This window comes from Rhizobium atlanticum (assembly GCF_030182485.1).
GTDB lineage: Bacteria > Pseudomonadota > Alphaproteobacteria > Rhizobiales > Rhizobiaceae > Rhizobium.
On record NZ_JAQJCJ010000029.1, the window covers coordinates 1 to 46,618 of the forward strand.

The 46,618-nt window shown below is 59.3% G+C and carries 51 protein-coding genes and 6 pseudogenes; 34 read left to right on the forward strand and 23 right to left on the reverse strand.

Annotation, left to right across the window (positions count from 1 at the left end):
• Positions 1-273 (forward strand): transposase domain-containing protein (locus PH551_RS29205; protein ID WP_285196078.1); only part of this gene is annotated, 273 nt, incomplete at its 5' end.
• Between the two features lie 73 nt (positions 274-346).
• Here the strand turns inward: PH551_RS29205 and groEL are convergent.
• A pseudogene (gene groEL, locus PH551_RS29210) lies at positions 347-569 on the reverse strand (chaperonin GroEL); the annotation flags it as partial.
• 294 nt (positions 570-863) lie between these two features.
• Here groEL and PH551_RS29215 point away from each other — a divergent pair.
• Positions 864-1,784: an ArdC family protein gene (locus tag PH551_RS29215; RefSeq protein WP_004673402.1), complete on the forward strand. Its 921-nt coding sequence runs from the start codon at positions 864-866 to the stop codon at positions 1,782-1,784.
• Between the two features lie 110 nt (positions 1,785-1,894).
• On the opposite strand, the gene PH551_RS29220 is transcribed toward PH551_RS29215, so the two are convergent.
• Together PH551_RS29220 and PH551_RS29225 are read right to left on the reverse strand one after the other, a co-directional pair.
• Positions 1,895-2,077 carry a hypothetical protein gene (locus tag PH551_RS29220; protein WP_016737443.1) on the reverse strand — a complete coding sequence of 61 codons (183 nt, stop codon included), beginning with the start codon at positions 2,075-2,077 and terminating at the stop codon, positions 1,895-1,897.
• A 768-nt stretch (positions 2,078-2,845) separates the two neighbouring features.
• Positions 2,846-3,217: a hypothetical protein gene (locus tag PH551_RS29225; RefSeq protein WP_004673403.1), complete on the reverse strand. Its 372-nt coding sequence runs from the start codon at positions 3,215-3,217 to the stop codon at positions 2,846-2,848.
• Positions 3,218-3,315: 98 nt separating this feature from the next.
• Here PH551_RS29225 and PH551_RS29230 point away from each other — a divergent pair, with 98 nt between their 5' ends.
• Genes PH551_RS29230 through virB11 form a run of 13 tightly spaced genes read left to right on the forward strand, consistent with a single transcriptional unit; the run spans position 3,316 to position 13,443 of the window.
• Positions 3,316-3,852, forward strand: a complete 537-nt coding sequence (locus PH551_RS29230) for a hypothetical protein (protein WP_018446357.1) — start codon at positions 3,316-3,318, stop codon at positions 3,850-3,852.
• Between the two features lie 3 nt (positions 3,853-3,855).
• Positions 3,856-4,497, forward strand: coding sequence for a lysozyme family protein (locus PH551_RS29235; protein WP_004673406.1), 642 nt, complete (start codon positions 3,856-3,858; stop codon positions 4,495-4,497).
• Positions 4,498-4,511: 14 nt separating this feature from the next.
• A complete protein-coding gene (locus tag PH551_RS29240; protein WP_004673407.1) occupies positions 4,512-4,811 on the forward strand; it encodes a TrbC/VirB2 family protein in 300 nt (99 codons plus the stop codon).
• Between the two features lie 5 nt (positions 4,812-4,816).
• Complete coding sequence (locus tag PH551_RS29245; protein ID WP_018247156.1) at positions 4,817-5,155, forward strand: VirB3 family type IV secretion system protein; 339 nt, start codon at positions 4,817-4,819, stop codon at positions 5,153-5,155.
• A complete protein-coding gene (locus PH551_RS29250) occupies positions 5,148-7,514 on the forward strand; it encodes a VirB4 family type IV secretion/conjugal transfer ATPase (RefSeq protein ID WP_004673411.1) in 2,367 nt (788 codons plus the stop codon). The genes PH551_RS29245 and PH551_RS29250 overlap by 8 nt, the downstream gene beginning before the upstream one ends.
• Entirely contained in the window at positions 7,511-8,212 is a 702-nt protein-coding gene (gene virB5 / locus PH551_RS29255) for a P-type DNA transfer protein VirB5 (protein WP_004673414.1), read from the forward strand. Before PH551_RS29250 ends, virB5 begins: the two co-directional genes overlap by 4 nt.
• Positions 8,209-8,442 carry an EexN family lipoprotein gene (locus PH551_RS29260; RefSeq protein ID WP_004673415.1) on the forward strand — a complete coding sequence of 78 codons (234 nt, stop codon included), beginning with the start codon at positions 8,209-8,211 and terminating at the stop codon, positions 8,440-8,442. The genes virB5 and PH551_RS29260 overlap by 4 nt, the downstream gene beginning before the upstream one ends.
• 2 nt (positions 8,443-8,444) lie before the next feature.
• Positions 8,445-9,377, forward strand: coding sequence for a TrbL/VirB6 family protein (locus tag PH551_RS29265; RefSeq protein WP_004673418.1), 933 nt, complete (start codon positions 8,445-8,447; stop codon positions 9,375-9,377).
• Positions 9,378-9,416: 39 nt separating this feature from the next.
• Positions 9,417-9,698 carry a hypothetical protein gene (locus tag PH551_RS29270; RefSeq protein WP_004673420.1) on the forward strand — a complete coding sequence of 94 codons (282 nt, stop codon included), beginning with the start codon at positions 9,417-9,419 and terminating at the stop codon, positions 9,696-9,698.
• Between the two features lies 1 nt (position 9,699).
• The gene (locus PH551_RS29275) at positions 9,700-10,371 is read left to right on the forward strand and encodes a VirB8 family type IV secretion system protein (RefSeq protein ID WP_004673422.1); all 672 of its coding nucleotides are present in this window, start codon (positions 9,700-9,702) and stop codon (positions 10,369-10,371) included.
• Positions 10,368-11,225 carry a P-type conjugative transfer protein VirB9 gene (gene virB9, locus PH551_RS29280; RefSeq protein ID WP_004673424.1) on the forward strand — a complete coding sequence of 286 codons (858 nt, stop codon included), beginning with the start codon at positions 10,368-10,370 and terminating at the stop codon, positions 11,223-11,225. The genes PH551_RS29275 and virB9 overlap by 4 nt, the downstream gene beginning before the upstream one ends.
• An 8-nt stretch (positions 11,226-11,233) precedes the next feature.
• Entirely contained in the window at positions 11,234-12,406 is a 1,173-nt protein-coding gene (virB10, locus tag PH551_RS29285; RefSeq protein WP_004673426.1) for a type IV secretion system protein VirB10, read from the forward strand.
• Between the two features lie 8 nt (positions 12,407-12,414).
• Positions 12,415-13,443: a P-type DNA transfer ATPase VirB11 gene (gene virB11, locus PH551_RS29290; protein WP_004673428.1), complete on the forward strand. Its 1,029-nt coding sequence runs from the start codon at positions 12,415-12,417 to the stop codon at positions 13,441-13,443.
• A gap of 326 nt (positions 13,444-13,769) precedes the next feature.
• Here the strand turns inward: virB11 and PH551_RS29295 are convergent, their stop codons facing one another.
• From PH551_RS29295 to PH551_RS29310, 4 genes are all read right to left on the reverse strand, one after another.
• Positions 13,770-14,063, reverse strand: a complete 294-nt coding sequence (locus PH551_RS29295; protein WP_004673430.1) for a hypothetical protein — start codon at positions 14,061-14,063, stop codon at positions 13,770-13,772.
• Positions 14,053-14,574: a MerR family transcriptional regulator gene (locus PH551_RS29300; RefSeq protein WP_018247157.1), complete on the reverse strand. Its 522-nt coding sequence runs from the start codon at positions 14,572-14,574 to the stop codon at positions 14,053-14,055. Before PH551_RS29300 ends, PH551_RS29295 begins: the two co-directional genes overlap by 11 nt.
• A 437-nt stretch (positions 14,575-15,011) precedes the next feature.
• A complete protein-coding gene (locus PH551_RS29305; RefSeq protein ID WP_026188839.1) occupies positions 15,012-16,202 on the reverse strand; it encodes a DUF1173 domain-containing protein in 1,191 nt (396 codons plus the stop codon).
• Between the two features lie 269 nt (positions 16,203-16,471).
• Positions 16,472-16,609 carry a hypothetical protein gene (locus PH551_RS29310; protein WP_018247159.1) on the reverse strand — a complete coding sequence of 46 codons (138 nt, stop codon included), beginning with the start codon at positions 16,607-16,609 and terminating at the stop codon, positions 16,472-16,474.
• A 488-nt stretch (positions 16,610-17,097) separates the two neighbouring features.
• On the opposite strand from PH551_RS29310, the pseudogene PH551_RS29315 reads away from it, so the two are divergent.
• The 3 genes and pseudogenes from PH551_RS29315 (at position 17,098) to PH551_RS29325 (ending at position 18,784) form a co-directional block, all read left to right on the forward strand.
• A pseudogene (locus tag PH551_RS29315) lies at positions 17,098-18,038 on the forward strand (DUF2493 domain-containing protein).
• A gap of 84 nt (positions 18,039-18,122) precedes the next feature.
• Entirely contained in the window at positions 18,123-18,389 is a 267-nt protein-coding gene (locus PH551_RS29320) for a type II toxin-antitoxin system Phd/YefM family antitoxin (RefSeq protein WP_004676093.1), read from the forward strand.
• A complete protein-coding gene (locus tag PH551_RS29325) occupies positions 18,386-18,784 on the forward strand; it encodes a type II toxin-antitoxin system VapC family toxin (protein WP_008536014.1) in 399 nt (132 codons plus the stop codon). The genes PH551_RS29320 and PH551_RS29325 overlap by 4 nt, the downstream gene beginning before the upstream one ends.
• A 127-nt stretch (positions 18,785-18,911) precedes the next feature.
• Here the strand turns inward: PH551_RS29325 and PH551_RS29330 are convergent, their stop codons facing one another.
• On the reverse strand, positions 18,912-19,352 hold the full coding sequence (locus PH551_RS29330) for a hypothetical protein (RefSeq protein ID WP_004676094.1): 441 nt from the start codon (positions 19,350-19,352) through the stop codon (positions 18,912-18,914).
• Between the two features lie 37 nt (positions 19,353-19,389).
• Between PH551_RS29330 and PH551_RS29335 the strand changes: the two genes are divergently transcribed.
• Both PH551_RS29335 and PH551_RS29340 read left to right on the forward strand, forming a co-directional pair.
• Positions 19,390-19,713, forward strand: coding sequence for a DUF736 domain-containing protein (locus PH551_RS29335; protein ID WP_004676095.1), 324 nt, complete (start codon positions 19,390-19,392; stop codon positions 19,711-19,713).
• Positions 19,714-20,058: 345 nt separating this feature from the next.
• Complete coding sequence (locus PH551_RS29340; RefSeq protein ID WP_004676096.1) at positions 20,059-20,226, forward strand: hypothetical protein; 168 nt, start codon at positions 20,059-20,061, stop codon at positions 20,224-20,226.
• A gap of 80 nt (positions 20,227-20,306) precedes the next feature.
• Here PH551_RS29340 and PH551_RS29345 read toward each other — a convergent pair whose 3' ends face one another.
• The gene (locus tag PH551_RS29345) at positions 20,307-20,612 is read right to left on the reverse strand and encodes a WGR domain-containing protein (RefSeq protein WP_004676097.1); all 306 of its coding nucleotides are present in this window, start codon (positions 20,610-20,612) and stop codon (positions 20,307-20,309) included.
• Positions 20,613-21,114: 502 nt separating this feature from the next.
• Here PH551_RS29345 and PH551_RS29350 point away from each other — a divergent pair.
• Together PH551_RS29350 and PH551_RS29355 are read left to right on the forward strand one after the other, a co-directional pair.
• On the forward strand, positions 21,115-21,597 hold the full coding sequence (locus PH551_RS29350; protein ID WP_004676098.1) for a hypothetical protein: 483 nt from the start codon (positions 21,115-21,117) through the stop codon (positions 21,595-21,597).
• Positions 21,598-21,751: 154 nt separating this feature from the next.
• Positions 21,752-22,018: a type II toxin-antitoxin system prevent-host-death family antitoxin gene (locus tag PH551_RS29355; RefSeq protein ID WP_004676099.1), complete on the forward strand. Its 267-nt coding sequence runs from the start codon at positions 21,752-21,754 to the stop codon at positions 22,016-22,018.
• A gap of 11 nt (positions 22,019-22,029) precedes the next feature.
• On the opposite strand, the gene traG is transcribed toward PH551_RS29355, so the two are convergent.
• The 3 genes from traG to PH551_RS29370 are packed head-to-tail and all read right to left on the reverse strand — an operon-like array spanning position 22,030 to position 24,456.
• Positions 22,030-23,949: a Ti-type conjugative transfer system protein TraG gene (traG, locus tag PH551_RS29360; protein ID WP_004676100.1), complete on the reverse strand. Its 1,920-nt coding sequence runs from the start codon at positions 23,947-23,949 to the stop codon at positions 22,030-22,032.
• A complete protein-coding gene (locus PH551_RS29365) occupies positions 23,940-24,179 on the reverse strand; it encodes a conjugal transfer protein TraD (protein ID WP_004676101.1) in 240 nt (79 codons plus the stop codon). The genes traG and PH551_RS29365 overlap by 10 nt, the downstream gene beginning before the upstream one ends.
• Positions 24,169-24,456, reverse strand: a complete 288-nt coding sequence (locus PH551_RS29370) for a TraC family protein (protein WP_004676102.1) — start codon at positions 24,454-24,456, stop codon at positions 24,169-24,171. The genes PH551_RS29365 and PH551_RS29370 overlap by 11 nt, the downstream gene beginning before the upstream one ends.
• Positions 24,457-24,629: 173 nt before the next feature.
• Between PH551_RS29370 and traA the strand changes: the two genes are divergently transcribed.
• The gene (gene traA / locus PH551_RS29375) at positions 24,630-29,288 is read left to right on the forward strand and encodes a Ti-type conjugative transfer relaxase TraA (protein ID WP_018247162.1); all 4,659 of its coding nucleotides are present in this window, start codon (positions 24,630-24,632) and stop codon (positions 29,286-29,288) included.
• Positions 29,289-29,392: 104 nt separating this feature from the next.
• Here the strand turns inward: traA and rctB are convergent, their stop codons facing one another.
• The gene (gene rctB, locus PH551_RS29380; protein ID WP_004676103.1) at positions 29,393-29,863 is read right to left on the reverse strand and encodes an SMa0974 family conjugal transfer regulator; all 471 of its coding nucleotides are present in this window, start codon (positions 29,861-29,863) and stop codon (positions 29,393-29,395) included.
• 163 nt (positions 29,864-30,026) lie between these two features.
• Positions 30,027-31,040, reverse strand: a complete 1,014-nt coding sequence (locus PH551_RS29385) for a class I SAM-dependent methyltransferase (protein ID WP_004676105.1) — start codon at positions 31,038-31,040, stop codon at positions 30,027-30,029.
• 288 nt (positions 31,041-31,328) lie between these two features.
• On the opposite strand from PH551_RS29385, the gene PH551_RS29390 reads away from it, so the two are divergent.
• From PH551_RS29390 to PH551_RS29405, 4 genes are all read left to right on the forward strand, one after another.
• Complete coding sequence (locus PH551_RS29390; RefSeq protein WP_157214064.1) at positions 31,329-32,180, forward strand: helix-turn-helix domain-containing protein; 852 nt, start codon at positions 31,329-31,331, stop codon at positions 32,178-32,180.
• 70 nt (positions 32,181-32,250) lie between these two features.
• Positions 32,251-33,507, forward strand: a complete 1,257-nt coding sequence (locus tag PH551_RS29395; RefSeq protein ID WP_004676106.1) for an MFS transporter — start codon at positions 32,251-32,253, stop codon at positions 33,505-33,507.
• Positions 33,508-33,509: 2 nt separating this feature from the next.
• The gene (locus tag PH551_RS29400; RefSeq protein ID WP_018247164.1) at positions 33,510-34,916 is read left to right on the forward strand and encodes a hypothetical protein; all 1,407 of its coding nucleotides are present in this window, start codon (positions 33,510-33,512) and stop codon (positions 34,914-34,916) included.
• 376 nt (positions 34,917-35,292) lie between these two features.
• On the forward strand, positions 35,293-35,778 hold the full coding sequence (locus PH551_RS29405; protein WP_018247165.1) for a helix-turn-helix domain-containing protein: 486 nt from the start codon (positions 35,293-35,295) through the stop codon (positions 35,776-35,778).
• Between the two features lie 71 nt (positions 35,779-35,849).
• On the opposite strand, the gene PH551_RS29410 is transcribed toward PH551_RS29405, so the two are convergent.
• From PH551_RS29410 to PH551_RS29425, 4 genes are all read right to left on the reverse strand, one after another.
• Positions 35,850-37,085, reverse strand: a complete 1,236-nt coding sequence (locus PH551_RS29410) for a CapA family protein (protein ID WP_004668595.1) — start codon at positions 37,083-37,085, stop codon at positions 35,850-35,852.
• Positions 37,086-37,166: 81 nt separating this feature from the next.
• On the reverse strand, positions 37,167-38,009 hold the full coding sequence (locus tag PH551_RS29415; RefSeq protein ID WP_011053397.1) for a transporter substrate-binding domain-containing protein: 843 nt from the start codon (positions 38,007-38,009) through the stop codon (positions 37,167-37,169).
• 57 nt (positions 38,010-38,066) lie between these two features.
• The gene (locus PH551_RS29420; protein WP_016737468.1) at positions 38,067-38,816 is read right to left on the reverse strand and encodes an ABC transporter permease; all 750 of its coding nucleotides are present in this window, start codon (positions 38,814-38,816) and stop codon (positions 38,067-38,069) included.
• Between the two features lie 4 nt (positions 38,817-38,820).
• On the reverse strand, positions 38,821-39,486 hold the full coding sequence (locus PH551_RS29425) for an ABC transporter permease subunit (RefSeq protein WP_018247166.1): 666 nt from the start codon (positions 39,484-39,486) through the stop codon (positions 38,821-38,823).
• A 241-nt stretch (positions 39,487-39,727) separates the two neighbouring features.
• On the opposite strand from PH551_RS29425, the gene PH551_RS29430 reads away from it, so the two are divergent.
• Both PH551_RS29430 and PH551_RS29435 read left to right on the forward strand, forming a co-directional pair.
• The gene (locus tag PH551_RS29430) at positions 39,728-40,639 is read left to right on the forward strand and encodes a LysR family transcriptional regulator (RefSeq protein ID WP_004668587.1); all 912 of its coding nucleotides are present in this window, start codon (positions 39,728-39,730) and stop codon (positions 40,637-40,639) included.
• Positions 40,640-40,812: 173 nt separating this feature from the next.
• Positions 40,813-40,990 (forward strand): annotated as a pseudogene (locus PH551_RS29435) (IS630 family transposase); the annotation flags it as partial.
• 209 nt (positions 40,991-41,199) lie between these two features.
• On the opposite strand, the pseudogene PH551_RS29440 reads toward PH551_RS29435, so the two are convergent.
• Positions 41,200-41,310, reverse strand: a pseudogene (locus tag PH551_RS29440) (IS630 family transposase); the annotation flags it as partial.
• Between the two features lie 58 nt (positions 41,311-41,368).
• The gene (locus PH551_RS29445) at positions 41,369-41,563 is read right to left on the reverse strand and encodes a hypothetical protein (RefSeq protein ID WP_004668585.1); all 195 of its coding nucleotides are present in this window, start codon (positions 41,561-41,563) and stop codon (positions 41,369-41,371) included.
• 474 nt (positions 41,564-42,037) lie between these two features.
• On the opposite strand from PH551_RS29445, the gene PH551_RS29450 reads away from it, so the two are divergent.
• Positions 42,038-42,214 (forward strand): DUF3606 domain-containing protein, encoded by a 177-nt coding sequence (locus PH551_RS29450; protein ID WP_004668584.1) that lies wholly within the window; start codon positions 42,038-42,040, stop codon positions 42,212-42,214.
• Between the two features lie 411 nt (positions 42,215-42,625).
• On the opposite strand, the gene PH551_RS29455 is transcribed toward PH551_RS29450, so the two are convergent.
• Together PH551_RS29455 and PH551_RS29460 are read right to left on the reverse strand one after the other, a co-directional pair.
• Positions 42,626-43,574 (reverse strand): IS630 family transposase gene (locus PH551_RS29455; RefSeq protein WP_085994805.1). Its coding sequence is split into 2 segments (ribosomal slippage): positions 42,626-43,237 and positions 43,239-43,574, totalling 948 coding nucleotides; the frame shifts between segments, so codons are not numbered across the junction.
• 478 nt (positions 43,575-44,052) lie between these two features.
• Positions 44,053-44,319 carry a hypothetical protein gene (locus tag PH551_RS29460; RefSeq protein ID WP_237358605.1) on the reverse strand — a complete coding sequence of 89 codons (267 nt, stop codon included), beginning with the start codon at positions 44,317-44,319 and terminating at the stop codon, positions 44,053-44,055.
• Between PH551_RS29460 and PH551_RS29465 the strand changes: the two are divergent.
• The 3 genes and pseudogenes from PH551_RS29465 to PH551_RS29475 form a co-directional block, all read left to right on the forward strand.
• Positions 44,284-44,358: pseudogene (locus PH551_RS29465) on the forward strand (DUF5372 family protein); the annotation flags it as partial. The gene PH551_RS29460 and the pseudogene PH551_RS29465 overlap by 36 nt on opposite strands.
• Positions 44,359-44,494: 136 nt before the next feature.
• A complete protein-coding gene (locus tag PH551_RS29470; protein ID WP_011053402.1) occupies positions 44,495-44,953 on the forward strand; it encodes a hypothetical protein in 459 nt (152 codons plus the stop codon).
• 98 nt (positions 44,954-45,051) lie between these two features.
• On the forward strand, positions 45,052-45,552 hold the full coding sequence (locus PH551_RS29475) for a helix-turn-helix domain-containing protein (protein WP_010011748.1): 501 nt from the start codon (positions 45,052-45,054) through the stop codon (positions 45,550-45,552).
• A gap of 28 nt (positions 45,553-45,580) precedes the next feature.
• Here PH551_RS29475 and PH551_RS33085 read toward each other — a convergent pair.
• A pseudogene (locus PH551_RS33085) lies at positions 45,581-45,752 on the reverse strand (IS66 family transposase); the annotation flags it as partial.
• Between the two features lie 438 nt (positions 45,753-46,190).
• Here PH551_RS33085 and PH551_RS29485 point away from each other — a divergent pair.
• Positions 46,191-46,618: phasin (locus PH551_RS29485; RefSeq protein ID WP_285196083.1), on the forward strand; the 428-nt coding region annotated here is incomplete at its 3' end.

Below are 46,618 nucleotides of genomic sequence, written 5' to 3' on the forward strand. Positions count from 1 at the left end.
GGCCGGATTTGCCTGACGAATAATGCGGCAGAGCGAGCGCTCAGAGGCTTTGCGCTCGGCAGAAAATCCTGGCTCTTCGCCGGATCAGACCGCGGTGCAGATCGTGCGGCCTTCATGGCCACATTGATTATGACGGCAAAACTCAACGACATCGATCCGCAGGTGTGGCTGGCCGACGTTCTTGCCAGCATCGCTGATACGTCGATTACCAGGCTGGAGCAGTTGCTTCCGTGGAATTGGACGCCGCCGACCGTCAACGCTCAAGCGGCCTGACCTGCGGCCTTCACCGGAGGCTTACTTTGCTGAAGGCGGTCGGCCGATTGGAATGCTCCATCAGACCTCAACTTACCGGCAGCAAGGACTGCAGGTTCGATAGCTTCTTTTCGTGGATGAGGATATACGGATCCTCGAACTCTACCCGCATCTTGTCCTGGTTGGCGACGAAGTAGGGGCTGAGGTACGGGTCGAATGCATGCGCGCGAAGACTACGAGTTTGGTCTCGGCGGTCTTGGCTTCCTCGACGAAATGGCACTCTCGTTGCTAACCTTCTCCATTGCGTCGACGAGGAACGGCCGCGCAAGGTCGATGCCACGCTTCGGGTCCATCGATTCATCCCGGACGCTCCCGCCTTGCGTAATAGACTGGATTTTTCATTTCTGCCTGGGTTTCAAACCTGTCTCGCCGTGGTGTTGCTGCATCCCGTCCTGCCCCGGCTTTTGGTCCTGCCAGGCTCGCGCTGCCCGCAACGGCTTTGCCGTCCTTCACTTCGTTGCGGCCCTGCGGGTGCTGGCCGCACTTGCAGCCTGGCTTTTGGACCGCCGTAGCAGGTCGCGATGGCCGCGACCTCGAACGGAGGTTCAGAGATGAACAGGCAGCAATCCAATCAACGATCCGATATCTACAGCCGCATCACCACCAAGATCATCGCCGATCTCAAACAGGGCGTCCGTCCATGGACCAAGCCATGGACGACGGGAGGCTGGACAGCCGAGGTCAGCCGGCCACTGCGCCACAATGGCCAACCCTACACCGGCATCAATGCTCTGCTCCTCTGGTCTGAAGCCATCGCCCGCGGCTTTGCATCACCAAGGTGGATGACGTTTCGCCAGGCAATCGAGCTCGGCGGCGCCGTCCGCAGGGGCGAAACCGGCACGACCGTCGTCTTCGCCAGCTCTTTCATCCGCGCCGAGACGACGGAGACAGGCGCCGAAATCGAACGCGACATCCCCTTCCTCAAAACCTACACCGTGTTCAACACCGACCAGATCACCGGCCTTGATGGCCTTGCCCATTCCATCGCGCCTGACCAGGATTGGATGAGCCGCATCGGTGCTGCCGGCCGCTTCTTTGCCAATACCGGCGCCCTGATCCGCCATGGAGGATCGGCGGCCTATTATGCTGCTGCCCGTGACTACATCCAGATGCCGTGCTTCGACGCCTTCCGGGACGATGCATCCTATGTCGCCGTTCTCAGTCACGAGATGACGCACTGGACCGCTGCACCGCGAAGGCTCGATCGGGATCTCAGCCGCTATGCGAAAGACAGGAGCGAACGCGCCCGCGAAGAGCTCATTGCCGAACTCGGCAGCTGCTTTCTCTGCGCCGATCTTGGTATCGTCCCCGAGCTCGAACCACGCCCCGACCATGCAAGCTATCTCGATGACTGGCTCAAGGTTCTCGGCAGCGACAAGCGTGCCATCTTTTCAGCGGCAGCTCATGCCCAGCGCGCGGTCGACTATCTGCATGACTTGCAGCCGGACCTCAACGAGGAGGAGGCGGCGTGAGCCGTCTCCTTCTTAGCCACCCGGACGCCGCCCACTGCCGCGACCCGACGGCCGCAAGCTCCTATCCCGCGAACCGGCGTCTAAAATCGTCAGGCATTGACCTCGCGCAGCTAGTGGGGCGTGTTCACCGGCATATTGAAGTGACGCGCGAAGTATTCCGACGGCGTCGTCATGCGGCCCGTGGTGAGAACCAGCGCATCCCCTCGACCGTCGATGCTGAAAATCACGCGACTGTGCAGGCTTGCAACCTCCTCCGGCAGATCCTCCCTTAGCATCGCGATGGCGGAAGCCATCGTCCGCCGAGGGCGAACGAGAACGATGTCCCGCGCGAACGAGTCGTCGTGCGTAGCATCGAGAGAAGCGTTGATGACAGCGGGTCGTCGGATGATCTATTTGGAACTAGCAAAAAATATTGCTTTGATAAATTTGCGCTGACAGCTTTGGCCGCGGCCTCAACACGAGCGGGTGCCTGCAGCCGCTGGCGCGCATTGGAAAGATGGAGGCGGACGGTTTGAATGGATAAGTTTCAGTCTCCTATGGATAGCACCGTCACTATCGCCGTCGGATAAAAGCTGCAAACAACGTCTTTCCTGTTTCGTCAGATCCTGCCTGGGATTAGCGATCTCTCCGTCCAAACGCGTTGGACCCGTTCATGAAATCTGTTTTCGCTTGGCGCGTAATGCCGGATAGACACTGGAGAGCCAACCATCGGCGCCCTCACCGGTAGGTCATGTTCCAGCCGAGTTCGCCGGTGCGCAACGCGCTCCATATGCTGAGCGGCGACGGAGATAGGGAACGCACGGGCGGGGGCAGTCGGTCCCGCCTCCCTTGACGGCCGCTATGCTGAGGCTCCTGCGGCTGCCCTTGTTCCGCCCTTAGCGTGGCGAGAATTCCCGAAATCCGCCTCACGGCGCCGCTATGCTGATTTCTCCGATACTCTTCATTGTTTGATTGCAACCCGCCTGCGGACGGGTTGCCTGATCGTCCCTGATGACTACCGGCAGCCATGCGATCGGGCTGGCGGATGATTCGCATCTCACTCCATTAAAGCCGAAGATCAGTCAGTTTAACCCCGCCTCCTGGCTGGCGCGGAAAGAGCTCAGCTTGCTCAGGAGGTCCTGAGAGATCTCGAATTGCCGCGCCGTCCCCCGGCCCATGGCGTTCTTCCCCATCGTCTCCACCAGCATTCCCCGCTTTACCAAAAGGTCGACCGTCTCCTTCACACCGCTGCGTGTTAGCTCGGTAATCTCAATTATATTAGAGAGGGTTAGCTTCTGATGGGCCTGAGTCATCGTATAGAGGATCGTCATCATGCCGATCTGCTTCAGCCTCGCCTGCGGGGTCTCGTCCTCCAGCGGATGGTCGAGGATCTCATGGAGAATGAGTCCCGAGAAGGCAAGGTTGTGCCATTGCGTTTTAATCGCGCTTGTCATGTCATTTAACTATGTTATATACGACAGTATAAACGCGGGCAGGCAGATTGAGTCTCCCGAAACGCAATAGGGCGCCATCGTCTCGAAGGATCCTGTTCATGAAAAGCCTTCTCCTGAATTCACTGCTTACGGTCTGCTTCGTTGCGCCACCCTATCTTATTTTCGGCAGTAAAGCGCGGGCCGAGGATTGGGGATGCCAGGTTATTCTATGCCTTTCCAATCCCGGCGGGCCGACGCAATATGCAGAATGCCGGCCGCCGATCCAGAAGCTGTGGCGGGAGCTTGCCGAGGGGCACTCATTCCCGACCTGTAGCGGCGTCGGTTTTCAGAGTTCGCGGCCTGGCTATGAACCCTATTATTGCGATGCGGGGTACAAGCTCACGACTGATAGCGGTCGCGGCGGTCGGCAAGCAACCTGCGTATCGACATCGCCGCAGCCGGTGAGCAACAGCCTCTGCTGGGATGGGAACGACTATACTTCCCGCGACAATTCGGTCCTGTCGCCACATTGGCAGCGCGTGGACGGGCACCGCCAGTGCATCGGCTATCCGACAACGCGCCCGAATGTGCGATCGCAGCCGCACTATGTCGATGTCACCATCGACGGCGCCGGTAAACAGCGCGTTTGGTATTGACCGATGGGTGCTGCATTCGTCGAAATCGCGCAAACCTGCGCGCCGATGGTTCAGGTGGAGACGCTGGCCGGCATTGTCAGCCTTGAGAGCCGGTTTCAGCCCTTCGCCATCCGCATCAACAGCGGCCCACCACTCGCTGCTCAACCCGCATCGAAGGCGGAGGCGATCGAGGTCACGACGTCTCTGATTGCCGATCACCAGGATATTCAGATCGGGCTCGGCGGTATCGCGATAGAGGCGCTTCAAAAATTGAAGCTATCCGTCGCCGACGCCTTCGATCCCTGCATGAACCTCAAGGCCACGGCTACGCTTCTCGACGGATACTACCGCGCCGCATTACGCGCGGGGGATCCGGCTCAGGCCGAAAGGGTGATGCTCCAGTCCTATTATGGCCGCGATGATCGATCCCTCGGCGCCATGGTCAAATATGACGAGCAGGTACGCCAGGAAGTAAAGCAGTTATCGCCGACGCTTGCCTCGCTCACCATCGGCGAACGAGGTGACCAGGCCGGGTCTGGCGTGCCGACGCAAGATGAGGCGCCGCCGGCGCTTGCGAAACAATCCTCCCAAACCGCTGAGGCCGCATCCTGGGATGTTTTCAGCTCAGGGCGGCGATCCACGGTTCTCGTTTTCCAGAATGATTGATCGGAGCAAAGTGAATGATCTCCAAAGCCAGCCTTCGCCCCTTTGCCGCATCCACGCTGATGGCGGCCGCCATTGTCATCTGCCTGGTCGAGCCGGCCTTCGCCCAGGCCGCCGGCATCGAAACCGTGCTGCAGAACATCGTCGACATGCTGACCGGCAATATCGCCCGTCTGCTGGCGGTCATCGCCGTCATCATCATCTGCATTGCCTGGATGTTTGGCTACATGGATTTGAGGCGGGCCGGCTTCTGGATTATCGGGATCGGCGGCATTTTTGGCGCCACCGAGCTGGTCAACACCATCGTCGGAGGCTGACGGGCATGGCAAACGCTCCCAGCCTCGAAGAAGACATCCTGTTCCTCGCCTGCACCCGCCCGGCGACGATCGCAGGCGTGACGATGGAGGCGATGGGCGTCAACATCATGCTGACGACCATTCTCTACATCACAGCGGGGTCGATCGCCTATGCGCTGATCGGCGTCGTCTTCCACGTCGTGTTCCGGGCGCTCGTCAAGCACGACCACAACATGTTTCGGATCCTGATTGCGTGGATCGAAACCCGTGGCCGCTCCCGCAATGCCGCCTATTGGGGCGGCGCCACGCTCTCGCCTCTGACGCTCACCCGACGTTATGACGAAAGGGATCTCAGCTTTGTCTAACATTGCGACGCTCCGGTCGCGCGAGCTCGGGCCGGAAACCTTCATCCCCTATGTCAGGCATGTCGACGAGACGACCATTGCGCTCGAATCCCGAGCGTTGATGACGATGATCGCTCTCGACGGCGTTTCCTTCGAAACTTCGGACGTCAGGGACCTCAACGACCTGCACCGCAGCCTGAACACGCTCTATCGCAATATCGCTGACGAGCGGCTGGCGCTCTGGACGCATCTGGTGCGCCGCCGCGACAATGCTTATCCCGAGGGACGCTTCGCCAATCCCTTCTCCGACGGTCTGAACGCGCGATACCGCGAGCGCATGGTGAGGGAAGATCTGTTTCGCAACGATCTTTACCTCACCCTTGTCTGGCATCCCGGCCGGGATCCTGCCGAAAAGGCGGCCAAGCTTCTCTCCCGGCTGCGCAAGGCCCGCCGATCCGATACCGAGCTCGACGGGCAGGCCCTGAAGCATCTGCGTGACCGCGTGGCGGATGTCGTCGCCGGCCTGAAGCGCTTCGAGCCGCGGCTGCTCACCCTCCACGAACAGGACGGGATCCTGTTCTCCGAGCCGAGCGAAGTGCTCCACCAGATCGTCGGCGGCCGGCGGGAGCCGATCCCATTGACGGAGGGACGAATTTCCTCGGCAATCTATTCCGACCGGGTCATTTTCGGGCGCGAGACCGTCGAGATCCGTCACGAGGCCGACAGCCGCTATGCCGGCATGTTCGGCTTCAAGGAATATCCGGCGACGACGCGCAGCGGCATGCTCGACGCTATCTTGACCGCACCTTTCGAGCTTATCCTGACGCAGTCCTTCGCTTTCACCTCAAAGGCCGATGCCCGCACGATCATGGGCCGCAAGCAGAACCAGATGGTCAGCGCCGGCGACAAGGCGGCCTCACAGATCGAGGAACTCGGCGAGGCGATGGACGATCTCGAATCCAATCGCTTCGTTCTCGGGGAACATCATCTTGCGCTTGCCGTCTTCGCGCCCTCGGTCAAGGAACTGACTGATCACATGGCGAAAGCGCGGGCCTATCTCACCAGCGGCGGCGCGGTCGTCGCCCGCGAGGATCTTGGGCTCGAGGCTGCCTGGTGGGCGCAAGTGCCGGGCAATTTCCGCTACCGGGCGCGCTCGGGAGCGATCACGTCGCGCAACTTCGCAGCCCTTGCTCCCTATCATTCCTATCCGGCGGGCAAGAAGGACGGCAACGAGTGGGGACCGGCGGTCGCCATGCTCAAGACCGCGTCCGGCTCGCCCTTCTATTTCAACTTTCATCACGGCGATCTCGGCAACAGTTTCGTCTGCGGTCCGTCGGGTGCCGGCAAGACGGTGCTCTTGAATTTCATGCTGTCCCAGCTCGAAAAGCATGACCCGCATATGGTCTTCTTCGACAAGGACCGTGGCGCCGATCTCTTCGTGCGGGCGGCCGGCGGCACCTATCTGCCGCTGAAGAATGGTGTCGCCACCGGCTGCGCGCCGGTGAAAGCACTGGAATTCACTGCGGAAAACAAAGTATTCCTCACCGGTTGGATCGCCAAGCTGGTCCGATCCGGATCTGGCGAATTGTCGATCACCGAGTTGCGCGACATCACCTCGGCGGTCGACGGGGTGGCGGACCTGCCGGTGGAGCGTCGCTCCATCGGCGCCCTGCGCACCTTCCTCAACAACACCGATCCCGAGGGCATTGCCGCACGTCTCCGACGATGGGAAAAGGGCGGCCCGCTCGGCTGGGTATTCGACAACGAGGCTGACGATATCGGCATCGGCGCCAGGTTCATCGGCTACGACATGACCGATTTCCTCGACAATGAGGAGATCCGCACGCCGTTGATGGCCTACCTGTTCTATCGGATCGAGCAGCTGATCGACGGGCGTCGCATCATCATTGTCATCGACGAGTTCTGGAAGGCGCTGCAGGACGAAGGCTTTCGTGATCTCGCCCAGAACAAACTCAAGACGATCCGCAAGCAGAACGGTCTCATGCTGTTTGCGACCCAGAGCCCGCGCGATGCCATCGTCTCGCCGATCGCCCACACGATCATCGAGCAGTGCCCGACACAGATCTTTCTTCCGAACCCGCGCGGCGACCGCGCCGACTATGTCGACGGCTTCAAGCTGACGGAGCGCGAATTCGAGCTCGTCTCGCGCGAACTCTCCGTCGAGAGCCGCCGGTTCATCGTCAAGCAGGGGCACAACAGCGTTGTCGCCGAGCTGAACCTCAACGGCTTCGACGACGAACTTGCCATCCTCTCCGGCCGGACCGCCAATGTCGAGCTTGCCGATGCTATCCGTTTGGAGATCGGCGAGGGACGGGAGGACTGGCTTGCCGTGTTTCATCAGAGGAGGAAGACAGCATGATCCGAACAGGAACGATGCGGCCATTGTTTGTATCGGCCGCTCTTTTGGCGTCGGCGATGCTAGCATCGGCGCAGGGCATCCCCGTCATCGATCAGACATCGATCGCCAAGCAAATCGAGAGCATCGCGCAGCTGAAGTCCCAGCTCGACGCCTTGAACCAGCAGCTCCAACAAGCCCAGCAGCTCTACGGCTCGCTGAACAAGATCACCAACATGGCCGACGTCGCCAACCTGCTGAACGATCCGTCGATCCGCAAGGCGCTTCCGCAGGACTTCAACGCGATCGAGGGGCTGTTCAAAGGTTCCGGCAGCGGCGTCTTCGGTAGTTCCGCTTCCAAATTCGTTCAAGACAATTCCACCTACCGCACCGATGCCGACGATTTCTATGCGCAGGAACTGTCGCGCATCCAGAACCAGAACGCCGGGCAGATGAGCCTCGGCCGGCAGATCTACGATGCGGCGACCAAGCGCATCGGCGGCATCGATGAGCTTCGCCAGAAAATCTCCGGTGCTGCCGACGCCAAGGACATCGCCGATCTGCAGGCCCGCCTCCAGGCCGAGACCGCCTTCTTGCAAGCCGACGTCCTGCGCATGCAGGGCCTGCAGATGGTCCAGCAGGCTCAGGTGCAGGTCGATGACCAACGCAAGGCTGAGGACTGGCGCAAGCGAATGGACACGATGGGAGCGGCGCTGAAATGAAGTGGCTTCTTTCTAGCGCGGCCATGCTTTTACTGGCGGCCTGCTCCCCACAGGCGGATAAGATTTACACCGTCGATGAGCTCATGGCGGACGATGGTCTGCTCGCTAGGATTATCGGCGAATGCCGTAACAATCCCGGAGAACTCCGCGATACGCCCAATTGCCGCAACGCCGAGGCAGCCGACGGCAAGCTGCGGCTGGAGCGGATGGGCAAATCGTTGGGAGGCTGACGATGTATCAGGTCTTCAGCTTCGTCGACGGACAGTTCAAGACACCGCTGGAAAACTTCATTTCCTCCGGCACCTCGAATATCGCCAACTGGGTCAGCGGCCCGCTGACGGCGGCACTCACCCTCTATGTCGTGCTCTACGGCTATCTCGTCCTGCGCGGCTCCGTGCAGGAACCGATCCTCGAATTCGCCTTCCGGGCGATGAAGCTCGCCATCATCGTCATGCTGGTGAGGAACGCCGGCGACTATCAGACCTACGTCACCAATATCTTCTTCGATGCGCTGCCGCGCGAAATCTCGCAGGCGCTGAATTCGGGCACGGCGCCGAGCGCGTCGACCTTCGACAGCCTGCTCGATAAGGGCCAGAAATGCGCCAAAGAGATATGGTCGCGGGGCTCCTGGCCTATCGATATCGTCACCGGCGTGGGCGGCCTACTGGTTATCGGCGGAAGCTTTCTTGTCGCGGCGATCGGTTATATAGTTTCGCTCTATGCCCGGCTGACGCTTGCCATCGTGCTGGCAATAGGTCCGATCTTCATCGCGCTCGCCATGTTCCAGTCGACCCGCCGGTTCACCGAATCCTGGATCGGCCAGCTCGTCAATTTCGTCATCCTTCAGGTCCTGGTCGTTGCCATCGGCTCGCTGCTGATCACCTGCATCGATACGACGTTTACGGCGATCGAAGGTTATAGCGACGTGCTGATGCGGCCGATCGCGCTCTGCGCCATTTGCGTCGCCGCACTCTACGTCTTCTACCAACTGCCCGGCATTGCTTCGGCTCTTGCGGCGGGCGGGGCGTCGCTCACCTACGGCTACGGCGCCGCCCGCGATGCGCACGAAAGCACGCTCGCCTGGGCGACATCCCACACAGTCAGAGCGGTCGGCCGCGGCGCGCGTTCCGTCGGCCGCCGCCTGACGCCAGGCCGGACCGAATGACGGTCACCAACGCTTCAGACAATTGAACAGGTTTTTTCGATGCTTCGTATCGTTTTGTCGTTTTTGCTGACCGCCGGTCTCGTAGGCTGCGGTTCGATTTCCCACCCGCTACCGAAATGTGATGGTTATTCCCGCCGGCCGCTGAACCGCGCCATGTGGCAATGGCAGGACAGTGGAGGCGAGCAGCCGGCGACCCGGGCCGTTCCCGCTGAGCCGACCAGTCACGCCGCCGCCTATGTGCCGGAACCATCTTCAGCCACACCGGCCGCTTTCGCGCATTTCGATGTCGCGAGCTCCTACCGTCCATGCGAGGGCGAGTGACATGGTGACCACGGATAACCTCAAAAGTTACTTCGACAAGGCCCGCCGATTCGATCAGGACCGGGTGATCCAGGTCGAGCGCTCCGCCCGCATCGCTTGGTTCATCGCTGCTTGCGCCGGTACGCTTGCTGCCGTTTCCGTCTTTGCCGTTGCCGGCCTCACGCCTTTGAAAACCGTCGAGCCCTTCGTCGTGCGGGTCGATAATTCCACCGGCATCGTCGATGTGGTTTCGGCGCTGACATCGACCGCCGGCACCTACGACGAGGCCGTCACCAAATATTTCGCGGCCAAATATGTCCGTGCCCGCGAAGGTTACGTCTGGAGCGAGGGCGAGGAGAATTTTCGCACCGCGGCGTTGCTATCGGCGCAGCCGGAGCAGACTCGATTTGCCGCAGTCTACCGCGGCAGCAATCCAGACTCCCCGCAGAACATTTATGGCCGCAGTGCCACGTCGCGGATCAACATTGTCTCCATCTCGCTGATCAACGCCAATGTGGCATCCGTCCGCTATATGAGGACGGTGACCCGCGGTGACGAGGTGCGCACGACGCACTGGGTTGCGACCCTGACCTTTTCCTATGCCAATGCCCCGATGTCCTCGACCGACCGGCTGATCAACCCGATCGGCTTCGTCGTCAGCGAATATCGCGCCGATCCGGAGGCGATCAATTGAAACCGCGTTTCCTTCTCCCGCTCATTCTGGTTACCGGTTTCTCTTCGGCGGCGCTCGCCCTCGAGACGCCACGCGGCGCCACGCAGGACAGCCGCATCCGTTTCGTCGACTACCAGCCCTATAACATCACAAAAGTCGTCGGCACGCTCCGGTCTTCCGTGCAGATCGAATTCGCCGCCGACGAGGAAATCGCTCATGTCGCCCTCGGCAACAGCGTCGCCTGGGAGGTGGCGCCGGCCGGCAACATCCTGTTCCTGAAGCCTCGCGAAAATCAGCCGGTGACGAATATCTCGGTCGTGACGACACGACGGGACGGCTCGACCCGCAGCTATCAGATGGAACTCACCGTCCGTGACGGCAGTGTTGAAGCCGGTCAGAACACCTATTTCTATGTGAAATATCGCTATCCCGCTGATGAAGCGGAGCGGCGCCGGCTGGAAGCATCTGCGCGCGCGCAGGCGGCACAAGCCGGCGAGGCCGATCGCGTGCTTGCCCTTCACGAAGCCTATGGACCGCGCAACTGGCGTTATTCGGCGCAAGGGTCCCAGGCGCTCGAACCGCAAGCGGTCTATGACAACGGCAAGGTCACGACCTTCGCCTTTGCCGGCAACCAGGAAATGCCGGCGATCTATATGGAAAACTCCGACGGCAGCGAAAGCCTGGTTCCGAAGTCAGTCGACGGCAATCTCGTCCTCGTTCACGCGATCAGCCGCAAGTTCATACTGCGCCGTGGCGGCGACGTGCTTTGCGTCTTCAACGAAGCCTACGATCGCGTCGGCACCAATCCCGAGACTAACACGACGTCACCATCGGTCGAGCGCGTCGTCAAAGTGCCGCCCGGCGCGGCGCAATAGGAGGCGTTATGGCCGAGGAAGAGATTACCCAGATTCCGGGCGAGCGCGCCGAGACGTCGGCCGGCGGCCGGCTCGACAATAACCCGATCCTCAAACGCGGCGCTGTCGCCTTGGCGATCGTCGTCTTTGTCGCGTTCGCTCTCTGGTCGATGCGAGGGCAGGACAAGCCGTCAGACGGTGCCCAGCCGGAGCGCGTTGTCATCCGGCAGACATCGGATTTCGAACCGGCGAAGGAGCCACAGCCGGTGGCGACACCGCCGCAGGTCCAGCTCCCGACGCCTGTCGCCGCCGAGCAGGCGCCGACCGACGGCGACAAGCTGCTCGATGCTGCCCGCCGTGCGCCGGTCATCGCCTATGGCGGCGAGAAATCGCCGGCAACGCGGCGGCAGGATCAGGGCGAGGCGTCGGATCAGGCCTCGAATTACGTGCCGCTCGGCGCCAATCCCGGCGGCTTCGCCTCGCAGGGCGAAAACGATGACCAGCGCTTCGACCGCTTGCTGACACCGACGCAATTGCAGGGATCGCGTGCCGGCACGTTGGGCAATCGTGATTTCATCGTCGCAATGGGGACATCCATTCCTTGCGTTCTCGAGACCGCGCTCTCCTCCGATCAGCCAGGGTTCACGAGCTGCGTCATCAACCGGGACGTTCTTTCAGATAACGGCCGCGTTGTGCTGATGGAAAAAGGCACGCAGATTGTCGGTGAATATCGCGGCGGTATTCGGCGTGGACAAAAGCGCCTGTTCGTTCTCTGGAACCGGGCGAAGACGCCGAAAGGCGTGATCATCACTTTGGCTTCGCCCGCAACCGACGCGCTTGGCCGGGCCGGCATCGATGGTTATGTGGACACCCATTGGTGGGAGCGTTTTGGCAGCGCGATGCTCCTGTCGATCGTCGGCGACGCCAGCTCTTATGCCAGCAGCCGGCTGCAGGACAGCGATGTCGACGCGCAAAACACCACCAGCGCCGGTCAGCAGGCGGCGGCGATCGCCGTCGAGCAATCGATCAACATTCCGCCGACGCTCATGAAACATCAGGGCGAGCTGGTTTCGATCTTCGTCGCACGCGACCTCGATTTCTCCACCGTCTACCGGCTTCGTGTGACCGAGCCCCGCAACCGCATCTACGACCGTGCTGCGCTTGGGGATTTCAGCCCCTCCTCGAAGCTCGTGACGAAATAGGTTCGGCAATGACTGAAGCTGCCGACTCCGGCGTCGTGCGCGAACTGCTTTCGCCGCTATCACGCTTTCTGCGTGACAAGACCCTCTACGAGGTCATCGTCAACCGGCCGGGACAGGTCGTCACGGAGGGGAGGGAGGGATGGCAGACCTATGAGATGCCCGAACTCTCATTCGACAGGTTGATGCGTCTCGCCCGCACGGTCGCGAGCTTCTCCAATCAGTCGATCGACGAGACGCGGCCGATCCTGTCGGCGACCCTGCCGGACGATGAGCGGATCCAGATCGTCATCCCGCCGGCAACGACGAAGGGAACCGTCAGCATCACCATCCGCAAGCCGTCCTCTGTGTCGCTGACCCTCGAGGATCTCGATCATGGAGGATTGTTCGCCGATGTCGCGCCTGTCGAAAGCGACGGGAGACGATTGGACCAAAGGCTGTTGGAATACTATCGGATCGGCGCCTACAAGGCGTTTCTGCGGGAGGCGGTGTTCGCAAGGAAGAACATCATCATCTCCGGCGCCACGGGGTCGGGAAAGACGACGCTGTCGAAAGCGCTGATCCGCCACATCCCGCAAAATGAGCGGATCATTTCCATCGAGGACACACCGGAACTGGTGGTCCCGCAGCCCAACCATGTTCGGCTCTTTTACTCCAAGGGCGGGCAGGGTCTCGCCAAGGTCGGCGCGAAGGACCTGCTCGAATCCTGCCTGCGCATGCGGCCCGACCGTATCCTGCTGCAGGAGCTGCGTGACGGGACGGCATTCTACTACATCCGCAATGTCAACTCCGGCCATCCTGGCTCCATCACCACGGTCCATGCCGACTCCGCCCGCCTCGCCTTTGAGCAGCTGACTTTGCTGGTCAAGGAGTCGGAGGGTGGTGGGGACCTCGAACGGCACGACATCCGCGAGATGCTGACGATCGCGATCGACATCATCGTCCAATGCAAGCGGATCGACGGCCGGTTTCGGGTGAGCGAGATCTACTATCGAGACGCCGCGACTGACCTCGGCCGCTCTTCGTCGGATCGAGCTTAACGGGTTGCGTCCGGGCCTCTAACAATTCTGTCGGTTTCGACCGTCAGTCCAATTGTGCGGCCTTCTCACGCAGGACCACTGAAAACGCGCGGAGCCCCTGATGGTCCAGTGCATCAATGAATTCGTGAACCGCCGGCACCGTCTTGCGTAAATTCAACCGGGCGCGCCTGATGCTGTCGATCAATGCGCTCTAAAAGGTGGATGGAGGCCCACGAGGAAATTGTCCGGCGATACGCAGGTCACCCCATGAGGCCGAAGCTCCGTGACAGGGAAATCCTTGAGATTCCACGTGACAATCACGGAAGCTTTTCCGGCGATGGCTGCAGCTAAAACATGACGATCATCGGGACCGGTAGCGAGAGGTTGGGGATGAGGATTTGGTGGTTACCGACATCGGCATCGGGCAAAACTTCCTTGATCCGATCACGGGTCGCTTCCAGACGGGAGAAGGGTATCTCGGGTGAGCCGATGGCCAGATTGCGAATCCACTCGGCGTGGATGTCGTCGGTCCAGCGTGCGTCGACGAGACCGTCGAAAGCACACTGGACCAAGACATTGCGTAAATGGAAAGGGTAGAGGACGCAGGCATCGTAGACCGCGACGGGCGGCTTAGAGGCCATGATTGACGATCAGATCCTCTGTGTCCTCGGCCAGCGCGTCGAGGCTTTTCTGGCGAGCATCGAGCTTGGCCTTGAGCGCAAGAACATCCTTCAACTTGGCTCGGCGGTGCTTGCCGACATAGCGGAAGGGCAGATCGCCGCGATCCATGCGCAGCACCACGAGAGGACGTGAGATGCCGAGGATGGTGGAGGCGTCGGTCGGGCTCAATTCCTGATCTTCCGTGAGCACGGCAACACGCTTGCCGCGCAACAGATGATCGAGGAGTGCTTCGACAGGTGCGAAAGCCGAGGCTGGAAGAGAAAGGGTTTGAAGCTGTCCACCTTCGCGGCGAATCCGCAGTTCCAGGTGGTCGCCCTCCGCCAGCTTTGGGATCGGCGCGACGGCCTTGCGGTCGCGATCCGACAATTCGGTAAATTGAAGAACATGGCTGGTCATGGCGAACACCTCTGACCATGTATATAGGGCAAGTCGCTCATAACTGCAATACCTGAAATATCCTCCGCTTTCCATCTCCGATTTCCGGGTGCCATAGGAGCGCGCGGCGAACGAGCTCGACCCGCCAACTTGAAGCGTGGGTTACCGCCAACGGCAAGCGCTCCGCTTCCGATGTGATCGTGCAATGCAAAGGGGCCGCCTCACCAACTATGCAGAAAAATAGGGCCGCTGGAAAACCAGGGCCCTTTAAGGTGTGAAGGTCAATAACCTCCAGAGGGGAACAGCTGATACGATGGCACTGGGAGGAAAACCATCGACTGCATCAACTTGAGGCAATATGCTCATATTTTGACCGCTTGGTAAAACATTTTTTGTGCAGTGCAGCTATGCAGAAATGGCAGAGAGTTCTCTGGGCCGATTTGACCGGGATATAGCTTCACGCATTCGAGATCGCCCGGGCGATGGCTTCCTTTTAGGGCGCCTACGTCGCTGACCAAGGAGGCTGGTGTGGATCATGGCAGCCGCGGCATTTCGCCGTCGGCCACACGCCAGATCCACGGCGTCATCTCGGCTCTCGCGGCGATCATCTCATTCAGTGCAACGTCATAGTCTTCGTCGGCCTTCGTCGGAACGATGAACATGGCGATCGGCGCTGGCTTTGCCTCCGGTAAGGTCACGGAGGCAATCGGCTGGTCGCGCGAAAGATCGAACCGGAGTCCTTTCACGCTTCTTCGCTTCAGGCTTGAGAGCCGCTCCAGGAGACGCTGTTCATGGATGGTTTCGAACGGGATCCAGTTCTCGTTGACCACCATCAGCGCCACTTCCTCGACCGAAGCTATCCCCGCTCCCGAAATGCCGAACGTGGCGATGCCGATGAGATGAAACCCCTCGTTGGATCGCCACAGTTCCAGTTCGGTTTCATATCGGGCATTCAACCGTTTCCACGCACCCTCATCGAGCATGAAGGGGAAAGGCAGGTGGCGCACCAGCATCTTCTGGCCATCGCGCGCTGAGGAAAATTCCTTTACCTCTCCGACGGTCATCATCAGTTTCCGCGGACCGGGACCGGTTAACTGGGCTCCGGCCAACATCGCTGCGCGCCTGGCGGAGATCCCTTCCTTGTCCTCCTGATGAAACACTTCCGGCACGAACAGGATGTCGCTAAGCGGACCGCCGCGGACAATCATCTGTCGCGCTGCGTTCAGCAGGCTGCTGCGGACGCGACCCCAGCCGCGTCTCCCAGCCCACAGCGCCGTCCATTCAGTCAGTTCCCCTGTCTCCCAGAGATAATGGAGCATGGCCTTGAGCGACAGCTTTTTCGGATCGTTTCGCACCGTTTCCGACGGCTCCGAAGATGAGGCCGAAGCCGATCGGTTCCCTCGTTTCGACAGCGAGAAATCGAGTTTCAGCACAGCCGCGCCCGTCGCTGCGTCGATCTGGATGGCATTGCCGATCAATGGACCAAGACCCGACAGCTCATATGGCGGTTCATAGGATGGGCAGCCGGGATCGTGATCTCGTCCTGAAAGCGGCATCCGTTTGATCAGGAATTGGCCATCCATCCGGGCGATATACATCGGCACCGGCGGTTGCCGACACGGGCAAAGTGGCCTGAGCTTCTGTTCGTAAGCGCGTTCGAGCTGCGGCAGAAACTCTGGAGAACTGTCGTCGAACGCCTGGTTGCCGATCAAAAACTGTCGCACGTCGTTCCTCCCTTGCCTGGCCAAAGGCTGATCGAGCCGTAAAAGGAAGGCGTAGCATGAGCTTCGCGGACTTTACTAGCGCAAAATAGTTAGTATGTAAATGTTACGGCCGCTGGGGCCGATTTCAACGCCAAGGCAGGAATGATCGTTAATTTTAATTTTTGGAGGCTGGAATGCACGTATCTTCTTTTGATAATTAGAAGTCAACGGTGCGTTGATTAGAAGTCAGCCGGTCAAAATGTAGAGGCTGCGCCAGCATGAAGTGAGTTCTAATCGCGTGCTACCCAGCCCTTCGAGCCGGCCGGCACTGAACCGCCGATCACCTTGCCGCCTTCCGACTGCCCGATGGCTGCCGGCGTCTCTACATCGCAGCTGACGCCGATGCGGCCGGCCGGCACCCTGTCCACGCGGCAGACGGGCCGGAACCGCGGCGCCTGACGCCGCGGCGAAGCGCCGGGCGGCGGAAGGGAGGTTTCTTGCTGTGCCAGGAATGGCGGGCCGCACGCGGCCCAAGCCAGGGGAAGAAACCTGAGCGACCCGCTGAAGGCCCGCCCGCCGCATGGTAAGGGTCGCCTCTCGGCAGGCCCGCGGGCGGGCGCCTACCCGTGCGGCGACCGGCAGAGACCTGCCATCCTGTAGGCCCTCACGCCCTCACCTTCCCCGTCCGGCTCGATCATGCGGGCAGAAAGGCCAGAGCGTTTCAGAACGAGCTGCGCCCTGAGATTAGCGATGAGCCGTTCCGGACTGAGCCGGCGCAGATCCTCGTTGAAGTCGCCGAACTCCGGGGCAAGCACTAGCGGCAGGATCCCCAGCGCCTACGTATCGAGGGATTGAGCTACCGCGCCCAATCGCCGTCAGGCCGCGAGAGGCGCGGCCCAAATCCGACGGAGACCATCTGAACCTATGTCTTCCCATCGACGACGCCTTCGAGCCCCGCCCCGCCTCGTCCCCAACCGACCGTTTCATCTACGAGATGCAGATCTACGGCCATCGCCCCTTCCAGGATGAACCGGACCCGCGTCCGCTGCCGGAGGAGCCGGTCGTCCAGTCGGCGCTGACCGCCATGTTCGATGCTCTATTCGAAATGCTCGGCGATACCCGCCTGGAGCCCGATCTCGAAGACCTCCTGTGGTCGACGGTCAATCTCTTCCACCGCGCCGGCGAGCGCATCCAGCGGGAGCTTCAGCGTAATGAGGATAGCCAACGCAACGGTCAGCGCGAGCAGGACGGCTCGGAGGTCAAGAGTGTCGAGTTGGAGCGCCTCGTTGCCGAAGGCATCACGCTGCTTGAGCGCCGCAATGCCTTCGAGTTCATGCGCGCCTATGCGGGCGACCACTTCGAAGCCAATGCGGCTCGGCATGGCGGCCGCGGACGGGCTCCAAGGTCAGCCACGCCAACATGACCGCGGCGATGATCGACTCCAGAGACTTTCCATCCGCCCGCCGGCGCGCCGAGACCGAAGTGCTGATCCCGGCAGGCACCAAGATCGCCTTCGGCGGCGGCATCGACTACAATGATCACGAACGAATCTGGGCGAAACTCGATCAAGCCCTCGCCAAATATCCCGACATGGTGCTGCTGCACGGCGGCTCGCCGAAGGGCGCCGAACGTATCGCTGCCTGCTGGGCAGAAGCGCGCAAGGTGATACAGATCGCCTTCAAGCCGAATGGACGAAGCACGCCAAGGCCGCACCGTTCCGCCGCAATGACGACATGCTCTCGGTCATGCCGGCTGGCGTCGTCATCTTCCCCGGCTCCGGCATTACCGGCAATCTTGCCGACAAGACCCGCCGACTTGGCATCTCCGTTTTGGCAAGCGGCGGGAGATGGCGCGTAAGCGCCATCTGTCCATACGGCTGAAGGAGATGCTTGCATTTCGCAAAAATTGTGTACACATTTGCCGCTGAAACGGAGCTTCGCCATGACCCAATCTCGGCAGCAGATACCATCTCCCCGCCGTGTCGGCGTGCGGGAATTTCGCGGCAACCTGACGTCTTTCCTCAAGCAGGTCGAAGACGGCCAGCGGTTCGTCCTGACGTCGCATCACAAGGTTGTCGCCGAAATCGGCCCGCCGTCAGCCGGCGTCGTCATGCGGAAACCAGGCGCGTTGCGCGGAAAGATCAAAGTTGCCGATGACTTCGATGGTCTGCCGGCGGATGTTCTGAAGTCCATGGAAGACGGGACGTGAGGCTGCTGCTCGATACACATGCCTTGCTGTGGTGGCTGAACGACGACGAGAAGCTAGGGAACCATGCGCGTCGCCTTATTGGCGATCCCGAGAATGATGTCCTCGTCAGTGCTGTCTCCCTTTGGGAAATCACTGTGAAGCTGCGCATCGGCAAACTTGATGCCGATATCGAAGAGATTGTTGCGATTTTGCCGGATCAAGGTTTCGACCGGCTGGATATCTCGGACGCGCATCTTATCGCTCTCGCTGCTCTTCCACTTCATCACCGCGATCCTTTCGATCATCTGCTCATGGCGCAAGCCGTGGCGGAGGGAGCGTATTTGGTTTCGGACGATCAAAATGTCGCGCTTTATGGCATTCCGTTTGTGACTTGCTCCGATCCTGTTGCCTTGTGATCTCACCGAGCTTGGCTCCGCGGATGAAGCCGGCTCACATCGTTCCGGTTGCGTGTTTGCCAATGGCGATGTACCTGGCGACCCATCGGCGGCTCAGGTGCTTGGGAGCGGGCACGTTTGGGGAAGATCACTCATTCGACGCCCGCGTGAACAGCTTCACCCGGGATTGGAGCACGGTCTGCAGACGGCAATGCGGTGCCGCGGCGACCTCGCCGATCAGCAGAAATGTTATCGAGGTGCTCACAGCCTGCCGCAGCCGGGAGCGGGCGAGGGTATTATGTTGATCGACATGCGGGCGAAGCGTCCGTGGAGTGTGCGGCCAATATCCCCCAGTGCTTGGACCGGGAGGCCATGGTTTGTTGTCTCCTTCGATTGCCCCGAACCATTCCCGTTTTATATCGCTCGTATAGACGACCGCCTGCTTTGGCGGCCAACCCCTGAAGGGGTAAGACTCGCCCGAAATTTTTGCAAATTCGATTTCGGTTCGTTTATCCTGGTGGAAAATAGAATTTTGCAAAATTTTCAGGCGAGCTGACCGCAGCAGGTCGGCCGTCTCTTCGTGCGCCATCGGGAATGGTCCCGAGCAACCGAAGGAGACAACAACCATGGCCACCACGATCGCAACGCTCACGCAGAAGACCGACGGCATCCTCGAAGGCGTCTTCGCCACGATCCGGGTCAACGCCCCGATCGCCATCGTCCCAAATGCCAGCAAGGCAAGCGAAGAAGCGCCCGACTACCGCGTCATTCACCGCAAGACGGGCTTCGAGATCGGCGCCGCCTGGAACCGCATCGCGCGGCAGACCGGCGAGGAATACCTCTCAGTGAAGCTTGAGGCTCCCGAGATCGGTGTGATCTTCGGCAATCTCGCACCGGCACCCGGCGGCGATCCTAGCAAGAAGGTGATCCTCTGGAACAGCCCGAACTGAAGAACAAAGCGAGCGGCCTCGAGCAATCGGGGCCGGCTTCGCCGTATCTCAGGTTTTGCGCGCAATAGCGGGATTGAAAGCGGGCATCGAGCCCGCCTTCAATCCTCCTGTCGTGCCACACGAGACCAAGGACCCTGTCTGCTCAGATACTTGAAGTCTGCCGTGAGGCTCGTGCCGCCTCAAGGACTTCGCGGCCCCTCCAATTTTCAGCCGGCGCCCTGAAGGGCACCGTCAGAAAATCGGTTCCTCCGCTCGCCGGCTCCGCCGGTCGCTGACGCGATCCTTGACCCGGCCCGATCCTCACGACCCCGGGCGTCATCTTTCACATTTCAGGAGACGACGACGATGACGATTGCACTCGAAATTCAGGTTGAGGAACTGCGGGCCGAGCTCAGGAACGCCGATCCGGCTGAGCGCCGCCAGATCGAAGCGGAGCTGGAGATCGCTCGGGCCGAACTGAGGGTAGCGATCGCCGAGCAGGAGGGCGCCATCGACGCCGCGCCACCCTTCTGAGGCGGCGTTTGCCTCCTCGCCTGGGCCGGTACGCCGGATCGACCGGCGCGTCGACCCGAAGCTGCGCTTCACGCCGATAATTACCGGCAAGGACCAGGAAGACTTCCGCGGACAGCCCGGACCATGGGTTCCCGTCCGACATTTGTGTTCGGCCTATAGCCGCGCGCCCGTTTTGATCGGAGAAGTTCGAGGAACATACGGACTGCATCCTCCTCTCTGTCGAAGTGATGCACCATGGCTTGTCCGATCGTTCCGATGCGTCCCCATCGCCGCGTCAGGCATGGTGTGCCGAACAACGTCGGTTCGATTGCGAGCGCGTAGAAGCGCGCCATGTTTTTCGTCGCGTCCCTGCGTTCGATGTAGAGCTGATAGGGTTGAGTGAGCATGACGGAGAGTCGCCTCTTCCAGCTTTTGCGTCTAACGACACTTATGAATCGGTCGGCCCACACCGATTCATTTTTGTGATGATCGTTGAAGCCGAAGATCATGGATTTGGGCGAGCCGGCCAATCGGCGGCCGGGTGCTATTCGCTCCGCTCACGGAGCCCGAACACCGTCTCCGCCTCCGGTCACGCCCCCTCTCGCGGAATGACGTGAGCGAATTGCCCAGCCGCAGGGCGGCGGTTCTATCCTCGACACCTCCTGCCGGCTCACGCCGGAAACGGTCGCGTCCCCTTCGGGTCCGCGGGTCTCTTCTCTCTTTGACGTCCAATTTTACTCCAGCAAATCCGGCGTCAAGGACGGCGCGTCTCCCCCAATTTTTCCGCTGCTGCGTTTCACTGCGCTCTGGAAAAATCGGTTCCCCCGCTTGCGAGCCGCGTTCCGCGGTCCTTGACCCCTCTTTGCAAGAGAGTGGCCGATCTCCGTCATCAACGAAGGAGATCACATTATGACAACCGATCAGAACCTTATACTCTACACCAAGTTTGCCGGCTTCCGGCTCGTCGTCCTGGCAAACCGCTTCGGCTGCGACAGCGATTTTTCGCGAGAGCTTCACGATCGCCTGGTTGAGGGGCTCGACGCGGCAATCGATCGGATCAGCGTCATCATGGAATTGGAACGAAGTGTTCTCATCGGGGAGGATGAATTCGCCGAATATCAGCTGGAGGGCGAGATCGAGATTTTCGGGCGCTTCACTATCAATCTGCTGGACGAACTCGAAATTGATTACGACACGCATGAATTCCGCGTCAACGGCGGCGATTGGATGAGCGCTTGGGCTGCCGACGACACTGGCGTCGATATCAACTATCCTGAGCTCGTTGCGCTGATTGCGGACGAACTCGGCTCGCTGGCGCCGATCATCAAGGATATCACGTTGGCAACTCGCATCCCGGTCTATGCGGGGCGCGTCGTTTGGTCATGGTGGTAGCAGCACCATCTCACATACTGAGAGGCGACAGACGAGGTTGCCTCTCAGTTGCCGATGGCCCTCAAGTGAGCCGAGGAAGGACGGCTGCGAAGTTTCACAACAATCGCAGTAATGTTGTAAATGCTCTAAATTCCAGCGATAGCAAGGAAGCCCAATGCCGAAGCCAAGCGGGACGTATTCAACCAGTGACCTCTCACGTAAATCCGGCGACATCATCGCCGAGGCGCTGCGTCATCCGGTGACGATCACCCAGCGGAACAAACCCCGGCTGGTTCTCCTCAATATCGAAGATTATCAGCAACTGATCAGGCAGGCAGACCGACGCACCGTCGGCACTATCGAAACGATGCCCGATGAGCTTTTTGCCGAACTCGAAAACGCCGTCGACGCCTATGCCGGCGAGGACGAGGTGGGCCGCTGATAAAACCACGATCATAGCACCGGTTTGACGAAACGATTGACCTTCGCTGCCTGATCCATCTCCTTTCGCCGGAAGTAGATCGCCCGGCCGCAGCGGATCGGACTATGCCCCTGGACGATGATGATCTGCTCGTCCTTCCTCATCGACTGGGTGATCTCGTGCGGCATGATCAGCGGCCGGCGCTGGAAGTTGACGTTCTCGGATCTCCTGGATGCATTGTTCTTCGTGTCCCAGCCGATGTTGCGGGAACTGCCCTTCACCTCCACCGTCATCTCGCCACATTGCGCAGAGAGGTTGCGCGCCGTGTCGAGCGCCTTGATCGCTGCGTAAGAGGCGAAAGCGCAGCCATCGATCCATGACGTCGCGCCATCCTTCCCGAAATGCCGCTCCAACTGCCCGACCGACTGGTACATCAACATCATCGAGATGCCGTACTTGCGGCCGCGGTCGCGCGCCTCCTCGAGCACCCTCATGTAGCCGAGCAGATCGACCTCATCGAGCATGAACAGCGCCCGGCGCTGGAAGGCGCCGTCGGCCTGCACCATGGCGTTGATGAGCGAGCCGATGATCACACGAGCGATGCCCGGATAGGAGCGCAAGATCGATGCGGAGATGTTGAGGAAGACGTCCTTCTTGCCCGAAACGATATCACTCGATTTGAAGGCATTGCCGCAGACGAGCGCGGCATAGCTGTCGAGCGACAGCCACTGGGTATCCTTCGATGCTGTGGAATAGACGCCCGAAAACGTCTGCTCGGTCATGTTGGTGAAGACGCCGAGCGTTTCGCGGATGAAGGCCGAACCGGAATGCTCCTGAATGTCGCGCAGCATAGCGAGCACCGAGGGCTCCGGTTCGGAAACGATCTGGCGGAGACTGCGCAAGCTTCGCCGGCCCTCATATTCGGGCGAGAGCATCACATGGGCGAGCAGACCGGTCAGGAGGTTGTGCGCCTGGTTCTGGAAGTAGGATCCCGTCGAGCTTTCGAAGCGAAGGCTTTCCGACAGCAGCATATGGGCAATGCCGACGATGTCCTCTTCCTTTTGCTTGGATGCTTCGATCCCGTCGAGCACGTTGAAGCCCATGATCGGGTTCGTCGGATCGAGCACCATGACCTCGCGCCCGAGCGCATTGGTGCGGTGCTCGACGACCATGGGCGCGACCTCAGTGGAAGGATCGAGGCAGATCATGGGTCCGGTATATCTGAGCGCCGTCGGCACGACGTTGCTGGTCGTTTTGTATCCGCCCGATCCCGCGAAAAACAGCATATGGGTGGAATCGAAGTCCTGTCTGTAGGTGAGCAATGGCGCCTTCCCGCCCTGTCCCCATGTGCTGCGATCGTTTACATCGAAGGGAAGCGCATGGATGATTTCCTTGTCGACCCGATAACGCTCGCCGACCACGATTTCCCCATCCGGCGGGAACAGCTTTCCTGCTGCCGCCATCGGCAGCCAATCGGCATCTCCAAATATTCCACGCCGGGCACGCTTGATTTCATCTGGCACGACGACGGAGATGCGGGCGGACACCGCCACTGCCATGAAGCCGGCGACGGCAGCAATGACTGCGGCCATATCAAGATAGGACAGCGCTCGATCCCACGGAACGACCCGGGCCTGCACAGTAGGTGCAAGCCGGCCGAATTCGCGCAGCGCATAGAAGGCGGCAACGCTGAGAAAACACAAAAGACTTGCCATGGCGACCGGCCTTCGCCGATGCAGCGGCAAGACCCACACGGTCAGAAGTCCGGCAAGAGGTCCGAACAGTAGAGGCGGTACAGGTGCTGCCCGCAGGAACCAGTGTTCTATCTTCCCGGACATGCCGGCGGCGAGTCCCGGCCATCGCCAGCCAACAATGTAGATTGTGATCGTGGTGACGGCGATCGGTACCAAAACGAGTAACAGGCTCGGATGCGGTTTCCCTCTTAGGCCCATCTTACTTTCTCCTCGAGATGCGATGAACCGTTCCTCAGCGAGGGGGCCTTGAAAGCCTCTTCGCCGATATCGCGCAGCCGCCGATGCTCGATGGAGCCTGGGACGAGCCTTGCCATTTCTATGAGGCCGCCGAGCAGGAACGCCCGATCCGCCTTCGATAGCCCGGCTTTGACGACGATCCCGCCGAGCAGGATCTTTTCGCGCGTGTCGCGCTTGCGCTCAGCCGTCATTTGGAACCTGCCCCTGCGCTCCAGCGCCGCTATCTGCTGGTCGACGCGTTTGAGGAGTGGGGCCAGCGGCGCCTTTCCTTTCCCCCTTCCGAAATCGCGCGGCGATTTCCTCGATGATCCGATCGACCTCCTCGTCGGCGATCTCCATCTCCGCCAGCCCGGTTCTGGTCGCGGCGCGGGCAAACCGCTCGGCCGATTTAACTATCAACAATCGTTTGCGTTCGCGCAGCTTTTCGATCTGGGCGTCGAGATCGGAAATCGATGATTTTGTCGCCATTCCTGGTTCCTTTTCTGCTTTGATGTCGAAGGTGCGATTATACTAACTAGAATAAAACAGTAAAATGCGCTACCGTGCAACCAGAAAAGCGGCATCGGCCCTTCGGTCCGATCTGTTTGAGGGCGCAATATACGTCGCTGTCGCGACGTGCTTGGGCCAGTCTGGAGACGCCAGTGGCGATCATGTTCGTCAGAGCGCAGGTGATCAGCAGGGGATCGGGACGCAGCATCGTCTCGGCTGCCGCCTATCGCCACCGCGCCCGGATGATGGACGAGCAGGCGGGAACGTCGTTCAGCTATCGCGGTGGGGCGGGCGAACTGATGTATGAGGAACTGGCGCTGCCGGATGAGATCCCGGATTGGCTGCGGTCGGCGATATCAGGTCAGTCCGTCAGCAAGGCCAGCGAAGTGTTTTGGAATGCCGTTGACGCCTTCGAGACGCGGGCAGATGCGCAGCTCGCCCGCGAACTGATCATCGCGCTGCCGGAGGAGCTGACGCGGGCCGAGAATATCACGCTGGTGCGCGAATTCGTCCGCGACAATCTCACCTCGAAAGGAATGATCGCCGACTGGGTCTATCACGACAAGGACGGCAACCCGCACATCCACCTGATGACGACGCTCCGGCCGGCGACGGAGGAGGGGTTCGGGGCAAAGAAGGTTCCAGTGCTTGGTGAGGGTGGCAAGCCGCTGCGTGTCGTCACGCCGGACCGCCCGAACGGCAAGATCGTCTACAAAGTCTGGGCGGGCGACAAGGAAACGATGAAAGCGTGGAAGATCGCCTGGGCGGAAACGGCCAACCGGCATCTGGCGCTGGCCGGACATGACATCCGCCTCGACGGTCGCTCCTATGCCGAACAGGGCCTCGACGGGATCGCGCAAAAACATCTCGGGCCGGAGAAGGCGGCGCTGGCGAGGAAGGGCAGGGAGCTCCACTTCGCGCCGGCCGATCTCGCCCGCCGCCAGGAGATGGCCGATCGGCTGCTTTCAGAGCCGGAGCTTTTGCTGAAGCAGCTCGGCAATGAACGCTCTACCTTCGACGAGAGGGATATCGCCAGGGCGCTGCACCGTTACGTCGACGATCCCACCGATTTTGCCAACATCCGCGCCAGGCTGATGGCGTCGGACCAATTGGTCATACTGAAGCCGAAGGAGATCGAGGCAGAGACAGGAAAGGTGTCGGAGCCCGCGGTGTTTACGACGCGGGAGATGCTGCGCATCGAATACGACATGGCGCAGTCGGCGCGGGTTTTGTCGGAGCGTCGCGGCTTCGGTGTTTCCGAGCGGAATGTGACGGTGGCGATCGAACGCGTGGAGAGCATCGAGAGCGGCGATCCCAAAACTCCGTTCCGGCTCGATGCAGAGCAGGTCGATGCTGTCCGTCATGTCACCGGTGATGGTGGCATTGCCGCTATTGTAGGCCTTGCCGGCGCCGGCAAATCGACGCTGCTTGCTGCCGCACGTCTTGCCTGGGAGGGCGAGGGACACCGGGTGATCGGTGCAGCCCTTGCCGGCAAGGCCGCAGAAGGGCTGCAAGACAGTTCCGGCATCAAGTCGCGGACACTTGCCTCCTGGGAACTGGCCTGGGCCAATGGCCGCGATACGCTCCATCGCGGTGATGTGCTGGTGATCGACGAGGCCGGCATGGTGGCCTCGCAGCAGATGGCCCGTGTGCTGAAGATTGCCGAGGAGGCTGAGGTAAAGGTCGTGCTGGTCGGCGATGCGATGCAGCTGCAGCCGATCCAGGCCGGTGCTGCCTTCCGGGCAATTACCGAACGCATCGGCTTTGCAGAGCTTGCCGGCGTGCGCCGCCAGCGTGAGGCCTGGGCACGTAATGCCTCGCGGCTGTTTGCCCGCGGCGAGGTCGAGAAGGGCCTCGACGCCTATACCCAGCAGGGCCACCTGGTCGAGGCGGGCACACGCGAGGAAACGATCGACAGGATTGTGGTCGATTGGACAGAGGCACGCAAACACGCAATCGGTCGCTCGATCTCCGAGGGCAGGGATGGCCGTCTTCGCGGTGATGAACTGCTGGTGCTCGCCCACACCAACGACGATGTCCGCAAGCTCAACGAGGCGCTGCGTGAGGTGATGGCCGGCGATAATGCCCTCGGCGAAAGCCGCAGCTTCCGGACCGAGCGCGGGGCGCGAAAATTTGCCGCCGGCGACCGCATCATCTTCCTGGAGAACGCCCGCTTCCTCGAGCCGCGGGCCAAGCACTCCGGGCCGCAATATGTCAAGAACGGCATGCTCGGCACGGTCACCGCGACCGGCGACAAACGCGGCGATCCGCTGCTGTCGGTTCTGCTCGACAATGGCAATAAAGTCGTCTTCGGCGAGGACAGTTATGACAATGTCGACCACGGCTATGCCGCAACGATCCACAAATCTCAAGGGTCGACCGTCGACCGCACCTTCGTGCTCGCCACCGGCATGATGGACCGGCATCTGACCTATGTGTCGATGACCCGGCATCGCGACCGCGTCGATCTTTATGCGGCGAAAGAGGATTTTGAGCCGAGACCGGAATGGGGACGCAAACCGCGTGTCGATCATGCCGCCGGTGTCACCGGCGAGCTTGTCGAAACCGGCGAAGCCAAATTCCGGCCCGAGGACGAGGATGCCGACGACAGCCCCTATGCCGATGTCAGGACGGACGACGGAACCGCCCATCGGCTCTGGGGCGTCAGCCTGCCGAAAGCGCTCGACGATGCCGGCATCTCCGACGGCGACACCATCACGCTGCGCAAGGATGGTGTCGAGCGGGTCAAGGTCCAGATTGCCATTGTCGACGAGGAGACAGGTCAGAAGCGTTACGAGGAGAGGGAAGTCGACCGCAATGTCTGGACGGCCAGACAGATCGAAACCGCCGAAGCGCGTCAGGAGCGCATCGAACGGGAAAGTCATCGGCCGGATGTGTTCAGCCGTCTCGTCGAACGCTTGTCGCGCTCCGGTGCCAAGACGACGACGCTCGATTTTGAGAGCGAGGCGGGCTATCGCGCCCAGGCGCAAGACTTCGCCCGGCGCCGCGGGCTCGATCATCTCTCGCTTGCTGCCGCCGAGATGGAGGAAAGCCTTTCCCGGCGCTGGACGTGGATTACCGCAAAGCGAGAGCAGGTGGAAAAGCTCTGGGAGCGGGCAAGCGTGGCGCTCGGTTTTGCCATCGAGCGGGAACGGCGCTTCGCCTACAACGAGGCGCGAACTGAATCCCACACCATCGCGAGCGCAAGCGCTGGCGAACCACAGTATCTGATCCCGCCGAGCACGTCCTTCGTTAGGAGTGTCGAGGCGGATGCGCGGCTGGCGCAGCGTTCGTCACCGGCCTGGACGGAGCGGGAAACGATGCTGCGACCGCTGCTTACTAAGATCTACCGGGATCCGGATGCAGCACTTGTCGCCCTGAATGCGCTCGCCTCGGACACCGGCACCGAACCCCGCAGGCTCACTGCTGATCTTGCCGCAGCACCCGACCGGCTCGGCCGGCTGCGTGGCTCCGAGCTGATCGTCGACGGAGGCGCGGCGCTTTCCGAGCGCAAGGTCGCAAAGGCAGCCCTGGAGGAACTGCTTCCCCTGGCCCGGGCCCATGCGACCGGGTTCCGCCGGAATGCCGAACGGTTCGAAATGCGTGAGCAGACGCGGCGCTCCTACATGTCATTATCGATCCCGGCGCTTTCCGAGCGCGCGATGGCGCGCCTTATGGAGATCGAGGCGGTGCGCAACCGGGACGGGGACGACGCCTATAAGAGCGCCTTTGCGCTTGCCGCCGAGGACCGCTCGGTCGTGCAGGAGATCAAGGCGGTCAGCGAAGCGTTAACGGCACGCTTCGGCTGGAGCGCATTCACCGCGAAGGCGGATGCGGTTGCTGAACGCAATATGACCGAGCGTTTGCCGGAAGATCTGACGGCCGGCCGGCGCGAGGAGCTGGCCCGGCTGTTCGAAGCGGTCAAACGTTTTGCCGAGGCGCAGCATCTCGCCGAGCGGCAGGATCGCTCGAAGATCGTCATGGCTGCCAGTGTTGTTCGGGGCCAAGAGACAGAGAACGGACCGGGGAAGGAGAATGTCGCCGTGCCGCCGATGCTTGCTGCCGTCATCGTGTTCAAGACGTCGGTCGACGATGAGGCTCGATTGCGGGCGCTCTCCAACCCTTTCTATCGCCAGCAGCGTGGCGCATTGGCCAACGCCGCGACAATGATCTGGCGCGATCCGTCGGGCGCCGTCGGCAAGATCGAGGAGCTGCTCCGGAAAGGCTTTGCTGCTGATCGAATCGCCGCCGCGGTGACCAATGATCCGGCCGCCTATGGGGCTTTGCGCGGTTCTAATCGCCTGCTGGACCGGATGCTGGCGTCCGGCCAGGAGCGGAAAGAGGCGATGCGGGCCGTGCCGGAAGCTGCAGCGCGCCTGCGCGCGCTCGGTGCGGCCCACCTCAATGCCCTCGATGCCGAACGCCAGGCTATCACGGACGAACGGCGGCGCATGGCGGTTGCCATTCCAGCTCTTTCGAAAGCTGCGGAAGAGGCTTTGGCGCACCTGACGGTCGAGGTGAGGAAGGACAGCAGGAAGCTGAGTGTTTCCGCCGCTTCCCTCGAGCAGGGCATTGCCCGGGAGTTTGCCGCTGTCAGCCGAGCGCTCGACGAGCGCTTCGGTCGCAATGCCCTCGTCCGGGGTGACAAGGATCTTGTCAACCGCGTGCCGCCGGCGCAGCGTCGAGCTTTCGAGGCGATGCAGGAGCGGCTGAAGGTCCTGCAGCAGACTGTCCGTCTGCAGAGCAGTGAGCAGATCATAGCGGAGCGGCGCCAAAGGGCTGCTAGCCGCGCTCGCGGCATCAACCTCTGAGACTCGAAGAAAAGCGGGGGGACGAAATGGTTGGTCGATTGGAAAAGCACTACGACCCGATTGTCCCGAGATCGATCTTCCTTTGGGTGGCGGAGCGGTCGAAGCTACTGTTCGTCCGTTCCGCAGCGGTCGTTGTAGAGGCGATTGCAGGTTTCACCAGATCGGGTGCCGTCTGCGTGAAGCCACTCTATAGCCCCCTCGGACACGGACGTGGCCAGAAACAAGCCTGCTTCCAGCAGCGCGCGGATGCCACAGAAAGTGACGAGGTCTCGCGCTGAGACCGTGAAGAACAGGCTTTCACTGGTCGGCCTTATGATCGCGCCTCCACCTTCGAAAGCTAGAAACCTGTCAGGTCCCACGGAGACGAGGGATTGGTAGAAGTCCTCGATTTGCGTGCAGATCTTGTCGGCAACGTGCTGCGTGCGCGTGATTGCGACACACGCTTCGGCGACGTGCACGCACTTTGGAACATCTTCCTCACCCGCGAATGATGGCGCTCGTGGCAGGACCAGATGCGCGTTGCACGGCGGGCTCAGCTCAACGAAGTGACGGACTTCGCCAATCGATTTCTTCATGCTGTTCCTGCCTATTTGGAGAAAAAAGGCTTTTAGAGGTGGCAAAGCGCTGAGGGCTGCTCAACGTGATGGAGCGCTTTCTGCTGACGCGAACGTTGTTCCAGTTGAGGCTCGTGAAGACGTGACGCAGTTGCGCTTACGCGACGGTGAAGATGAGGAATCGCTAAAGGGTCCAAGATCGCCCCGATAGCCGCCTTGCTTCGGATTCCGGGTAAAGGCGGTAGGGAAGGTCCGCATAGACATATTCTGCCGGAATCGCGGGTGGGGACAGCTTCGATAGGAACAGGTCGAGATTCTCCCGACTGTTGCTGGAGACAAGCGTGTAGAAATTGCCGCTGTTCCAGGTGACGAATGAGTGTCCAAAGAACCGGCGTAGTGTTTCGCTCATCTCCGAAAGGGTGACTTCGTTTCGATCCATTCGCGTTAGCACCGTCTCTTCCTTGGCGCGAATATCTGACGCGCTGAAGAAGCGAGCTTTGAAGCTATGGTCCTTCTGGCGTTCCCGCCGCCGATATTCCTCGGCGTCTTCATGCCTGAACTTCTCGACGAACATGAAGAGCCCGTTGGTCTTGAGATGCTGCGAGACGAAACGGATCTGATCGAAGCGATTTGGCGAATACATCTGGAAAGTCGTGTCCTCGAGGATGATATCGAAACCGCTGCCAAACTTTCGGAGCTCCACGTCTTCTTGGACCCTTTGCGATGTCAAATAATGAAATGGTCCGTGAAAAAACATGGCATGAGGAGGAACGCCATAGGCATAGAAGCTTCTAAGGTTTTCGACGTTGGGACTGCATGACAGTGTTTCTATCCTGCCCTTGCCAAGTTCGCCGATCACACGAGCCATCGTCCCCTCGGCTGTACCTAGCGTGTAGAGTTGCAGTTGACCCTTTCTGGCCCGCGCGTATTTGAGGATCGCGCCGCCTATGCGGCACTCCTCTTCGAGGCGGTAGGGTATGCTGCTCAAGTAGTGCTTATCGAATGGACCTCGGCGCAGCGGATGAAGGGCTGAAAAGCGCCTGAACGTCATGTCCACTGGGAACAAGCGGCGATCGAGCTCAGGCGGACGGATAGGCATTCCGGCCTCACCGGATGCGGTGGTCGAAAAAAACTCAGAAAGCTCGTTAAGGCGAGGGGCACGGTCGCACTCCTCAATGAAGTCGGCAAATTCACGCATGCGAAAGCCTGCCTTTCTCTCGCACCATCGCGTTTTTGGGGTTCAGGGGGAAATCGCGCATCCCGAAAAGATTGTGCCGTCAGCGATGATGTCGGCAGAAGATGATCGCGAACGTCATCTTTTCGCATCCACGATTTTGATTGGTTTTCATGAAATTGACATGAAATTCGACCTGAGGTTAAAGCCTGGCTTGTTGACAACTTGGGGTGAGGTAGGGTCGCTACCACACCGGTTTTTCAGGGGAGCAGCTTTCGAGTGGGGATCATTCCATCAATTCACCCCGAGAGGATGAAGAAGTCACAAGGGGAGATCATCCTTCACCAGCAAGGCCTTTGGAGCCATGCCCGCGCAGATGTCGTTCGCCGGCGCAGTCTCGGGCGACAGGTTATCGACGTTGTCGCGGATGACCACCTGATCTTCCTCAACATAAGGGGTACGGCGGCATCCGGCGAAAATTTTGTGGACGGACGAAGAGTCGAGTTCAGTCCGCGTCCAGACGGCTCGCTTGTTTACATTCCGCCCGGTTGCCATTGGAGCGGTTGGGATGAAGGCGATGCTGAGGGTTGTTATCTTATGATAACCGTGACGCAGGATTTTTTTTCCAACCTCACGACCAAGCTCCCGCGCGTAGGCACCTTACGTCCGGAGCTTGGATTTAGAGATCTGCCGATCCAATGCTTGGCGCGGCAGATTGCCGGAGAACTTTCACACGACGATTCCGTGGGGAGTCTGATCGTTGAAGGGCACCTCGCGGCTATCTTCGGACTTCTGCAGCGCCGCTCCGGCACATCTGGCAGATTGTCTCGAGGAGGATTGTCGCCTACGGTTCTCAAGCGCGTAATAGGGCGAATTGAAGCTCACATTGATCGACCTCCGAGCGTGCGCGCTCTGGCTGAAGAGGCGGGATTGACCTACGAGCATTTTTCCCGCGCTTTCAAGCAGTCGCAAGGCTCGACGCCCTATGGCTTCTATAACCAACGCCGTCTTGAACGCGTGACCGACCTTCTCCGCACGACTGCGATCAGCGTGACCGAGATCGCCATCGCCTGTGGCTACTCCAGCGGGAGCCACCTCTCGACCAGATTTCGCCGAGAGACGGGATTTTCCCCTGCCGAGTACCGGGCGCTCTGGAAAGAATAGCTGGTTCTGGACGAGAGATAATATCAATTTCATGAAAGCCGCCAGCTCTTCAGAAGAATAGCATGTCCCCATGAACCTGCCAGTAGGGAGTTTGGATGAAGTGGGCGCAACAGAAAACAGCGGCATAGGGTGTTATGCCTCTCGCGGCATCTATCTCTTCTGTGTTCTGGCGTCGGCCATTGGCCGGAATGTCTACTTCGTGCTGGCGGCATGGGCTGCGACAGATGTCAGCAAGAGCGCGAGCGCTCTAGCTATCCTTTTGGCGCTCGGCAGTGCCGCCGAGTTGCTCACCAGCAATGTTGGTGGGGTTCTAGTTGATCGATTTGATCGTCGCTTCGTCTGTATCGCTTGCGATTTATCCAGGTTGATCCTCATATTTTCAACTGGTATTGGTCTCTCGTTCGGTGACCCACTTGGTGTTCTTTGCCTATCGTGGACCATCTTCGCGTTCATCGACAGAACCTATTCGACTGCGCTGCAGGCCATCATTCCAGACATCGTTCGTCCTAAGAACCTCACTTCATTCAATTCGGCGTCTTATATTGCGATGCAGGCGGGCAATCTCATCGCCGCCATCGTCACCGGGTACAGCTTAACCGCCATCGGGATGAATCTGACGTCGATCCTGCCTGGCGCCTTTTTCGGCCTATCACTGTTGGGGCTGCTGGCACTGCTCGGCCGACAGCCGCCTTCTCGTTCTCGATCGGATTTGCAGGCAAAGAGCATTCGTCGGATGGATCTGTTGCCGACGACCTTCGTCGTTCACTCACTGAAGACCACCGCCGTCATGTATGCGTTGACCTATGCGATGGGCATGCTTGTGAGTGTATTGGGCGTCGCATATGTCACCCGCGAACTCATGGGGTCGGCGCTAGAGTTCGGTTATCTCGAGGCAGGTTGGGCCCTCGGTTCGATGGCGGGCTGTTCAACCCTTCTTCTCAGAAGGGCGCGTTCGCGACGACAAAGCATCCTCTTCCAGTCGGCGCTCGCTGGCATTGTTCTGTTGGGCTTTCCGGTTTTCCAGAGCTTTTTGTCAGCGCTCGTTCAACTGGTGTTGCTCGGCTTCTGCTACAATGTCACGCGAATCCTGATCGATGTACGGGTTCAATCGACTGTTTCGATTGACATGTTGGGGCGGGCGCGAAGCCAGATCCACACGATCTGTGTTTCGATAGGGCTTCTTGCGTATGGCATCATCGGGACGATCGGAGACGCAATTCCACCTTCGGGGATTTTCGGCCTCTTCGGGGCGCTGATGGTGACCGTCGCGCTCTTCTTTTACTTTAACATGGATCGGGGAGCGCCGGCGGAAAGCCGGTTCGTCTGAGGATGGAGACGTCGCCCAATAGCGACCTGGTTTCAAAAGGTGAGGTGTTGGCCCTCATTTTTGAATTATTCCCTTGGTTGCGTCAGTTTGAGCAGGCATCGCTGAACGACTACGCAAAGGCGGCTTTCTCGGTTGGATCGGATCAATCGGGGTGCGTCGCGCGAAGCCAGGCAATGTCTTTATTGCGGTCACGCGTGGCGGCCGTCGCGCAACGTCAGGGTTATTCAGCAGAAGCCGCATCGCGCTTTCAAACCGAAATCGAAGTCGCTCCGGTGCTGCAGTGTGGCCCCCACCTCCACCTGTTGATCGAGCCTGACGCATTTTACACCCATCTGTTCTCCCTGATGGGACTTCGCGCGCATGGCAGGACATCCTATATCTCCTACGCTTGCTCGACAGTGAAGTTCGTAGAACGCGGTCGCAAGGGTCCGGCCTGGCTCCACGTCGATGGCGATGCAGTCAACGTCTTCGGGCTGTCGCGCAGCAAAATGATCCCCTACAGCATTCTTGGCAGAAACGGCTGCTACAGGTTCCATCTTCAAAACGTCGACAGGCCCGGTGATGACTCGGAGGCAATTTCGTGCTTGCGAGACCTTTTGCCTCGGGGCGAATTCCAGTCGGCGGCAGAGGCGATCAAAGCGGCAAATCTTTGCCTCTGGAAGCGGTATTCTGACAGCCAGGTCGATTTTCTTCAGCTTGACGATACCGACGTTGCCGATCTGGTCGCGGATCACCTTTCCGATGGCCGGTCCTGGCTGCGAGCCTCGCTGATCGAGGACCGAGCATTCGCGATGCGCCTCATCCACTGCATCGATCAACTCGCTGACACGGCTTGGCGAGGCTGGCTGAAAAACTCGACGCATTTTTTCTGGGGCTGCATTGAAGGGCGGCTTTTTCCACTTTGGCTGGATGGCAGGGTCCTCCGGTCGAAGGCGACAGATGATGTCTGTGTTGAATTCTCGCCGCCAAGTCTTGTGGAGGCCCTGAGAACTGGCCGGATCGTTCCGAACCTTCTGCTGATGTTCATCGTAACGTCGATCCTGCCTGGCGTGCGTGTCCTGGGTGGAAGTCGGCATACGATCTATTATCCGTTGATGCGCTGGGCATTCTGCGAGGCGTTGAGGAACAACCATCGTGACACACAGCTTCTCAACGCACTGTCAAAGGACGAACGGCCGGGGGTTTGGGGCCATCGCATCATCTCCTCGCCGTGCGAGCCATTTTCGCTGTTGAATGCTTTTAGCCGTGGGGGAATTGAAACGCTTCTCGGGCTGTTCGGCAAGATGAGCATTATCGACGCTTGCGGGCCCCTTTCCAGCTTCACCCAGGACCCCCTATGGGCGGAGCTTGCGGTAGCCTATTCCTCCGGGAGAGTGGGCAGACAATCCTGGCAATGGGCGTTCCGCTGATCGCACCTCCTTTGGTTTTCTGACCACTTTACCGCCCGAAGCGTGACCTCTCGCTTTGAGACAAGTGTCCGCGCGTAAAGCGAAGCTATTGAATTTTGTAAAGAATTCGGTTGCGCGGCGGGCGGATTTCAACTAAGCTGGCAGCGAGGCAGTACGCGCTGCCTTGGGGCTTCGTAACCCCTGTTAGCGGTTGGTGCCGGCCGATTCGGCACCACACTCCTTGACCTTCGGTCGAGGAGCCTGTGGCGTATGTCCAGGTTCCTCGGAACTAAAGGCCACAGGGCCGTCTAGCACGGTTACGAACTCCCCGATCAGTGGGTTGAGCGAGTTTTCAGCGGGGGCGCACCGCGTGAAACTCTCCATCGGGGTGACCACCATGAAGCGCTATGTAGCAGCCCAGGTTCGGACTTCGAGACCTGCGCAAGCCAAACAGTCGGATGTTGCACGCGAGTCGGTACATCCAGTCGATCGGCATGTCGGACAGCAAATCCGTATCCGCCGAATGCAGTCGAATGTCTCCCTAGGGGATCTCGGCGCCGGCATCGGGGTGAGTTTGCAGCAGGTACAAAAATATGAAAGCGGTAAGAACCGCGTCAGCGCTTCGATGCTCTACGAGCTTGCCAATTGCCTCAAGATCCCGGTTTCGAGGTTTTTCGAAGGCCTTCCAGATCCCGAAACCACTCAGGGCCAGCAATTCATAACAGAGATCGATGGGAAGATTGCCTACATATCCACGGCGGAGGGACGGCGTCTGATAGACGACGTTTTGCTCCTTTCTCCGCGTGTGCGCAGCCGGGTCGTTGCCCTCGTCAGCTCGATTGTCGATGAAGAGATGGAAGAACACAAGGACGTTTCCCCATAAAAAGACCAACAAGAGCGCGGCCGCAAAAATTGGTCAGCGGTTCGTAGAGTTATCGCCGCATACTGCAGGTTCTAAAAAGCGATCTGGCCAACGTTCTTCTCTCGGTCAAGCACAGTGCCAAAACCGGCACTGCGGTCGGCAAGATCGTCAAGGATGTCTGCCGCCATTCTGCCATCGGCGAGCACAGGGAAGGGGAGGCGATCGCGTGCAGGATTCGATAATGCCTCGGTTCCACCGATCACAATCGGACGCAAGCGTACATTTTCCAGCTGTCCGCTAGATCCAAAATTGCAGGTCGCGATGACGCTCCTCCACACTTCCGGCGGGCTCCATTCCTGTTCGTCCTTTTCCGTATGGAAGAGGAAGTTGCCAAGGCCGTAGAAAATTGGCGTATTCCGATATATCTCAACCCCTTGAAGGACCGGAGCGCCATGGCTGACAAAGAGGCCTGCGCCCGCGTTAACGCAATCGTGCGCAAATTCGCGGACCCAGACGGGGACTTGCTGCCAGTTCGGCTCCCAATGGTGATGATGCAAATACACGATGACGAGCGTGTCGCGGCCCGCTTCTTCCGCGATCGCCGAAAGGTGAGCCCTGGCGCTGTGCCGGTCCATGACGATGCGGCGAGCGGTCTCATCTGATCTGCGAAACACGGTTCCATAGAAATCAATTTCGTCTTGGCCATGAAGATCAGGCGGATCCTCTGGCTGGGCATAATTCGCGCGCTCCAAGGGCGAACTTAGAAGACGCTCCTGAATGGAGCGAAGCAAGTTGAATGTTCCCGCTTCCAGGTCGAATACCCTGGAGACTTTCAGACTATTGATGCCGGGCCTTGCTATCCTGCCCTCAGTTGCGTCCTCGGCGTACATGAAAGACGGGCCTGGCCCGGCATCCATGGCAATCAGCGCGACATTTCGGGATCCGAACGTCATTTTCTGTGCCGTGGAAGCATGATGCTTGTTGTGGCCGATGCCGGCATGCAGGAAATTGTGTGCCGCAACCTCCTCCAGCGTCGAGAGGATCCCCGGCGGTCCAAGATCGAAAGCATGGTTGTTCGCCAGAGCCAGGCTATTGAAACCGAGCTCCTTCAACGCCGCCAAGACATCCGGCGCTGCAGCGCCGAAATAGCTGCCTTTGAGCGGCCATCCACCATGACGACCATAGATAGTCGTCTCGAGATTGGTGAAGGCAACATCGCTTGCTTTGAGGATCTCGGCGATCTCAGCGAGCCGTGGATCGCCGATCGTTCGAAGATCATGACGGATGAGCGACTGGCCGGTGACAGCAATGGAAAAGGGTGCGGACATATGGTCTACCTTCGATCTTTGGGACTGCCGACTGCTCACGCGCTATGGCTTCGGGGGAAATGCGTGTCGGAAAGCCAGTGTCTAGTTCGATGTCTGCGGCGAAACATCGATCTTGAACCATTGCTCGCTCAGCCGCTTCAGGGTTCCGTCGCTCGTGGCGGCCTCGATGGCGCTATCGAATGCCGCAACCAGTTCGCCGTCATCTTGCCGGAGCCCGACGCCGACACCCGGGCCCCACAGGCCACCGGAGAGCCGCGGGCCGTAGAGCGTCGCAATCCCGCCATCCGTGCTGTCGAGGAAGGCTTTCCAGGTGAAATAGTCGGCAAGACCGCCATCGATGCGCTCAGCCACGAGATCGAGATGCATGTTGTCCTGGGAATCGTAGCTCCTGATCGTCGCGACCTTTCCGAACAGTTCATTGAGCACCGCTTCCGAATTCGATGATCGCAATACGCCCAAAGTTCTGCCGTTGAGAGCGGCTCGAAGCTCCTCGATCTTTGCCTGCTTTTCAGGGTCGATAGTTGTGAGGTCGAGCTCGGCCAACGTATCCGTGGGCGGAAGATTGAGATCTTTGCGTATGACAACTTGGTTGAAACCTCCGGCGTAGGGCTTGGAAAAAGCGATAGATTTCTTCCGCTTCTCAGTTATCGCCATCCCCGACATGATGGCATCGAACTTTCCAACGGTGAGCGCCGGTATGATTCCGTCCCAGTCCTGAGGCACGAAAGTGCACTCGAACTTCATCCTCCGGCAAAGATCGCGGCCGACGTCGATGTCAAAGCCGGCGAGCTCCCCTTGGGGGGTGATGGCATTCCAGGGCGGCGAAGCACCTTCAGAGGCGATTGTCAGTGTCTTCCTGTCCATTGCTCCCGCGTTGTTGGCGCAGACGACAAGAGACAGGGCAAGCAGAAGTGTTCGTTTCACGACGATGTTCCTTTCATTGCTGAGTTTGATTGTTGGCGTCCGGGATGTGGGCTGGCGTCAAGTTTCAGCCGAGGCGAGAGGCGGCTTTCCGTTCGCTCTTCGAGGTACAGGTTGCGCCGGCGGTGGACGGTTTGCCGTCGGCGTCCAACGCGTCTCCAGCATCTGGAAACCTTGCGTGATCAAGAGGGTAAGCAGCAGATAGAAAGCCCCCGCGGCAATGAAGACCTCGTATGGGGCGAATGTCTCCGACACCAGCTGTCGGGCGAGCCCGGTCACCTCAAGCAGCGTGATGGTGCTTGCAAGGGAGCTTGCCTTCAGCATTCCAACCACCTCATTTGCATAGGCGGGAAGAGCGATCCTGAGGGTCAAAGGGAACACGATAAGACGGGCAGTGTGGAAACGGGAAAGGCCCAAGGCTTTGGCCGCTTCAATCTGCCCACGCGGGACCGCCTGGATCCCGCCGCGCAGAACTTCTGTCGTATGGGCGGCGCTGTTCAGGGTGAAAGCAATGAAGGCGCACCAGAATGGCTCTCGCATCACGGCCCATAGAAAGCTTTGGCGGACGAGTGGAAGCTGGCCAATCCCGTAGTAAATCAGGAAAAGCTGAACCAGAAGTGGCGTGCCGCGGAACGCATAGGTATATGCCAGCACGGGCGCGGAAGCCCACGGATTTGATGATGCCCGTAGGAAGGCGAGCGGGACCGAGACGGCGAAGCCTGCGGCAAGCGATGCGAATGTCAGAACCAGAGTGAGAAGAAGGCCGCGGGGAAGGGTGAGAAACGCTTCAAGCGCGATGGTCATGCTCATTGCCTCAACCTTTCATCGCCGGGAGCGAATAGCGGCGCTCCAATAACCGGAACGAAAGAAGCGACAGGCTTGTGAGGGCGAGGTAGATTGCAGACGCTGCGAGATAGAAGGGGAGTGGAGCGCGCAGTGAGCCTGCGCCTATATAGGCGACGCGCATGACATCCGTCAGCCCGACGACGGAAATCAGCGATGTATCCTTTATCAAGGAGATGCAGAGGTTACAGAATGCCGGCAGAGCGATCGGGATCATCTGGGGAATGATGATCAGAAACCAAATCTGCGCGTTCGAAAGCCCGAGCGCCGCTGCAGCCTCTCGTTGGCCTGGTGCAACCGCGTTGATCGCACCACGGAATATTTCCGCGGCGTACCCACTGAATACGACGGTCAGTGCCGCGACACCGGCCGCAAATGCATTAATCTCGATGTAGCCACCGGTAATCGCGCTCAAAAGGGCGGTTCCGCCGAAATACGTCAGGAGGATGATCAGAAGTTCCGGAACACCCCGGATGATGCCCGTGTAGGCCCGCATGCACGATGAAACCGACTTGCGGGTCGAGTTGCGGAGAACGGCAATAAGCAAACCTAATAGGGTCCCGAAAGCGCAGCTCAAGGCAAACACTAAAAGTGTGTTCTTCAATCCAGATAAAAATTGATCTACAAATGCGTACAATGCAAGTCTCCAATATTCTTGCGAGCGCGCCGAAATAGGAAAGTTATTCTCCCGACATATACAAAGGGCTTGCCGAGATTAACCGAGGGTAGATTGGATTTATTAGCTTAACCAGCGCTCTAAGTTTGGCGTATGTCAAAAATATACTTTGACTTGCCGCCGTCAATTTATAAGATTCAGGAAGTTTTGATAAGCGCAACTTATGAGGCGCGTCGCTCGACCACGATTGAGATTCCCGGCCATGGACATCACCGACTCCGGAGTGAAGATCCGCCACCTTCAAATATTACGGGAGGTCATGCGCGCCGGCTCGGAAAGGCTCGCAGCGCAGATGTTGCGAATAACCCAGCCGGCGGTCAGCCAAAACATCAAGCAGCTAGAGGAGACTGTCGGCTTCGCACTCTTTCGCCGGGAAAACAACAGGTTGATCCCCACCGTCAAGGCATGGGAATTTCTACGCACAATCGACGCGGCGTTTGCCGGACTTGATCGGATCGGACCGTCAATCGACTTCCTGCGGAGCAACGATACGCGAATGATCGGCATCGCGGCGCCAAGCGCTTTCTCCTTCGCGACCTTGCCGAAAGTGGTCAAAAGGCTTCGGGAGAGAAGCCGCTCTTACGCCGTTCAGGTGAAAACAGGAACCTATCAGCAGATTGCAGATCATGTGTTAAACGGCCGCTCGGATCTTGGCATCTCCCGATTGCCTCTTGATGAGCGCATTCTTGATTGGATGCCGGTCGGCTCAGCCACCAACGTATGTCTTTTTCCGGTCAACCATCGATTTGCGGCACAGCAGCTTGTTACTGCCGAAGATCTTGCCGGTGAGGCGATCATCGACATCGACCCGCAATTTGCCTCTCACCAAATGAGCGTCAATGCCCTTCGGTATATGGGAACCGCTCCTGACATCGCCGTGGAATATGACGCCAATGGCAATGACATTGGCTATGTCATGACAGGGATCGGCGTCTCGATTACGAACGAGATTATTGCGAGCGAATATGCTGAATTCGACGTTGCATTCCGCGAATTTCAGCCAGGGGCAACATATCACTACGTCGTCGTTTGGCAAAAAGATCGAAAGCTGAGTGATAGCCTAAGATTTGCATTGGAAGAGATAGTCGCGGCTTTGACAGATCGGGCTGCTTGACGATCGCATCGAGGTATGACCCTCGCACCGGAAAACAGATGTTGCGAGTTCATGCTGAACCGCGAGTTGTGCGCGTAAGCTTAGAGCGGGATGATTTTAGGTAGACCCGTGAGAAGGATTCCCTATGACGCAAATCGGATTCATCCTTCTGGCCGGTCAGGAGGCTGAGCTGGATGGCGAGACCTGTTTCGAATAACCGCGAGAAGTTGTAGAAGCGGTGATACAGGAGGGGTGTGGTGCCGGGCGGCGTCCAAGCGCTTCCGCATTGGCATCAGCATCGCGATCGATTGGGTGCGGCGCGTGACGCGACGGACAGCGCAGCCCGGCAGGATGAGTAGCCACAAGCCGCGAACGGCGGTGGCTTACCTAAGCCACCGAGCAGATAGTTGCGCCATATCGTAGAAGAACATCGCGACAATCGGAACTGCGTCGGTTGGCAGAAGCGGACCGGTTGTTTGTGCGATCATTGGTGCCATGTTCTCTTTAAGTGATTCTGCAGTTATCTTAAAATGGCGGATGACACTTCAATTGGACGCAATATCGACTAGAGCAAATCCTGTTCAATCCGGGTCATATCCAGCAGCCCTGAAGTAGTTTGCGCATTCTGTCGGCGTGAAGCGGAGCATCAATGCGCCTAGGACGTCCCATAGAGCATCGATCTTTCGTTCCGCGCCCTCCGTGGTTGACTGCGGCCCCTAAACCGGGACCGCGTGCCGGTGGCGACGGAAGCTATGAGATCACATGCTCAATGCGCTCGAGGTGGTGCTGAGGCACGATCTGAAGGGGTTCCTCGGCCGCTGCGATTTCCTCGACCGTAAGTCCGGTGGCGATGGCCAGGTCCTCAAGGCTGTAGCCCTTCGCAATCCTGGCTTTGCGGCGACGAGCGGCTGCGGAGGTGTTGTCGGCGGTAGCAAATTGATCCATTCCAAACTCCAAATCACGTTGATGTAGCGGCTGAGGGGGATCTGTCCCCGATGGGTTGGCTCCTTCGTGGTGCCGACTCGGTCAGAGGTTAGCCGCAACCTGCCGAGCCGCTTGGTTTCTCTTCGCAGACGACGCTCTTGCGTGGCTTCCGCCGCGATCTTGTTCTGCGTTCGGATGCCGAGCGCTCCTGCATTAGCGCTGTTGTTCTAGTCCTGCTTTCTATGACAATCAATCCATGGGTTTGCTCATAGGCACACGACGAGCCGTACCAACTGCCTGGGAAGAATTGTCCGCTACTGATTAACTGCGGTCGCAGATATGCCTTGCGCGATCTCATCGTCGAAGTGAACCATCTCGCCCGAGGCCATGTGCAGCGCGTCCGCGACATCGCCGAAGCGCGCCTCACCATAACGGAGGCCGGAACTTATTGAATCGGCGCCCGTTCGTAAGGACCGACATTAGGAGGATCTCACCATGGCAACCACATCCAAAGCCCGCAGCCAGGATCGTGCTCGCGTCGCAGGTGGTCAGGATCACGAGGTGAAGTACGAAGCCCGGAAGGAAGGCATTTCCAAGGAAGCGGTGAAGAAGACCGTGAAGAACGTAGGCAACAGTCGCAAGAAGGTCGAAGCCGAACTCGACCGGCACTAATCCGGGTTGGAGAGTTCAACCGTGAGGGTCCGCAGCCATAAAGTCAGCGGCGGAAACAGCCGCTGAAAGTCTGGCTCCGACGGATCATAACGCAGCGGCGGAAGGCGCCTGACTGCAGGAGTTGACGACCCCGCAGGAAGCGTTTCGGAGCAAGGCTATCGAAGCTGCGGGATACAGCGCCGTCGAGCAAAGCCAAAAGTATTGGGACGCCGGAGCGTTTCTTGCAAAGGGGCGGAGCCGCATCGCATGAGGAAGGGGCTGGCGAGCGAACCCAACGAGCTCCAAAGTCGCGATACGCGACGGCGTCGGCTGACTTTACCTGCAGAACAGAATTCAGAGGCCGACAGACCGTGGGGCACCGCGTGCGGACGCCGGTCCCGACCGGTCCGTTCAATCGACTTCTAGAGCGTTTCAGGTTTTCACGGAAGCATATCCGGCATTGGCGAAGTAGTTGCTGCATTCGCTGGGCTCGATGGTTGTGACGAGGTGTCCGATGTGGCGCCAAGTGTCATCGATCGTTCGCTTCTGAGCCAGGCGCATCCAGTGCTTGATTTTGGCGAAGGCCTGTTCGATCGGATTGAGGTCGGGAGAGTATGGCGGCAGGTACCAGAGTCGGGCACCAGCGTTGCGGATCATCTGACGAATGGCGACCGATTTGTGGGAGCCGAGATTATCCATCACGACGATGTCGCCGGGTTCGAGCACCGATAGGAGTTGCTGTTCGACATAGGCTCGGAAACATTCGCCATTGATGGGTCCATCGAAGACACAAGGTGCGGCAAGCCGATCGTAGCGCAACGCACCCAGGAAAGTCAGGGTGCGCCAATGGCCATGCGGGGCGAAGCCGCGCAGGCGTTTGCCCTTCGGGCCCCAGCCCCGAAGCGGCGCCATGTTGGTCTTGATCCAGGTTTCATCGATGAAGACCAGCCGCCTAGGATCGAGACCGGTCTGCCAGGACCGCCAGCGTTGTCGTCGCCGCGCGATGTCGGCACGTCCCTGTTCAAGGGCGAACAGTGTTTTTTTTGAACCGCAGCCCCTCGCGCCGCAGGAATTGCCATACGGTGTCGTGGGATACCTTCACCCCTCGTGCGGCCAATTCTGCCTTCAATCCGTGCAGTGATAGATGCGGCGTCTGGTTAATTCGCTCGGCGATAAACGCCCGGTACGGCTCAAGAACACGCTTGCGGTGACCGCCCATCTTCCCAGGCGCCACAGATCCGCTCGAACGGTAGCGCTGAGACCACTTCACCGCTGAAGACACCGCAATACCGAACCGCACCGCCACCGACCGGCAGCTCTCGCCCGCTTCGATGGCATCAACAACACGCTTGCGAAGATCATTTGAAAGAGGTCGAGTCATCCGATGCTGGCCTCCACTCCAGCCAGCATCTTGAATCACAAAACAGCCAAAAACGGAATCCCTTCCGATTCAGCTAAAATCGGAAGCGCTCTAGAAGCTGCCATCCCGTTTTTGGGACCGGCCAGCATCGTCGATCTTCTCGTGCTCACTGCGCTGAATAGGAAGCGCGGTCGGTATTAAGCCATTCTCCCGTAACGCCAAAGGCGAGCGGCGGAGCGCCGATCAATCGCCCGAGTCGGGTCTCCAGTGTTTGAAACGATGCTCAGGGAAGCGGTCGACGTGAACCTCGCTTAAATCCTGCGGAGTATTCCATTGCCGACATGGCAGTCGATCAGATCCCGAAACAGGCTTAGCGAGTGCCACGTGCATCGTCGTCCCGATGTGGACTGTAGACTAGCTTCCTGCATAGGGCGATGCGATCCTGAGTTGCGTTCATGTGTCCTCTCCTTCGCGACGGAGAGACCCTAAGCTATGCCGACTAGGCGGCCGCTATGGTGCCGGAAACGTTGGCAAAGTCGGTTAATCGGCATAGTTTGCTGGTCAGCATAAACGTGCTTTTGCCGCGCGCGGCAAAATGCAGTTTGAAGCAGCGTCGCGATCGTCGCCCAAGTCCTGCCGCCGCCTTCCGAGCCGGGTTCATAATGCCGGATTTCCGACGTTTGAAGCAAGGGTCACCTATCCCTTCCATCCACTGGTTGACCAAACCGTCTTGGTAACCGGCAGCCATGAGCACGAAGGCGTTCACTATCTGCTCATTCTGGCACACGGTGGTTCATTTCAAATTCCGGCATGGATGTTTGATCCTGCGGCAAGTTCGATCGAGATCGTAGCTGCGCCGCGCCTTTCGGCAACCAAACTCGTTGAACTGCGCGCCAAGCTTTGTTGCCTGACTATTCCGTTGCGGTCGCTGCGGTCGCCGATTGCACATTCAATACTCCGGGAAAGGCGGCAATACGCAGCGATATGTTTGTCGCGGCACGTTCGGCGCCATGGCGGTCGGCAACTGTATCGGGTTCGGCGGCATGCGGGTCGATCGGGCCGTGGCGCAGGAGGTGCTCGAGCGATTGCAACCTCTGGGAATCGAGGCGGCCTTGCGGGCAATGGAGGCGCACACGCAGCGTCATAGCGACAATCAACAGCAACTCGAGAACTTAATCAAGCAAGCACAATACGAGGCTGCCAGGGCGCGCCGCCAGTATGATGCTGTCGATCCGGGCAATCGGTTGGTCGCCGGCGAACTGGAGCGGCGCTGGAATGAGAAGCTGATCCTATTGCGTGATCTCGAGGTCCAGTTCGAGATGCTCTCGACCGACCGTAACACGCCTGCTTTATCGGCCGACGACCGTACAAGATTGATGATGCTCGGTAGCGATCTATAATAAGGCATGGGACAGGTCCCGACGCGTCTATCGAGACACGCGAAAAGATCATTCGGCTGCTGATCAAAGAAATCATTGTCGATACCGTTGACGACACATTGGCGCTCGTCATTCATTGGCAGGGTGGCGATCACACCCGGATGACGGTGAAGAAAAACAAGATCGGCCAGACCCGCTGGGCAGTTAAGGCTGATGTTGTCGATCTCGTTCGCAACTTGGCGAGGCAGTTGCCCGATTTGTCGATCGCAGCAATCTTGAATCGATCCGGCAAGCGGACAGGGCATGGCGCCAGCTGGACGCGAAGCCACGTCTGCAGTCTTCGCAACATCCACGGCATCTCCGTCTATCGAGAAGGTGAACGGGCCGAACGCGGTGAGAGAACCCTCGACGAGGCCGCCGACATTCTAAAGGTGAGTCGAGCTACCGCCTACCGGATGGTCAGCAGCGGTGTCCTTCCCGCTCGCCAGTTATGCACCGGAGCGCCGTGGATCATCCAGCTTTCCGACCTTCAACACGAAACCGTGCGCCGCGAAGCCGATGCCAGGCGATCCCGGCGTCCGATATCTCAGGATCCGGTTCAAAATCCTCTTTTATTATAAGGACATCATCAGATGAGGAGTATGTCGCGCCCTCGTCACCTTCAGCAAACAGGCTATTTTTTCTTAACGCCTGGGGCTTGATTGCCCGCTCAACATGTGGAGTCCACTTCGACGCGGCCGTCTTTCAGGAAGCGCTCGAAGATATCGCGGCGCGATATGGAATAGCGGAGAGCTCCGCGAGTTTTGATTTTCCGGGTAACGCCCCTTAGCCACGAACAGGCACATGATCCTTGGCGCGATTTGAAGTCCACGTGAATTCCCTTGTCCCCAGCGCAACCGTCGACATTTCTCGCAGATGTCGGGCATCCGCCACTTTTGTCAGGTTTGTCGTGATTGGAACGTTTTGTTCGCCGGTCTCTCCGTCAAATACACATCAACCTGCCCTCAACCCGCCCATTGATAAAAGAAAATCATCTTCTTGGCGCGTCGGAGCAGTTGGCATGGTGTTTGCTGATCCCTGGTTACAAGCGGCAGAAAGCAGTCTGCATTATGCCGGTTCATGAAACGAACGGAACGGAGGCCACCTGACCGTTCGTCATCGGATCCGCGTTCTACCAAGCGGCCATGCATAGTCCGCCGGCGGAAGGGTCAATCCCGATGTCACAGCTTGCAACCAACTCAAAGAGAAGGAAAATGCAATGACCAAGATTTCCGAAAGATCCTTTGAAACGATCGAAAACCCGGGGTCATCGTCGCTCAAGGTGCCAGATCAGTTCGGCGCATCTGTTGAAAAGGGGAACAAGAAGGTGACAGAGGCTTTTTTGAAATTTGCGTCCGGCGCTGAAGCGACACAGAAAATGCTGCCTCCGATCCTCGAAACGACAAGTCTATTCGGCAACGAATTGTGGTGGAAGACGATCGCTGCACTGCAGGCCGACGCCGAGGCCAGCTTCTCACATTTGCAAGCTTTGCTGGGCGCGAATTCGCCGTCGCAGATCCTCGAACAGCAGTCGACCTTTTTCCGCAAGCGCGTTGAGACAAGTTTGCAGCACGCCAAGGAAGTCCGGGTGCTCTCAAGCAGGGCGGTGGAGGAAATCTCAAAGCCGGTCAAGGATGCTTTTGACAA

Bases quoted from the DNA above. Each gene is read 5' to 3' on its own strand.
- PH551_RS29215 (WP_004673402.1), top strand. From the start codon at position 864: ATGAACAGGCAGCAATCCAATCAACGATCCGATATCTACAGCCGCATC.
- PH551_RS29220 (WP_016737443.1), bottom strand. From the start codon at position 2,077: ATGGCTTCCGCCATCGCGATGCTAAGGGAGGATCTGCCGGAGGAGGTT.
- PH551_RS29225 (WP_004673403.1), bottom strand. From the start codon at position 3,217: ATGACAAGCGCGATTAAAACGCAATGGCACAACCTTGCCTTCTCGGGA.
- PH551_RS29230 (WP_018446357.1), top strand. From the start codon at position 3,316: ATGAAAAGCCTTCTCCTGAATTCACTGCTTACGGTCTGCTTCGTTGCG.
- PH551_RS29235 (WP_004673406.1), top strand. From the start codon at position 3,856: ATGGGTGCTGCATTCGTCGAAATCGCGCAAACCTGCGCGCCGATGGTT.
- PH551_RS29240 (WP_004673407.1), top strand. From the start codon at position 4,512: ATGATCTCCAAAGCCAGCCTTCGCCCCTTTGCCGCATCCACGCTGATG.
- PH551_RS29245 (WP_018247156.1), top strand. From the start codon at position 4,817: ATGGCAAACGCTCCCAGCCTCGAAGAAGACATCCTGTTCCTCGCCTGC.
- virB5 (WP_004673414.1), top strand. From the start codon at position 7,511: ATGATCCGAACAGGAACGATGCGGCCATTGTTTGTATCGGCCGCTCTT.
- PH551_RS29260 (WP_004673415.1), top strand. From the start codon at position 8,209: ATGAAGTGGCTTCTTTCTAGCGCGGCCATGCTTTTACTGGCGGCCTGC.
- PH551_RS29265 (WP_004673418.1), top strand. From the start codon at position 8,445: ATGTATCAGGTCTTCAGCTTCGTCGACGGACAGTTCAAGACACCGCTG.
- PH551_RS29270 (WP_004673420.1), top strand. From the start codon at position 9,417: ATGCTTCGTATCGTTTTGTCGTTTTTGCTGACCGCCGGTCTCGTAGGC.
- PH551_RS29275 (WP_004673422.1), top strand. From the start codon at position 9,700: ATGGTGACCACGGATAACCTCAAAAGTTACTTCGACAAGGCCCGCCGA.
- virB10 (WP_004673426.1), top strand. From the start codon at position 11,234: ATGGCCGAGGAAGAGATTACCCAGATTCCGGGCGAGCGCGCCGAGACG.
- virB11 (WP_004673428.1), top strand. From the start codon at position 12,415: ATGACTGAAGCTGCCGACTCCGGCGTCGTGCGCGAACTGCTTTCGCCG.
- PH551_RS29295 (WP_004673430.1), bottom strand. From the start codon at position 14,063: ATGGCCTCTAAGCCGCCCGTCGCGGTCTACGATGCCTGCGTCCTCTAC.
- PH551_RS29300 (WP_018247157.1), bottom strand. From the start codon at position 14,574: ATGGAAAGCGGAGGATATTTCAGGTATTGCAGTTATGAGCGACTTGCC.
- PH551_RS29320 (WP_004676093.1), top strand. From the start codon at position 18,123: ATGACCCAATCTCGGCAGCAGATACCATCTCCCCGCCGTGTCGGCGTG.
- PH551_RS29330 (WP_004676094.1), bottom strand. From the start codon at position 19,352: ATGGCGCACGAAGAGACGGCCGACCTGCTGCGGTCAGCTCGCCTGAAA.
- PH551_RS29335 (WP_004676095.1), top strand. From the start codon at position 19,390: ATGGCCACCACGATCGCAACGCTCACGCAGAAGACCGACGGCATCCTC.
- PH551_RS29340 (WP_004676096.1), top strand. From the start codon at position 20,059: ATGACGATTGCACTCGAAATTCAGGTTGAGGAACTGCGGGCCGAGCTC.
- PH551_RS29345 (WP_004676097.1), bottom strand. From the start codon at position 20,612: ATGCTCACTCAACCCTATCAGCTCTACATCGAACGCAGGGACGCGACG.
- PH551_RS29350 (WP_004676098.1), top strand. From the start codon at position 21,115: ATGACAACCGATCAGAACCTTATACTCTACACCAAGTTTGCCGGCTTC.
- PH551_RS29355 (WP_004676099.1), top strand. From the start codon at position 21,752: ATGCCGAAGCCAAGCGGGACGTATTCAACCAGTGACCTCTCACGTAAA.
- traG (WP_004676100.1), bottom strand. From the start codon at position 23,949: ATGGGCCTAAGAGGGAAACCGCATCCGAGCCTGTTACTCGTTTTGGTA.
- PH551_RS29365 (WP_004676101.1), bottom strand. From the start codon at position 24,179: ATGACGGCTGAGCGCAAGCGCGACACGCGCGAAAAGATCCTGCTCGGC.
- PH551_RS29370 (WP_004676102.1), bottom strand. From the start codon at position 24,456: ATGGCGACAAAATCATCGATTTCCGATCTCGACGCCCAGATCGAAAAG.
- rctB (WP_004676103.1), bottom strand. From the start codon at position 29,863: ATGAAGAAATCGATTGGCGAAGTCCGTCACTTCGTTGAGCTGAGCCCG.
- PH551_RS29385 (WP_004676105.1), bottom strand. From the start codon at position 31,040: ATGCGTGAATTTGCCGACTTCATTGAGGAGTGCGACCGTGCCCCTCGC.
- PH551_RS29390 (WP_157214064.1), top strand. From the start codon at position 31,329: ATGAAGAAGTCACAAGGGGAGATCATCCTTCACCAGCAAGGCCTTTGG.
- PH551_RS29395 (WP_004676106.1), top strand. From the start codon at position 32,251: ATGAACCTGCCAGTAGGGAGTTTGGATGAAGTGGGCGCAACAGAAAAC.
- PH551_RS29400 (WP_018247164.1), top strand. From the start codon at position 33,510: ATGGAGACGTCGCCCAATAGCGACCTGGTTTCAAAAGGTGAGGTGTTG.
- PH551_RS29405 (WP_018247165.1), top strand. From the start codon at position 35,293: ATGAAGCGCTATGTAGCAGCCCAGGTTCGGACTTCGAGACCTGCGCAA.
- PH551_RS29410 (WP_004668595.1), bottom strand. From the start codon at position 37,085: ATGTCCGCACCCTTTTCCATTGCTGTCACCGGCCAGTCGCTCATCCGT.
- PH551_RS29420 (WP_016737468.1), bottom strand. From the start codon at position 38,816: ATGAGCATGACCATCGCGCTTGAAGCGTTTCTCACCCTTCCCCGCGGC.
- PH551_RS29430 (WP_004668587.1), top strand. From the start codon at position 39,728: ATGGACATCACCGACTCCGGAGTGAAGATCCGCCACCTTCAAATATTA.
- PH551_RS29445 (WP_004668585.1), bottom strand. From the start codon at position 41,563: ATGGATCAATTTGCTACCGCCGACAACACCTCCGCAGCCGCTCGTCGC.
- PH551_RS29450 (WP_004668584.1), top strand. From the start codon at position 42,038: ATGGCAACCACATCCAAAGCCCGCAGCCAGGATCGTGCTCGCGTCGCA.